This is a genomic window from uncultured Thioclava sp., from assembly GCF_913064665.1.
Taxonomy (GTDB): Bacteria; Pseudomonadota; Alphaproteobacteria; order Rhodobacterales; family Rhodobacteraceae; genus Thioclava; species Thioclava arctica.
Genome location: NZ_CAJYBT010000024.1, coordinates 1 through 52310 on the forward strand (window position 1 = coordinate 1; position 52310 = coordinate 52310).

Sequence of the window (52310 nt, forward strand, 5' to 3'; positions counted from 1 at the left end):
CCAGCTACGACAGAGAAGCCGTGCTGAAACGCGCGCTCGAACTCTTTTGGGCCAAGGGGTATCACGCGACCTCGCTCAAGGATTTAGAGGTCGCGCTTGATATGCGCCCCGGCTCGATCTACGCGGCCTTCGGGTCCAAAGAGGCGCTCTATGGCGAGACGCTGCGTCTTTATTCGCAGATGTCACAAACCCAATTCGAGGAATTGCTGGCCAAAGCACCGACCCGGTTGGCTGGGCTGGCCGCGCATGTGCGCGCTTTGGGATGCGTCGCGCCCAACAGCGTGCCCTCGCGCGCCTGCATGTTGGTCAAAACCCTGCTAGAAACGCCCGATGATGACCCGGTCTTGCGCCAGTTGACCGAAGACATGATGCGCAAGGTCGAGGTCGCGTTCGCCAATATCTATCGCGCTGCCCGCGACGCCGGAGAAATTCCCGAAACCGCCGACCCCGAGCGACTGGCCAGCCGGTTACAGATCGAGATTTTCGGTCTACGCGCCTATGCGCAGCGCACCGATTCGGGGGCGCGTGTTGCGGCGTTGGCCGATGATATCGCCCGCGACATCGAAGCTTTGGCCATATCCAAACCCACCACAGCGAACGCCCCCGCACATTAAAAGCGGCGCCGCTTTTACAAACGACGCCGCCAGATCAATGTCACACGCTCTGTCTTAGTTGCTGGCGGTGCAGGGAGCTGTCCCCGGATAGCCGCAATCAGGAGACTTGGCGGTCTCACCCGACGACCCGACCTGTTCAGCCATTTGCACCGAAGCCTGATGCTGTTCCTGCTCGACCTTATTGGGGTCGGGGATCATCCCGGCTTTCCAAGCCTCTTCATCGGCATTGATCGCAATCTGATTATAGGCCGACACGACATAGCCCGAATGCAGCTGCACCACCGGGCCCTCCATCTGGAGGCTTTCCTCGCGGTTGCGCACCTTCACCTCGGTCCCTTTCGGGATTTTCGAGAACAGGTCGATGATGTCTTGGTTGAACAACCGGATACAACCTGCCGAGGTCGCCCGCCCGATCGAAGACGGGTCCATCGTGCCGTGAATCCGGTAATAGGTGTCCTTGCCGTTCTTATACAAATACAGCGCGCGCGCCCCAAGCGGATTGTCCAGCCCACCGGGCAGACCATCCTTAAGCGGGCCATACAGATCAGGATCTTCCTTGATCATGTTCTGCGTCGGCGTCCAGCTGGGATATTGTTGTTTGCGATCAATCGTCGCGTCTCCGGCAAAGCCCTTGCCCTCACGACCGACGGCCACGCCATAGCGTTCCGCCTCGCCCGGCGCGGTGATGTAATACAAGAACCGCGCAAAAGGATCGACGACGATCGTACCGACGGCCTCGGGGCCATGATAGGGCACCATCTGGCGGCGGTTCCGCTCGACCAGATAGCGCGGGTTCACAGCCGCAATTTCCTTGCCGTCATCTTCACGCGCCTGATATTCCGAGGGCACGGCTTTGCTTGACTGCGTGGGCTGGGCATATTGATGCGGCTCGCTTGCACAAGCGGCCAAAGCCCCAAGCGTGGCGAGCATCAATACGGGGCGGGTCACTCGTTTGAATAGCATAGAACTCGCGATCACTTAATTCTTCCTGTCTGTCTGCGGGGCGTACGCAACATCCCCTCGGCCGAGGATCAATGCCTCAGATAGTGCAAAGTTCCCCTAGCTCACATTAACATGAATGTGAACGGGGTATGTCGGCGGGAATCTGCCCCTTGACTGTGCGCAGGCGGCGTCAGACCTTGGCGCTCATGCGCCGCTACCTGATCCGCCGCCTGATTGTGCTATTGGCCAGCCTCTGGGTGGCGAGCGCGGTGATTTTCACCCTTGTCGAAGGCGTGCCCGGCGATCCTGCGAGTTTCATGCTGGGCGTCAACGCCGCACCCGATACGTTGGCAGCATTGCGCGCACAAATGGGGCTCGATCAACCTTTCGTTTGGCGCTACCTGCATTGGCTGGGTGGCTTGCTTAGTGGTGATTTTGGCACGTCGTTTACCTATAAGGTGCCCGTGGCGGGGCTGATTGGCGCGCGGTTGGCGGTCTCGCTGCCGCTGGCGGGGATCGCGCTGTGCCTGTCGGTGGCGCTGGCCTTGCCGATGGGGCTGCTCGCGGCGGCGCGGCGTGCACGGCTCAGCGATGGGGCGGTGATGGCGGGCACGCAGCTCGGCATCGCTGTGCCCAATTTCTGGTTCGCGATGTTGCTGGTGGTGTTGCTGGCGGTGCGCTGGCAATGGTTTCCGGCGGGGGGCTTTCCGGGCTGGTCCGATCCGCTGATGGCTTTGCGTGCGCTGACACTGCCCGCGATCGCGCTGGCACTGCCGCAGGCGGCGATCCTGACACGGGTGCTGCGCTCGGCCTTGATCGAAACCTTGGGCCAAGACTATATCCGCACCGCCCGCGCCAAAGGCCTAAGCCGCGCGCGCGCCCTCACCCGGCACGCCTTGCGCAACGCGCTGATCCCGGTTCTGACGATCTTGGGGCTGCAATTCTCGTTCCTGCTCGCGGGCGCGATCATCATCGAAAACGTGTTTTACCTGCCCGGCCTTGGGCGGTTGATCTTTCAGGCGATCACCCAACGCGATCTGATCGTCGTGGAATCGGTGGTGATGATCTTGGTCTTTGCCGTGATCGTGGTGAATTTCCTCACCGATCTTGCCTATGCGGCGGTCGATCCGCGATTGCGCAGGCGCACATGAAACTGTCGCTGATCATCGGAGGCGTTCTGAGCGGGGCGGCGCTGCTGGCGGCGCTGATCTCGCTGGTCTGGACGCCCTATGATGTGACCGCGCTCCACATTGCGCATAAGCTGCAAGGGCCAAGCGCCGCGCATTGGCTGGGCACCGATCATTTCGGGCGCGATATTGCCTCGATGTTGATGGCGGGCGCACGCACCTCGTTGGCCGTGGCGCTGGTGGCGGTCACGATTGGCATGGGGCTGGGCGTGCCGCTGGGGCTGTGGGCGGCGGCGCGGCGCGGGTCGTGGCTGGATGAGGGGATCATGCGCGCCAATGATCTGATCTTCGCCTTTCCCTCGCTGGTGATCGCGATCCTGATCACCGCGACCTTCGGCCCTTCGGCCACCAATGCGATCATCGCTATCGGCATCTTCAACATCCCCGTTTTCGCGCGGGTCACGCGGGCGGGAGCACTGTCGCTTTGGCAGCTGGACTACATCCGCGCCGCGCAAGTCGCAGGCAAGGGGCGCGCGCGGATCTCGGGCGAACATATCCTGCCCAATATCGCCAATCTGCTGATCGTTCAGGGCACGATCCAGTTCAGCCTTGGCATTCTGGCCGAGGCGGGGCTGTCCTATGTCGGGCTTGGCGCGCAGCCGCCCACGCCCAGTTGGGGCCGGATGCTGGCCGAGGCGCAGACGATGGTCACCCTCGCCCCGCATGTCGCGATCATGCCGGGACTGGCGATCGTGCTGACGGTGTTGGGGCTGAACCTGCTGGGCGACGGGCTACGCGATGCGCTGGATCCAAGGTTGCGGGGGCGACTGGCATGACGCTGTTAGCCCTTGATCATCTGAATGTGCAGATCGGCAAACCCGCGATCCTGCGCGATGTCAGCCTGACGCTGTCGCGCGGCGAGATCCTTGGGCTTGTCGGCGAAAGCGGATCGGGCAAGTCTATGACCGCGCTGGCGATCATGGGCCTGCTGCCCGATCGCGCGCGGATTTCGGGCGACATCATGCTGGGTGGTTTAAACCTGCGTCACCGATCAGAACGCGAGATGTGCCAATTGCGCGGCAACGCCATCTCGATGATCTTTCAAGAACCGATGAGCGCGCTCAACCCGATGATGACCATCGGCGATCAGGTCGCGGAAACGCTCATGCTGCATCGCAGAATGCTGCGCAGCGAAGCCCGCAGCATCGCGCGCGAAAAACTCGACCGGGTAGGCCTGCGCGCCCCGCGCTTTCCGCTGACATTATACCCCCATGAACTGTCAGGCGGGCAGCGCCAGCGCGTGGCCATCGCGATGGCGATTGCGCTGCATCCCAAGCTGCTGATCGCGGATGAGCCGACCACCGCGCTCGATGTCACGACCCAGGCCGAAGTCCTCAATCTGCTGCGCGATCTGGCGCGCGAAGAGGGCATGGCGCTGATCCTGATCACCCATGATCTGGCGGTCGTCGCGGGCATGGCCGACCGGGTGGCCGTGATGCAAGCGGGCCAAATCGTGGAAACTGCGCCCACCCGGACGCTGTTTCAAAGGCCAGTCGCGCCCTACACCCAAGCGCTGCTTGCCGCCTCGACCCATCAGCCGTCGCTGGCGACGCGCCCAAGAGCCAAGCCTTTGTTACAGGTCGATAACGCCACGCGCATCTACCGTTTGCCGCGCCCCTCGGCCCTTTCGCCCCATCCTGAATTGCGCGCGGTTGATGACGTGTCCTTCACCATCCATGCCGGGGAATCGCTGGGGCTGGTCGGCGAAAGCGGCTGTGGCAAATCCACCCTGACACGCTCGATCCTTGGCCTTGATGCGCTGCAAGGCGGCGCGATTCATCTGAATGGCCACCCTATCAACCCCGCGATGCCCAGCCCGCAGCGCGCCGATATGCAGATCGTGTTTCAGGACCCTTACGGCTCGTTCAACCCGCGCCAAAAGGTCGAACGGCTGGTGGCCGAACCGTTTCACCTGACGGGGCGGCCCGCCGATTGGCGCGACCGCGTGGCCGAAGCTCTGCGCGAGGTCGGGCTGTCGCCGGACGACAAAAACCGCTTCATCCATGAATTTTCCGGCGGCCAGCGCCAGCGTATCGCGATTGCGCGCGCGTTGATCATCCGCCCGAAGCTGATCGTGCTGGATGAGGCGGTGTCGGCGCTGGATGTGCAGGTGCGCGCGCAGGTGCTGGATCTGCTGAGCGCGCTGCAAGCCACGCATAATCTGGCCTATCTGTTCATCTCGCATGACCTGTCGGTGGTGCGCGCAGTGACCTCGCGCTGCTTGGTGATGAGCGCCGGGCGGATCGTCGAAGAAGGGCCGACCGAGGCGCTCTTCACCGCCCCGCAAAACGCCTATACACAATCTTTGATCGCCGCCACACCGCGCATTCCGCAACATTGGAAGGAGCCTGCATGACCTTGCCGCTTTGGTTCGAGCCGACCGAAATTCTGATCGGCGGGGAATGGTGCACGACGCCGGAGACCTTGCCCGTCGAAAACCCCTCGGACGGGGCCGAGATCGCACGGATCGCGCGGGGCCGCGCGGCAGATATCGACGCCGCAGTGGGCGCCGCGCACGCAGCGCTTGAGGGGGACTGGGGGCAGCTCAGCGCCGCCGAACGCGGACGCCTGTTGCTGGCCATGTCCGCCCGCGTGCTGGAGCGCGCCGAGGCGCTGGCCACGTTGGAGGCAATGGATGTCGGCAAGCCGCTGACACAGGCGCGCGCCGACGTTGTGGCGCTGGCGCGCTACTTGGAATTTTATGGCGGTGCGGCGGATAAGATCATGGGCGAGACGATCCCGTTCCAGCAGGGCTATACCGCCTATACCCTGCGCGAGCCCCATGGTGTGACCGCCCATATCGTGCCGTGGAACTACCCGATGCAGATCATCGGGCGCTCGGTCGGGGCGGCGCTGGCGATGGGCAATGCGGCGGTGCTCAAACCCGCCGAGGAAGCCTCGCTTACGGCGCTGGCCTTTGCGCGGATCGCCCATGAGGTGGGCTTGCCCGCGGGTGCGCTCAACATCGTGCCGGGCTTGGGCGAAGAGGCGGGTGCAGCGCTGTCGGCCCATCCCGGCGTAAACCACATTTCTTTCACCGGATCAGTCGCGGTCGGGCAGATGATACAGGGCGCAGCCGCCGCCAATGTCGTGCCCGTGACGTTGGAACTGGGCGGGAAATCCCCGCAGCTTGTGTTTGCCGATGCCGATCTGGATCGCGCGCTGTCGTTCTTGGTGAATGCCGGCATCCAGAATGCGGGTCAGACCTGTTCAGCCAGCTCGCGCATCCTTGTGCAGCGCGCGATTTACGACACGGTTTTGGATAAGATGGCCGCGCGCTATCGCGATCTTGTGGCCGGGCCCGCAATGTCAGATCGCAATCTTGGGCCGCTGATTTCGGCGCGCCAGAAAGAGACCGTCGAGGGCTATCTGCGCCTTGCCGCCGATCTGCCGATTGCCGCGCGCGGTCAGATCGCCCCCGATGCCCCTGAGGGCGGTCATTACGTCCCGCCCACGCTGATCGGCGGTGGTTTTGGTGCGCATCGCTTGGCGCAAGAGGAAATCTTTGGCCCCGCGCAGATCGTGATCCCGTTCGAAGATGAGGAAGAAGCCATCGCGATTGCCAATGGCACCGAATACGGGCTCGTCGCCTCGGTCTGGTCCGAGAATGGCGGGCGCACGATGCGGCTGGCGAAACGCTTGCGCGTGGGGCAAGTGTTCTTGAACAATTACGGCGCTGGCGGGGGCGTTGAACTGCCCTTTGGCGGGGTGGGCAAATCCGGCCATGGGCGCGAAAAGGGATTCGAGGCACTTTACGGCTTCTCGAGCCTCAAGACGGTTGCGGCGTGGCACGGATAGGGATTTGATCGCGCAAGAATTTGGGGGGGGGAGGCCGCGATGAGACTTGAGGGAAAAACCACGATCGTGACCGGTGCCGCGTCAGGCTTTGGCGCAGGGATTGCGCGACGCTTTGCGGCAGAAGGCGCACGCGTGATGGTGGCCGATCTGAACGGCGCGACCGCGCAATCGGTGGCGGATGAGATTGGTGGGATCGCTTGTGAGGTCGATGTCAGCCGCGATGCCTCGGTCAAGGCGATGGCTCAGGCCGCGCAGAAAGCTTGGGGCCGGATCGACATTTTGGTCAATAATGCAGGCACCACCCATCTGCCCAAGCCGATGGAAGAGGTGAGCGAAGAGGAATTCGACCGCGTGCTCGCAGTGAACGCGAAATCGGTTTATCTGAGCGCGCGTCATATCGTGCCGCTGATGAAGGCTGCCGGGACTGGCGCGATCCTGAATGTCGCCTCGACCGCCGGGGTCAGCCCGCGCCCCAACCTGAGCTGGTATAACGCCTCCAAGGGCTGGATGATTACGGCGACCCGCGCGATGGCGGTGGAACTGGCCCCGATGGGCATCCGCGTCAATGCGATCAACCCGGTAGCTGGCGAGACACCCTTATTGAAAAGCTTCATGGGCGAGGATACGCCCGAAATCCGCGCGAAATTCTTGGCGACGATCCCGCTGGGGCGCTTCTCGACACCCGAGGACATGGCCAATGCGGCGTTGTTTTTGTGTTCAGATGAGGCCAGCATGATCACGGGCGTTGCACTGGAAGTGGATGGCGGACGCTGCATTTGACCTCGTGCCGGGGGCGCAGCCCCCGGACCCCCGGAGTATTGAGGGCTAGATGAAACAAGGGCCAAGAAACCTGATTACCGATGTCGAGGGGTTGCTTGTGGGCAATGCCCAAGATGCGGTTTTGCGTTCGGGTGTGAGCGTGTTGACTGGCGCGCGCCCGTTCACGGCGGGGCTGCATGTGATGGGCGGAGCGCCGGGCACACGCGAGAGCGATTTGCTGGCGCCCGACCGGCTGGTGCAGGAGGTTGACGCGCTGGTTCTCTCGGGCGGCTCGGCCTTTGGGCTGGCGGCTTGCGATGGGGTGATGGCGGGGCTGCGCGCACAGGGGCGCGGGTTCGCGGTGGGCGATCAGCGCGTGCCGATTGTGCCCGGTGCGATCCTGTTTGATTTGCTCAATGGCGGGAATAAGGATTGGCAGAACACCCCTTATCCTGCGCTGGGACTGGAGGCGTTGCAGGCGGCAAGCGACAGGTTTGCGCTTGGCACAGCGGGCGCGGGGTTTGGCGCGATGACGGGCACGCTGAAGGGCGGGTTGGGATCGGCCTCGGCAGTGCTGGACAGCGGGCTGACGGTCGGCGCGCTGGTGGCGGTGAATGCCTTGGGATCGGTGAACATGGGCGGGAACGCGCAGTTCTGGGCCGCGCCTTGGGAGATCGACGCGGAGTTTGGCGGGCTTGGCCCCGCGCACGCCCATGATCCGCATTTCGAGCCCGAACCCGCCAAGCGCGCGGGCGAGGCCACAACGATTGCAATTATCGCCACTGACGCGGCACTGGATCAGGCGCAAGTGACGCGGATGGCCACGGCGGCACATGACGGGATGGCGCGCGCGATCCATCCCTCGCACAGCCTGCTGGATGGCGATCTGGTCTTTGGCGCCGCGACCGGAGCGAAACCGCTGGCCGATCCGCTGCGCGACATGTTCCAGCTAGGTCATGCCGCCGCTTGCGTGCTTGCCCGCGCGATTGCGCGCGCCATTTATGAAGCCAAGGCGATGCCGGGCGATCTGCAGCCCTGCTGGCAGGATGTTTATGGAACACAAATGCGGGCCACTCATTGAGCCTGCAAAGACGCACCGAAACCTTAGGAGGCCCCAAATGCTTGACGACAAAACCGATCTGAAATCGATCCTCAAAGACCCCACGCTGCTGGCAAGCAAGGCGTTTGTAGCAGGCGACTGGGTGGATGCCGATGATGGTGCGACCTTTGATGTCACCAATCCCGCGCGCGGCGATGTGATCTGCACCGTGCCCGATCTGGGGCGCGCAGAGACCGCGCGCGCCATTGAAGCCGCGCGGATCGCGATGAAGGCTTGGGCTGCGCGCACCGGCAAGGAGCGCGCGCAGGTGCTACGCAAATGGTTCGATCTGATGATGGAGAACCAAGACGATCTGGGTGCGATCCTGACCGCCGAGATGGGCAAGCCGCTGGCCGAGGCCAAGGGCGAGGTGGCCTATGGCGCAGGCTTCATCGAGTGGTTCGGCGAAGAGGCGAAGCGCGTTTACGGCGAGACCATCCCCGGCCACATGCCCGACAAGCGCATCACCGTTATCAAGCAACCGATTGGCGTTGTCGGCTCGATCACACCGTGGAACTTTCCCAATGCGATGATTGCGCGCAAGGCGGGGCCTGCGCTGGCCGTGGGCTGTGGGTTTGTGTGCCGTCCGGCGTCCGAAACCCCGCTTTCTGCGCTGGCGATGGCGGTGCTGGGTGAACGCGCGGGCCTGCCCAAGGGGATCTTGTCGGTCGTGACCTCAAGCAAAGCGTCCGATATCGGCAAGGAGTTCTGCGAGAACCCGACCGTGCGCAAGCTGACCTTTACCGGCTCGACCGAGGTGGGGCGCATCTTGCTGCGGCAAGCTGCCGATCAGGTGATGAAGTGCTCGATGGAGCTGGGCGGCAACGCACCGTTTATCGTGTTTGATGATGCCGATCTGGATGCGGCTGTGCAGGGCGCGATGGCCTCGAAGTTCCGCAACAATGGCCAGACCTGCGTCTGCGCCAACCGGATTTATGTGCAGGCGGGGGTGTATGACGCCTTCGCCCAAAAGCTTGCCGATGCGGTCAATGCCCTGAAGGTGGGCGACGGGCTGGAAGAGGGCACCGATGCCGGGCCGCTGATCAACGAGAAGGCCGTCGTGAAGGTGCAAGAGCACATCAAGGATGTGGTCGATCACGGCGGCAAGGTCGTCACCGGCGGCGCGCGTCATTCCAAGGGTGGCACCTTCTTTGAGCCGACGGTTCTCACGGGGGTGACGCAGGATATGAAGGTCTCGACCGAAGAGACATTCGGCCCCGTCGCACCGCTGTTCAAATTCGAGACGGAGCAAGAGGCAATCGACAAGGCCAATGCCACGATCTTCGGACTGGCGAGCTATTTCTACGCCCGCGATGTCGGGCGCATCACGCGCGTGCAAGAAGGGCTAGAATACGGAATTGTCGGCGTGAATACCGGCATTATCTCGACCGAGGTCGCGCCCTTTGGCGGGGTCAAGCAATCGGGTCTTGGGCGCGAAGGCTCCCATCACGGGATCGAGGATTATCTCGAGATGAAATATATCTGCCTGTCGGTTTGATCCCTGAAAATCAGGCGTTGTCCCCGTTTGCACCGACTAGGATCGATGCGGGGGCAGCGCCGCTCAGGCTGGGCGACGGATCTCTGGCAGGGCGGCTGTAACCAGCGGATGCAGCGCCTGTTCAGGCGCGCCATCGAGGAATTGCGCGCGCATCGCAGGGGCCCAGTTGGCGTTGATATGATCGGCCACGGCGCGCGCCTGATCCCCCGGCTGGCTTTCAAAAAACATCGCGATCTGATTGGCCATATGGCCGAGTTTCTCGGGGCTCATGATATAGCCTCCTGCGGCTGGGTGAATATGGCAAGGCTGCGCCCGGCCCGTGCGATCAGGGTCAGGCCAGCGGCCTCGGCCTCGGTCACCGCAAGGGCCGTGGGGGCAGACGGGCCAGCAATCACCGGGATGCCGTAGATCGCGGCCTTTTGCACCAGATCGACCGACAGCCGCGAGGTCATCACCAGTGCGCCACTTGCGCCTGCGATGCCAGCACGCGCGAGCGCCCCGATCAGCTTGTCCAGCGCATTGTGGCGACCCACATCCTCGCGCAGCGCCACGATCCCGCGACCGGGCTGCCAGAACGCGCTGGCATGGGCGGCGCGGGTTTCGTCTTGCAGGGGTTGTTGGTCGCGCAGGGCGTCAATCGCCTCGTGAGCCTGCTGAGGTGTGATCTGCCAAGCTGGCGGGCGCGCGCGCGGCAGGCTGCGCCGCGCCTGTTCGAGCTGCTCGATCCCGCAGAGCCCACAGCCGACCGGACCGATCGTCGCCCGCCGACGTTCGGCAAAACGCGCACCAGCGGGGGCGGCCAGCCAGCTGCGCAACTCGACCCCGGCCTCTTGCCGGACGATCTCGTGGCGGGTGATCTCGGCGGGTGCTTCGATCAGCCCCTCGCTCAGCGCAAAGCCCAAGGCGAAATCCTCAAGATCGCCCGGCGAGGCCATCATCACCGCCTGCGCGACCCCGTCATAAACCAGCGCTACCGGCACTTCCTGCGCCAGTTGCACGCGCCCGCCACCGGGCAAAGTCCAATCGCTTACGCTCATTGTGCGGGCTCGATCTGGCGCGTCAAAACGCTTTGCGCCTCGTAAAGCTCTTGCCAGCTCGACGGACCATTGGACAGCGCCACCTGTACCGCCGTGACCTTGTATTCCGGGCAGTTCGTGGCCCAATCGGAATTGTCGGTGGTCACCACATTGGCCTGCGTGTCGGGGTGGTGGAAGGTGGTATAAACCACGCCGGGCGAGACCCGATCCGTCAGCGTCACACGCAAGGAGGTCTCGCCCGCACGCGAGGCCAGACGCACCCAATTCCCATCCGAAATGCCACGCGTTTCCGCGTCATGGGGGTGCATTTCCAGCAGATCCTCGCCATGCCAAACCGAGTTTTCGGTCCGCCGGGTCTGCGCGCCCACGTTATATTGCGACAGGATACGCCCGGTCGTCAGCAGCAGCGGGAAACGCGGACCGGTACGTTCCTCTGTTGCGATATAGGCGGTGCGGATGAAGCGCCCCTTGCCGCGCACGAAACCGTCGATATGCATCACCGGCGAGCCCTCGGGATGGGCCGCGTTGCAGGGCCATTGGATCGAGCCTTGCGCATCGAGCAGCTCATAGGTGACGCCTGCGAAACTTGGCGTGGTACGCGCAATTTCACCCATGATTTGCGAGGGATGCGTATAGTTCCAATCCGCGCCCAGCGCATTGGCAAGCGCCTGCGTGACCTCCCAATCGGCCAGCCCGGCCTTGGGGGCCATTACGCGGCGCACCGGGTTGATCCGGCGCTCGGCATTGGTGAAGGTGCCGTCCTTTTCAAGGAATGTCGAGCCGGGCAAGAACACATGCGCATAGCGCGCAGTCTCGTTAAGAAACAGGTCGTGCACGATCACGCAATCCATCGCCTCAAGCCCGGCGGCGACATGGCGCGTATCGGGATCGGATTGCAAGATATCCTCGCCCTGAATGTAGAGCGCCTTGAAATCGCCCGACACGGCAGCATCCAGCATATTGGGGATGCGCAGGCCCGGCTCGGGGTCCAGCGTAGTGTTCCACTCGGCCTCAAACATTGCGCGCGCGCCGTCATCGGAGACATGGCGATACCCCGGCAATTCATGCGGGAAGCTGCCCATATCGCAACTGCCCTGCACGTTGTTCTGGCCACGCAGAGGGTTCACGCCCACGCCGGGACGCCCGATATTGCCAGTCATCATCGCAAGGTTCGCAATCGCGATCACGGTGGTTGAGCCTTGGGAATGTTCGGTCACGCCCAGCCCGTAATAGATCGCCCCATTGGGTGCGCTGGCATAGGTGCGCGCGGCTTGGCGCAGCGTCTCGGCGGGCACGCCGGTCAACTCGGTCACCGCCTCGGGGGAGTGGGCGGGATCTGCGGCGAATTCGGCGTAATCGGCCCATTCGTCCCAGTCGCAACGCGCGCGGATGAAAGCCTCATCAAACAGCCCCTCGGTCACGATCACATGGGCCAGCGCGGTCAGCACCGCCACGTTCGTGCCCGGGCGCAGCGGCAGGTGCAGCCCCTCGCCCATATGCGGGGTTTCCAGCAGGTCGATCCGGCGCGGGTCCACCACGATCAGCGAGGCCCCCTGACGCATGCGCTTGCGCAGACGCGAGGCAAAGACCGGGTGGCCATCGGTCGGGTTCGCCCCGATCACCACGGCGCAATCCACCTGCTCGACAGAGTCGAAATCCTGCGTGCCCGCCGAGGTGCCAAAGGTCTGCTTCAGCCCGTAGCCAGTGGGCGAGTGACAGACCCGCGCGCAGGTATCGGTGTTGTTCGTGCCCATCACCGCGCGCGCGAGTTTCTGCACGAGGAAGGTTTCCTCATTGGTGCAGCGCGACGAGGTGATGACGCCGACGGAATCCTTGCCGTGTTCGGCTTGCGCGCGTTTGATGCCTTTCGCGGAGAATTCCAGCGCCTCGTCCCAGCTTACCTCGCGCCAGGGATCGGTGATGGCGTCGCGGATCATCGGCTGCAAGATCCGGTCTTCGTGATTGGCATAGCCCCAGGCAAAGCGCCCCTTCACACAGGAATGACCCCGGTTCGCCTTGCCCTCTTTCCACGGCACCATGCGCACCAGCTGATCGCCGCGCATCTGCGCCTCAAAGCTACAGCCCACACCGCAATAGGCGCAGGTGGTCACCACAGCGCGCTCGGGCGTGCCGATTTCCTCGACGGTTTTCTCCTGCAAGGTCGCGGTCGGGCAGGCCTGCACGCAAGCCCCACAACTGACGCAATCGGAGTTCAGGAAATCACCCGTGCCCGTCGAGATACGCGCGTCAAAGCCGCGCCCCTCAACCGTCAGCGCGAAGGTGCCTTGCACCTCTTCACAGGCGCGCACGCAGCGCATGCAGACGATGCATTTCGCCGGGTCATACGAGAAATACGGGTTGGAGCCGTCCTTGGCGATGTAGCGCGGGTTTTCGCCCTCAGCGGCGCGGGTTTCGAAATGGTTTTCGCCCGCCGCATAACGCACATCGCGCAAGCCCACCGCGCCCGCCATATCCTGCAATTCACAATCGCCATTGGCAGCACAGGTAAGACAATCGAGCGGATGATCCGAGATATAGAGTTCCATCACGCCACGGCGCAGACGGCCAAGCTGCTCGGTCTGGGTCTTGACCACCATACCTTCGCGCACCGGGGTCGTGCAGGAGGCCGGCGTGCCACGCATGCCCTCGATCTCGACCACGCAGAGCCGACAGGACCCGTAGGCGTCCAGCATGTCGGTGGCGCACAGCTTGGGCACGCTGATCCCGGCCTCAGCAGCGGCGCGCATCACGCTGGTGCCTTCCGGGACGGTGATCGTCATGCCGTCGATGGTCAGGCAAACGGGCGCGCCCGATTTCGCAGGCGTACCCTTGTCCTTTACGGGGATAATGAAGTCTTTCATTCCGCAGCCTCCCGCAAAGGGGTGAATTCGTTAGGGAACAGTCGGATCGCCGAGCGCACCGGGTAGGGCGTGAAGCCCCCCATCGCGCATAGCGATCCCTTTTCCATAATCTCGCACAGATCCTGCAACAAAGCGATTGCCTGCGCGTCCCCCGCCGCGATCCGGTCCAGCGTTTCCATGCCCCGCACCGCGCCGATCCGACAGGGCGTGCATTTCCCGCAGCTTTCAATCGCGCAGAATTCCATCGCGTAGCGCGCAAGCGCCAGCATATCCGCCGTTTCGTCATGCACGACGAACCCGGCATGACCAACCAGCCCGCCCTGCTCGGCGAAAGCCTCGTAGCAGATCGGCAGATCGAAATCCTCGGCCCCGTGATAGGCCCCCAAGGGCCCGCCCACCTGCACCGCCTTGAAGGGCCGCCCCGAGGCCGTGCCGCCGCCGATATCGTTGACCAGCTCACCCAAAGTCAGGCCAAACCCAGTCTCGAACAGACCGCCATGAGCAACATTGCCCGCGATCTGGATCGGGATCGTGCCGCGCGAACGCCCAAGGCCGAACGCGGCATAGGCCGCCCCGCCATGCGCCATAATCCACGGCACAGCCGCGAGCGACAGGACGTTATTCATCACCGTGGGCTTTCCAAACGCCCCTTCGAGCGCGGGCAGAGGCGGCTTGGCGCGCACCATGCCGCGCTTGCCCTCCAGCGAGTTCAACAGCGAGGTCTCCTCGCCGCAGATATAGGCCCCCGCGCCTACGCGGACCTCAAGGTCAAAGCGCGGCCCCTGCCCCAGCAGCGCAGGACCGATGATCCCGGCATCACGGGCGCTGGCAATCGCGGTCTCGAACACGCGGATCGCGTCTGGATATTCCGAGCGGATATAGACAAAGCCCTTGGTTGCGCCCACCGCCAGCGCGGCAATCGCCATGCCTTCGATCAGGCAGAACGGGTCGCCCTCCATCAACATGCGATCGGCAAACGAGCCGCTATCGCCCTCATCGGCGTTGCACACGATGTATTTCTGCGCGGCATTTGCGTCTGCGACCGTCTTCCATTTGATCCCGGTCGGAAAGCCAGCCCCGCCGCGACCGCGCAGGCCCGACGCCGTGATTTCCTCAATCGTAGCACTGGCACCGATCTCTAGCGCGCGCCGCAGCCCCAGCCAGCCCTCGGCGGCCTCGTAATCGGCCAGGGACAACGGGTCATTGCGCCCACAACGCGCGAAGGTCAGCCGCGACTGGCGCGCGAAGAAAGGGATATCCTCGACCGGGCCAAGCGCTTTGGGATGGGGGCCATCCTCGAACAGGGCGGGCACGTCTTCGGGGGTCATCGGGCCAAAGCCATGACGCAGACCGTCGATCTCGATCTCGACCAGCGGCTCAAGCCAAACCATGCCGCGTGTGCCGTTGCGAATGATCGTGACCTCGCGTCCCCGCAGCCCCGCCGCCGAGGCAATCGCGGCGACGACGTCATCTGCCCCACAGGCTTTCGCTGCCGCATCGCCGGGAACCCAGATCTTCATGCCGTAACCTCCGCAACCAAGGCTTCAAGACGTGCCACGCTGGCGCGCCCAACCAACTGCCCATCGACCTGCGCGGCGGGCGAACAGGCGCAGAGGCCAAGGCAATAGACCGCCTCCAAAGTGACATCGCCTTTGGTCTGACCCAGCTTCACGCCCAAGGCCGTTTCCAACCGCGCGATCAGATCGGCGCCCCCCATCGACTGGCAGGCCTCGGCCCGGCAGACCTTGATGACATGACGCCCCGCAGGGGCATCGCGGAAATCATGGTAAAACGATACCACGCCCGCCACCTCGGCCCGGCTCAGGCGCAACGCATCAGCAATCGGCTGATACGAAGCCTCGGGCACATGGCCGAACGCCGCCTGCACGTCATGCAAAATCGGCAGCAGCGCCCCCTCGCGCCCGCGATGAACCGCAAGGATTTCGGCCAGCCTGTCAATGATTTCCATAGCATCCTCCAGGCCCCATATTGTGACCAGCTTGCACCGACTGACAAGTCACGGATCTGACAATCGCGCACAGGCGCGGTTCGGATACGTCATTTGCCGCGCCTGCGCTTGCACGGGCGGGGGGGAGCCTCTACATCCCTAGGCATGAAATTGATCCAACGCCTCCCCTTCGTCAAGAAACCGCCCTTTGTTGCCGTGCTGCGGCTGCAAGGCGCGATTGGTATGTCCCGCCCCGGATCTCCGGGCCTGTCCGATGCCACGATGGCACCGCTGATCGAGCGGGCTTTCGCGCGAGGCAAGCCTGCGGCGGTGGCGCTGCTGATCAATTCCCCCGGCGGATCGCCGGTGCAATCCTCGCTGATCGCGGGGCGCATTCGTCGCCTCGCGGATGAGAAAAAGATCCCCGTGCATGCCTTTGTCGAGGATGTGGCCGCCTCGGGGGGCTATTGGCTGGCCTGTGCCGCCGATAACATCTGGGCCGATACGACCTCGGTTGTTGGGTCAATCGGGGTGATTTCGGCCAGTTTCGGGCTTGATCAATTCATTGGCAAATACGGGATCGAGCGGCGCGTGCACACTGCGGGTGGCTCAAAAAGTTTCATGGACCCGTTCCGCCCCGAAAAGGACGAGGATGTGGCCCGCCTGAAGCGGCTGCTTGAGGACATGCATATCAGCTTCAAAGAGCACGTCACCGCGCGGCGCGGCGCGAAACTGGCCAGCGATCGGGATATGTTCACCGGCGATATCTGGACCGGGCGGCAGGCTTTGGCGGAAAATACCGGGCTGATCGACGGGATCGGCCATGTCGTGCCCAAGCTCAAAGAGCTGTATGGCGATGACATCCGCATGCTCGATTACGCGCCCAAACGCTCGTTCTTCCGCCGCTTTGGCGTGCAGCTTGGGACCGAGATCGCGACGGGGGCAACGGGTGCAATGTTTGCCACCGCTGAGGAGCGCGCGATGTGGGCGCGCTACGGGCTGTAGCGGCATGTTGATCAAAGGCATGACCCTGTTTCTCGTCGTGATGGCGGTGATGGCAATGTTTGGCAAGCTGCGCATTCCGGGCACCAAAGGCAGCAAGCTGTCTGGGCGCTGCCCGGAATGCGGCCGCCCCAAGATTGGCCGTGCCCCCTGCCCGTGCAAAAAAGGGCGGCGTGGATGATCTGGGATGTTGGGTATATCGCGGTCGGGCTGGTTTTTCTGGTTCTGGCCGGAGACCTGCTTGTCAAAGGCGCAGTGGCGCTGTCGCTGCGTTTCGGCATTCCGGCGCTGATCGTGGGTCTGACTGTTGTGGCCTTTGGCACCTCGGCCCCCGAGCTGATGGTGTCGGTCGCCGCCGTGCTGGATCACGCGCCCACGCTGGCACTGGGCAATGTCGTGGGTTCGAACATTGCCAATATCTTGTTGGTTCTGGGCTTGCCGGCCATCATCTCGGCCATTCGCACCGACGAGCAGGACATGCGCGAAAGCTTTGTTCTAATGATCGGGGCGACCGTGCTGTTCATCATCGTGGCCTATCTTGGCCCGATTGGATGGCCGCACGCGCTGGTGCTGCTTTCGGGCTTGGGCGTGATCCTGTTTCGCCAAATCCGCGAGGCCTTGGCCCACCGCGCCAATCGCGAGCCCGATGATGAGATCGCTTCGGTCGACCCTCACACACCGGGCTGGCGGATTTCGCTGCTGTTGCTGGCCGGGCTTGTCGGGCTGCCGATTGGCGCAGATCTGCTGGTGGAGGGTGCCAGCAATATCGCCTCGGCAATGGGGGTTTCGGATGCGGTCATCGGCCTGACACTGGTGGCGCTGGGCACGTCCTTGCCGGAATTGGCGACGTCGGTCACAGCCGCTATCAAAGGGCGCTCTGATGTGGCGCTGGGCAATGTCGTCGGCTCTAACATCTTCAATTTGCTGTGCATTATCGGTGTAGCAGGAATGTTTGGCAAAATCCCGGTACCCGCCCAAATGCTGCATTTCGACTTGTGGGTGATGTTGGGCGCCTCGGTCGTGCTGGCCCCCTTCATCTTTGGTAACCGTAAGATCGGGCGCTGGGTTGGCGTGGCATTTACGCTCGCCTATCTGGTCTATATCGTCGCGCTATTGCTTGGAGGTCGGGTATGAAGCGGGCTTTGATCACAGGCGGGGCAAAGCGGCTGGGCCGCGCGATGGCGCTGTATCTGGCGGGGCGCGGCGTTGACGTGGTGATCCATTATCACGGCTCAGCAGCGGAGGCCGAGGCCACTGCCGCCGAGGCGCGCGCCAGGGGTGTGCGGGCCGAAATTTTGCAGGCCGATCTGCTGGATGAGGGCGCAACCGCCGATCTGGTCGCACGCGCGGCGCAAGCACTGGATGGGCCGCTTGATGTGCTCATCAACAATGCCTCGATCTTTGAATATGACACGCTGAAATCCGCAAGCCGCGAAAGCTGGGATCGTCACTTTGAGTCCAATCTGCGCGCGCCTTTCGTGCTGATGCAACATTTCGCCGCGCAGGCCCCCAAGGCCGAAACGGTCGAAGGCGAGCCGCGCGCGCGCGCGATGGTGCTCAATATGCTCGATCAGCGGGTGCGCAAACTCACGCCCGAATTCATGACCTATACGCTGGCCAAAATGGGGCTGTGGACGCTGACCCAGACTGGGGCGCAAGCGTTGGCACCCGATATTCGCGTCAATGCGATCGGCCCCGGCCCGACCCTGCAAGGCGCCCGCCAATCTACTGAGCATTTCACCAAGCAACGCGCAGCCACGATCCTGCAGCGGGGCGCAAACCCCGATGAAATCTGTGCCGCTTTGGGCTATTTTTTGGATGCGCCCGCAGTGACGGGTCAGTTGTTATGCGTGGATGGCGGGCAGCATCTGGGCTGGAAAACACCTGATGTTCTGGGCCCCGAGTAAGATGCTTTCTAGAGTCTCAGCGACAAGTTGTGCACTTTCACTGCGGCCTTTACGTATCTGTTACAAAAGTCTTAAATTTTTCAATAGCTTGGGCGATGTTGAAAAAGTTTCTATTTCTTTTCAACCGCTTATCTATGTGCCCATTTTTTGGGCAAACCAGCTTTTGATCAAGGTTCCAAGGGGAATTCCATGATCTTGGGAATTTGCCAACAGTGTTATCCACAGAATTGGTGGACATATTTCCACTTGAACCGATTGGCGTAAGGTTGCAGCCACAGCAGAGAATCAAGACCGCGATATGACCGAGACGAACCACGACCCCGAGAGCACTCAGCCACCCGCCGCGACCCGTCCCGCGCATGGGATGACGGGGCATGCGCTGATCGCGGATTACCTCAAGCGGCTGGATGGCTCGCCCGGTGTGTATCGCATGCTCAACGCCAAGGGTGAGGTCTTGTATGTTGGCAAGGCGCGCAATCTGAAGGCGCGGGTGTCGAACTATGCGCGCCCCTCGGGACATAGCGCGCGGATCGCGCGGATGATCCGCGAAACCGCATCGATGATGTTTCTTACGACGCGCACCGAAACCGAGGCGCTGCTGCTTGAGCAGAACCTCATCAAGCAGCTCAAGCCGCGCTACAACGTGCTGGCGCGCGATGACAAAAGCTTTCCCAATATCCTGATCGCGACGGATCACCCCTATCCGATGATCAAAAAACATCGTGGTGCGCGCAAGGAGAAGGGCCATTACTTTGGCCCCTTCGCGAGTGCCAGCGCGGTGAACCGCACGCTCAACCATCTGGAGCGGGTGTTTTTGCTGCGCAACTGTTCAGATTCGATGTTTGAAAGCCGCACGCGGCCCTGTCTACAATACCAGATCAAGCGCTGCTCGGGCCCCTGCGTGGGCAAAATCTCCGAGGCCGATTACGCAGATCTGGTGGCCGATGCGAAGCGCTTTCTTGAGGGACGCTCAACCACGATCCAACGCGAATTGGCGGCCCAGATGCAAACCGCCTCCGAGGAGATGGAGTTCGAGCGCGCCGCCGCACTGCGCGACCGGATTAAGGCGCTGACCAATGTGCAGCAAAGTCAGGGGATCAACCCGCGCACCGTGCCCGAGGCCGATGTGATTGCGCTACATAGTGAGGGCGGGCAGGCCTGTGTGCAGGTGTTTTTCATCCGCGCCAATCAAAGCTGGGGCAATCACGATTTCTACCCGCGCACCGGGTCGGGCGCCGAGGCCCCGGAAATCCTGCAGGCCTTTATCGCGCAGTTTTACACCCACCGCCCGCCGCCGGCCCTGCTGTTGCTGTCGCACCCGGTCGAGGATGAAGAGCTGCTGGCCGAGTTCCTGTCCGAGCGCGCCGAGCGCCGCGTCGAGATCGCCGTGCCGCAGCGGGGCGAAAAGGCCGAGCTGGTGGAAAACGCCGCGCGCAATGCCCGCGAAAGTCTGGGCCGAAAGATGTCGGAATCTGCGGCGCAGGCGAAACTGCTGGCCGGCGTGGCCGAGGCCTTTGCCCTCCCCGCCCCGCCCGCGCGTATCGAGGTCTATGACAACTCGCATATTCAGGGCGCGCATGCGGTGGGCGGCATGATTGTGGCCGGTCCTGAAGGCTTCATCAAAAGCCAGTATCGCAAGTTCAACATCAAGGGCACCGAGATCACGCCGGGCGATGACTTCGGCATGATGAAAGAGGTGCTGACACGGCGTTTCTCGCGGCTTCTCAAAGAGGACCCCGAGCGCAAATCCGATGCATGGCCCGAGCTGTTGCTGATTGATGGCGGTGCGGGGCAGGTCTCGGCGGTGCATGAGATCATGGTGGAGATGGGCGTGACCGATATCGCGATGGTGGGCGTTGCCAAGGGGATCGACCGCGATCACGGCAAGGAAGAATTCCACCGCATCGGCCAGCGCCCCTTTGCACTGCCGCGTCAAAGCCCGGTTTTGTATTACATCCAACGTCTGCGCGACGAGGCGCACCGCTGGGCGATTGGCACGCATCGCGCGAAACGCGCCAAGGCGACGATGGCCAATCCGCTGGATGAAATTCCCGGCATCGGCACGGCGCGCAAACGCGCGCTGCTGCAGCATTTCGGATCGGCCAAGGCGGTTAGCCGGGCGGCGCCGATTGATCTGATGGAGGTCGAGGGAATTTCCGAGGCGATGGCCGAAACGATCCATAATTTCTTCAACGAAAAGGGCTGAGACAATGACCGATCACAGCCCACGCCCGCGTGCCCTTTCGCGCCTTGACGAGCTTGAAACCGAGGGGCTGACCTCGCCCGAAGCACGTCCCGATTTGCAGGCCGTAGCGCAGGCGTTCCGCATCCGCCTCACACCCGAGATGCGCGCGGCCATCGCAACACCCGCCGACCCGGTGGCAGCGCAATTCGTGCCCAGCGCCGCCGAATTGGTGACCCGCCCCGAGGAACTGGCCGATCCGATTGGCGATGACGCGCACTCCCCGGTGCCCGGGTTGACGCATCGCTACCCCGACAGGGTGATCTTGCACATCACCAAAACTTGCGACGTTTACTGCCGCTTTTGTTTTCGCCGCGAGACGGTGGGCGAGACCGGGCCCTTGCCGCAGGATCAACTAGACGCGGCGCTGACATATATCGCCGCGACCCCGGTAGTGCGCGAGGTGATCTTGACGGGGGGCGATCCGCTGACACTGTCGCAGCGCCGGCTGGCCGAGGTTCTGACACGGCTGGGTGCAATTGCACATGTCGATCAGATCCGGCTGCACACCCGCGTGCCCGTCGTTGCGCCCGAACGCATCACGCCCGCGCTGTGCCACGCCTTGCGCGCCGGGCGTCCGACTGTTTGGATCGTGCTGCACACCAACCATGCCCAAGAACTGACCCCAACGGCCCGCGCCGCAATCACGCGACTGGTGGATCACGGCATCCCGTTACTGTCGCAAACCGTGTTGTTGGCAGGCGTGAATGACGATGTCGACAGCCTTGAGGCGTTGATGCGCGCGCTGACCGCGCTGCGCGTCAAACCCTATTATCTGCATCACTGCGATCTGGCGCGGGGCACGTCGCATTTCCGCACGACACTCGCGGCGGGCCGCACGCTGATGGCCGAGCTGCGCCGACGCGTTTCCGGGACAATGGTGCCGACATATGTGCTCGACATCCCCGGCGGGCATGGCAAAGTGGCGATCAATGCCGATCACGTTGCCCCCGGTCCTGCGCCCGGTCACTGGCGCATCACAGACCGCCTTGGCCGGGTGCATGATTACGCAGACCCGCTACCCAGCCCTGAGACGCGGTGACGCGCCCTCTTCCGCTTTGCCCGCCGCCCCGCTAGGTTGCCTGACATGAAATGGAACATCCCTAATATTCTGACTGTGCTCAGACTTCTGGCGGCCCCGGGTGTGGCTGTCATGTTCTTGTATTTCCATCGCCCTTGGGCGGATTGGTTTGCGCTGGCGCTGTTCGTTGGGGCTGCGGTCACCGATTGGTTTGACGGCTATCTGGCGCGACTATGGAAGCAGGAAAGCAAGTTTGGCGCGATGCTGGACCCGATTGCCGACAAGGTGATGGTGGTGATCGCCTTGGTGGTGCTGACGGGCTATTCGGGCATGAACCCATGGCTGATCTTGCCCGCCACGGTGATTTTGTTTCGCGAGGTGTTCGTTTCGGGACTGCGCGAGTTTCTGGGCGCAGATTCGGGTCGATTGCGCGTAACCAAGCTGGCCAAGTGGAAAACCACCGCGCAGATGGTGGCAATCGCGGTGCTGTTTCTGGGCACCGGGCTGGCCTATCTGGAACAGGGGCGTGCACCGCGCGCGGGCGAAGGTGACATTCCGATGGGGGCCAGTCTGGCCGATATCGCAACCCATATCGGGCTTGCGCTGATCTGGATTGCGGCGATTTTGACCGCGATCACGGGCTGGGATTATTTCCGCAAGGCGCTGCCCTATCTCAAGGATTCAGACGATGATTGATGTGCTGTATTTCGCGTGGGTGCGCGAACGCATCGGCCTGCCGCGCGAACAGCTCGAGACACAGGCCGCTACTGTCAACGATCTGGTTGCAGAACTGCGCGCGCGCGAACCGCGTTATGAGGCGGCTTTTGGCGATCTGAGCGCGCTGCGGGTGGCGCTTGATCAAGACCTGTCGGACTTTGATGCAAGCCTTGAGGGCGTGCGCGAGGTAGCCTTTTTCCCGCCCATGACCGGGGGTTGAGGTGAAGGTCGCGGTTCAAAGCGCCCCCTTTGATCTGGGCGCAGAGCTGGCAGGCTTTGGCGTAGGCCGATCTGATGTGGGCGCAGTGGTCAGCTTTACCGGCGTTGTGCGCGATGACAGCGGCGCTATGGAGGCGCTGGAGCTGGAACATTACCCCGGCATGACGCAGCGCGCGATTGCCCAGATCGTCGATCAGGCCGTGACCCGCTGGGATCTGGCGGATGTGATCGTGATCCACCGCCACGGGCGGCTGGGGATTGGCGAGCAGATCATGATGGTCGCCACCGCCGCACGCCATCGCGCTGCGGCCTTCGAGTCGGCCGAGTTTCTGATGGATTACCTGAAATCGCGCGCCCCTTTCTGGAAGAAAGAGCATGGGCGCGACGGCACATCTTGGGTGGCGGCGAAAGACGCGGATGAGGATGCGTTGAAGCGCTGGTGATCAGCGCATCAGCAACATTGGCCCCAATGGACGACCGGCCAGAATATGCAGGTGGTAATGGGGCACTTCCTGCACACCATCTTCGCCCGCATTGGAGATCACGCGAAATCCCTCGCCCCCGGCCCCCGGCTCGGCACCGATCATTTTGCAGATCTGACCTGCGGCGCGGGTGAAATCGACGATCTCGGCCTCGCTCGCGGTATTGCAGAAATGATCGAAGGTCACATAGGGCCCCTTCGGGATCACCAACACATGATCGGGCGCTTTGGGCGCGATATCGCGAAAGGCCAACGTGTGTTCGGTCTCAAGCACGGTGTTGTTGGGAATCTCGCCCCGTAAGATTTTGGCGAAGATATTCTGGTCGTCATACGCGTAACTCATCGCGCCGCTCCTCAGTCTTTGAACAGATAGTCAAGCTGCGCCAACTCTTGCGCCAGCTCGGTCGGGATGTCGAGCGTCTGAGCCAATGCGCGGGCATTGTCCTCAAGCGAGCCACCCTCGCGCATCAATGCGAAATGCTCGAAATCGGCGTCGCGCAACCGTTCGCGTTCGAACACCATATCAGCGCGGATCGTAGGCAACACCTGCGCCAGAACCTGAGGCGGCGTCGTCTCTCCGGCCAAGCCGACGCGGCGCGCATGGCCCGCAAGATAGTCGTCGCTGAACGAGCATTCGATCTCAAGCAAGCGGGTTTCGCATTTGTCGGCCGCGAAATCGCGGATCACATCGAAAGCGGCCGGATCGAGGCAAATCAGCATCCGGTCGGTGCCCGCATGTTCAAACAACATCCGCATCAACGCACGGCGATGGCGATTGCGTTTCTCTTTGGTCTTTTCGATGCCTCCAAGATCGGGCAAATCGCCCATCTCATCAAAGACATATTCCATCGCCGTGACTTCGTGCCGACGGCGCAGCTCGGCCACGAGACGCTTGGCGACATGCCATTTCTTGCACATCACAATGATCAGCGTGCGTTCGCGCCCAAGCGTCGATTCCGCCTCCCAGAAACGCGGGGCGAACCGCCGCCCGACACGCCCGCGCCCGGTCAGAAACCTGTGCAGCGCGCGCCCTTCATTCGAGATCGCGAATTCGGTCTCTGCTTGCGTCCACAGAGCCCCGAGACGGGCCTTGAGATCTGTCGCCTCGGGACTGATTTTGCGCGCAAACAGATAGTCCTGACTGAGCAGCAAGTCATAGTGATCATTGTAGAAATACGCTGGCAGCCCGTAATCGGTGAACATCAGGAACGTCAATGTGCGGTCGCGGATCTCGGATTCGGGAACGACATGGCGCACGATGGTTTGAAAAAACGTTTCATCGGGAATCCAGCTGGTGCGGAAAAACCGCATCACATCGGGGCGGGTGCGTGCGAAATCCAGCACCCATTCGATCGTACGCCGACGCAAACACCACCATTGCGAGCCGATCATCATCTGAATATCGGCAGGCACCTCGCGCGTCAGGCCAAATCGCTTTTGCAGATTATAGCTGGCATAGAACCGCTTGGGTTGCGTTCGCTCATTGAACATATGGCGGTAGATCAGCCGGTCTTCCTTCATCCCGGTCTTGATCCAACCCGAGGTGAAGAAATCAAAGCTCTCGATGTAATCCGCCTCTTCGGCATCCAGAAAATCATGGGCATATTTTGCCGTCTTGATCTGCATGCAATCGCCCGAGAGCATGTAGAAATGGGTGGCGCGCGGGAAATCCTCCACGGCGGCTTTCACCGCCTCCAAAGTGGCGGCCACAAGGCTCCACTCGCCCCACCCACATTTCTGCCGTTTGCGCGCAAATGTGACGTTGGGATTGGGGTCAAGAGCCGCATGCAGCTTACGAAAATCAGCCGGGTCGGCGCTGGCGTCAAAGTGGATCGACACGAAATCACCCGCCGCCGTCAACCGCTCGGCTTGCGCAATAATGCCTTCGGGGTCCTTATGGGTCAGCAAAATGAAGGCGATTCGAGCCATGCGGGAAACGACGCCGTAATTGTTTCGGTCACTATCTGCCTTGTTAGCGTCAATTGACGTTGAAAAGACAGTGTTTCTTTGCTCTGTAAGGCATATTTGTTGCGTCAATGCTAACACACCCCCAGCAGGCGCGTTCGGAGGATTGTGAATGGGATTTCCGGGAACTTGGATGACAGAAAGCGAAAGCATGGTGTACCGCGTGGTGCCCAAATGCGCATGCTCATCCATTGGGCAGATCATGTTCTACACCGATCACGGACGCTTTTTTGACGGCGATATCCACGACTCGACCGAGGGGCTGCATAAGTGGTCTCAGGAAGAAAGCCAGAAGCCGATCACGTCGAATGTGCAGGCGCATAAAAGCTATGCCTTCACCTGCGTGCGTAACCCCTATGCGCGCATCCTGTCCTCGTTCTTTGACAAGATCGCGGGCATTCAGCGCAACGGCAAACGCTATCGCGGCAATCTGGTGCCCAAGCTGGTGCAGAATTACGGGATCGATGTGGGCTCGCCCGAGGATGAGTTCGACTTTGACCAGGTCGCCTCGTTCCGCCGTTTCCTGCTATTTGCGCGCGACACCATCCGCTGGCGCCGCCCGATGGAGCCCGACATTCACTGGTCGGCGATGTCGGGCCACATCTCGACCTTCATCGTCAATGGCGGGCGTTACAACAACATCTTTTTCACCGAAAAATTCGATGAAGGCATGCAAAGCGTGCTGGATGATATCGAAACGCCGGTCGAAATTGATCTGAAAAAAGTGCCTCGATTCAATGAATCAGAGGGGCACGGCCCCAAGCGCGCCCATAAGGTCAGCGATTATTTCGATGATCTGTCGCGCCATTTGATCTGGGAAATCTACAAGAAAGATTTCCAGCTGTTCCAATACGACTTCGACGATCCCGACAACAAGATGCCGATCGGTGAAGTCGATCTTGATGAAGTTCACGCCAAGCTAAGCGACTGATCTGCGTCTTGGCGCTTGCCCCGGCACGGGGCGGCTCTACGTAGGGCGGGTCTTTCCCTTCTGACTGCGGAGCCCTCCCCCATGACGCTCAGCCCCCGCGACGCGCGGGCCGCGATTTTTTCGCTGGCCCTTGGCACCTTTGGTATCGGCGTGATCGAGTTCGCCTCAATGGGGCTGCTGCCCTTTTACGCCTCCGATTTCGGCATCACCGAGGCGCGCGCAGGGCATGCGATCTCGGCCTACGCGCTGGGTGTGGTGATTGGCGCGCCGCTGTTGGCGGTGGCTGGAGCACGGCTGCCGCGCAAGGGTTTTCTGATCGGGCTGATGACGTTTTACGCGCTGGCCAATCTGATTGCAGGCGCTGCGCCCAACATGACCAGCTTTACCATCGCGCGGTTCTTTTCCGGCCTGCCCCACGGTGCGTATTTCGGCATGGCGATGCTGTTTGCCGCCGATTTGATGCCCAAGGGCAAGCGTGCACAGGCGATTGCCTGGGTCATTACTGGGCTAACGATCGCCAATATCATCGGCGTGCCACTCGCGGGGGCGATTGGGCAATATTTCGGCTGGCGCTGGGGCTTTGTGATTGTGGCCCTGATCTGCGCCGCCTCATCGGCGATGATCGCGCGCACCGCACCCGCCGTGCCGCCTGATCCCAATGCAAGCCCGCTGCGAGAGTTGGGCGCGCTGACAAATCCTGCGGTCTGGCTGACACTTTCGGTCGGAGCAATCGGGTTTGGCGGTGTGTTTGCGGTCTATTCCTACCTGTCAGCCGCAATGATCGCGACCCATGCGGGGCCGGAATGGACGATCCCGATTGCGCTGTCGGCCTTTGGAATCGGGGGCACCTTTGGCAACATGATCGCAGGCAAGCTGTCAAACTGGTCGCATTTCGGCGCGGCGCTGATCTTGCTGTGCGGGATGATTGTGGTGCCGCTGCTGTACACCCTCACCATTGGTCATTGGCAGGCGATGGCGCTTGCGATGGTGGCGCTTGGGCTCACCGCTGGCATGGTCATTCCGATGCAGATGCGCCTGATGGAGGTCGCGGGCGACGCCCAGACTCTGGCCGCCGCGCTTAATCATGCCGCGTTCAACTTTGCCAATGCGCTTGGGCCGTTCTTCGCCGGGCTTGCGCTCAGCGCTGGCTACGGCTGGCAGGCCACCGGTTATGTCGGAGCGGCGCTGGCAGTGGCGGGCATGGCCTGTCTCGGCCTGGCCTTCCTGCAATCGCGCCGCCCAAAGCGCCTCGCGTTCTAAGCCTTTTCGATCCGAACCGGCACCCCTTTGGACCCCGGCGTCTTGGACAGTTGATCGTGCAGCCCCACCGGCACCAGCACGTTGCATTCGGGGTAATAGCCCCCCACCGTGCCACGCGGCAGCTCAAAACGCACCACTTTGAGCCCAGTAAGCTGTCGCGCGACCCCATCGCCCATATCGCCGCGCACCACCACCGGATCACCATGTTCAAGCCCCAGATCGGCCATGTCGAGCTTGTTCATCAACAAGACATCGCGGGTGCCTTCAATCCCACGGAAGCGATCAGAATAGCCATAAACCGTGGTGTTGAACTGATCGTTTGAGCGCATCGTGATCATCACGAACCGCCCCGGTGCGTGCTCAAACCCCAGCGCGTTCAACTTGTCCGGCGTGGTGAATTCCAGCTTGCCGCTTTCGGTTTTCCAGACCCGTTCATGCGCCGGGTTTCCGCGCCAAAACCCGCCCGGCTCGTTCATGCGGGCGTTGAAATCTCGGAAGTCTTCCGGATAGGTGGCCTCGATCAGATCCCGCACGACAGCGTAATCCTTGACCCATTCATCCCATTTCAACTTGGGGTTTGGCGTGGTGGCCGCTTTTGCAATGCCACAGGTGATCGCGAGTTCGGATTTCAGCAAATCCGAGGCGGGCGTGCTTTTGCCAAGCGATCCGTGGATCATCGAGAAACTATCCTCAACGCTCACATATTGATTGCCCGTCTCCTGCTCATCGATCTCAGAGCGGCTGAGACAAGGCAGAATGAACGCCGCCTGCCCCGGATAAAGATGCGAGCGGTTGAGCTTGGTCGAAATCATCACCGTCAGCTTTTGACTTGGCCATGCGGTCTCGACGCGCGCGGTGTCGGGCAGCGCGCGCACAAGATTGCCACCAAGGCAGAGCGTGGCCGAGACCTTGCCCTCCATCATCGCCTGCGCGACGGTGACGATATGCATCCCGTCCTCGGTCGGGGGATCGAAATCGAACAGGTCGCGCAGCTTGTCCATCGGGATCAGCGCGGTCTTTTCCGCGATCCCAACCGTGCGCTGGCCCTGCACGTTGGAGTGACCACGCACCGGACAACAGCCCGCACCCAAGCGCCCGATATTGCCCCGCAGCGCGAGGAAATTGACCAGCATCCCGATATTCGTCGCGCCATGTGCGTGCTGGGTCAGCCCCATGCCATAGACGCCGATCACGCGCTCGGCCTTGATGTAGATCTCAGCGGCTTGGCGCAACTCGGCCTCGGACAAACCGCATTCCCCGCAGATCGCGTCCCATTCGGTCGTGCGACAAAAGGCGATGAAGCCCTCGTGGTCATGACAATGCTCGCGCAGGAAATCCCAATCGATCACTGGCGCGCGGCCCTGATCCTGTGCCTTGTCATCGGCCTCGATCACCGCTTTGCACAGCCCCGTCAGCGCCGCGATATCCGACCCGGCCTTGAGCTGATGATATTGATCCGAGATTTTCGTCTCATGGCCGGTCACCATATCCTGCAGGTTTTGCGGATCGATGAAACTGACAAGACCTTGTTCACGCACCGGGTTGAAGGTGACAATCTTTGCGCCGCGATCCTTGGCCTCTTTAAGCGGATGCAGGAAGCGGGGCGAATTGGTGCCCGGGTTCTGCCCGAAGAAAAAGTAGCAATCGGTTGCCGCAAGGTCTTCCCACAGCACCGTACCAACCGACGAGCCGATGACCTTTTTCATCCCTACCGAGGTCGTTTCGTGACACATATTCGAACTTTGCGGCAGGTTGTTATTGCCATAGGCGCGCGCCATCAGCGCCCAAAGATAGCTTGCCTCAAGCCCCGCATGGCCCGAGGAATAGAACACGACCTCCTGCTTGGGCAGCGTCTTGAGGATCGCACCGATTTCGGAAAGTGCCTCGTCCCAACTGACCTCGACATAACGGTCAATCGTGGCGTCATAGCGCAGCGGCGCGGTCAGCCGCCCGGTCTTTTCCAACTCATGATCCGACCAATCGCGCAGATCCGCGACCGTGTGATCTTCCCAGAATTCCGGCGTATTTCGCGCCCGCGTCATTTCCCAAAGGGTCGCTTTCGCGCCGTTTTCGCAAAATTCAAATGGGTGGTAATTCGCGGGTTTCGGGAAGGCACAAGAGGCGCACATATAGCCACCCGGCTTATTTTGGCGCTTCAACTCGCGCAACACATCCGCCGTGGGCCAGGACTCGCCAAAAACCTGACTGATCCCCTTGAGCGATCCCCAGCCTCCCGAGGGGCCGCTCTCTTCTGGCAGGTCATCAATCTTGGTCATGGAGGCCTCCTTGGGGTCCGCAAAAAGCACGCCCCAGCCGCTGGGAGGAGGAGCGGTCGGGGCGCGTATGTTGCTCAAAATGTCATGACGGGCGAACGCAGCATTGCCTGCCCCGGTTCCCTTAGTCACTTAGTAGTGATGCTCATGCTCGGATGTTTTGCCGCGGAACACCCAATAGGCATAGGCGGTATAGGCAAGAATGATCGGCAGGAAAATCGCCGCCCCTACGAAGGTGAACATCAATGAGGAGGTCCCAGAGGCAGCCTCGCGGATGGTGATCGACATCGGCACGATATAGGGAAAGATCGACAGGCCGAGCCCCGCAAAACTAAGCACGAATATCGCGATCCCTGACAGATAGGCGATTAGCCCGCGATCACTGCGAATGGCGCGCCAATAGCCAATCCCCGCCCCCAGCAGCAAAATCGGGACCAGTGCGCTTAGCAGAACCCCCGGCCATGCAAACCAGCGCTGGAAATAATCCGGGTTGAGAAACGGCGTTGCCAGTGACGCCAGCCCGATAAAGCCCAGCGTCACGATCAACGCGCGCTCTCCGATTCGACGGGCACGGTCGTAGAGGTCCTTGGATGTCTTGAGCACGATCCACGCCGCCCCAAGCATTACATAGCCCGCCACCAGCGCCAGCGCCGTGCCAAGGCTGAACCAACTGAGCCAATCCATCGGCCCGCCACTAAAGCTGCGCCCGGTGACGGCGGGGCCTTGCAGCAGCCCGCCCAGCACCGCGCCCTGCGCCAGCGTGGCGATCAGCGAGCCACCGAAAAACGCCTTGTCCCAAAGCGGTTTCCAGCGCCGGGTCTTGCCGCGAAACTCAAACGCGACGCCCCGAAAGGCCAGCGCCAGCAGCATGATAATCAACGGCACATAAAGCGCGTTCAGGATTACCCCGTAGGCCAGCGGAAACACCGCCAGCAAACCGCCGCCGCCCATCACCAGCCATGTCTCATTTCCGTCCCAGACCGGCGCAATCGAATTCATCGCCCGGGTGCGGTTTTCATCGCTGCCAAGGAACGGAAACAAGATACCGATCCCCAGATCGAACCCATCCAGCACGACATAGGTCAGCACCGCAAAGGCGATGATCGCCGCCCAGATATCGGGAAGGTAATGTTCAAAGCCGCTCATGCGTGCGCCTCCTCTTTCTCGGTGGTGACCGTGTCCAGCATGACCGACGCCAGACCCCCGGCACGTTGGGGCGTATTCTCGACGGGTTCTGCCTCTGCAGGCCCCCGCCGCATCAGTCGCAGCAGGTAAAACGTGCCCGAGCCAAACAAGAAGGCATAGACCACCACGAAGCCGATCAACGCGACCAGCGCGGCTGTGTGGCTAAGGTTTGAAACAGACTCCGCCGTAGTGAGATGGCCGTAAATCGTAAAGGGCTGGCGACCAAATTCCGTCGTGAACCACCCCATGATGATCGCCGCGAACCCGCCGGGCGAGATCAGCAAGGCCGCTCGGTGGAACCAGCCCGGCTCATGCAGGCGTTTGCGCCACATCAGCCAGCCGCCCCACAGCCCAAGCCCCGCAAAGGCAAACCCCAACGCGACCATGATCCGGAACGTCCAGAACACGATGGACATGGGCGGGCGCTCATCGACGGGGAAATCGGCAAGGCCGGGCACTTCGCCATTCAACGAATGGGTCAGGATCAGCGACGATGCATAGGGGATTTCGATTTTGTAATCGGTGCGTTCCTTGGCTTGGTTTGGAATGCCAAACAAGATCAGCCCCGCGCCTTTCTCAGTCTTCCAATGGCCTTCCATGGCGGCGATCTTCGCTGGCTGATGTTCCAGCGTATTCAGCCCGTGCATATCGCCAGCCAGAATTTGCAGCGGCGCGGTGACCAGCACCATGCCCACGGCCATGCGAAACATCACCCGAATGGCGTCATCCGCGCTGCCTTTGAGGTGATGCCACGCCCCGACCCCCGCAACGACAAGCGCGGTCGTCAGATAGGCGGCCAGCACCATATGCACAAAGCGATAGGGCAGCGAGGGGTTGAACAGGATCTGCCACCAATCCTTGGGGATGAACTGCCCCGCATCGTTCATCGCAAAGCCCGTCGGCGTCTGCATCCAGCTATTGACCGACAAAATCCAGAAGGCCGAAATCAGCGTGCCCACCGCGACCATCAACACCGCGAAATAGTAGATCGCCGGTGCGACCCGATCACGCCCGAACAGCAAAATGCCAAGGAACCCCGCCTCAAGAAAGAAGGCGGTCATGACCTCGTAGCCCATCAAGGGGCCAACAACAGGGCCCGCCTTGTCCGAAAACGCCGCCCAGTTCAGCCCGAATTGATAGGACATGACCACGCCAGACACGACGCCCATCCCGAACACCACCGCAAAGATGTGTTTCCAAAACTCAAAGATGCGCAAAAACACATCGCGCCCAGTGATCAGGCGCAGTGTTTCCAGCACGGCGAGAAAGCTTGCTGTGCCGATGGAAAAGGCTGGAAAGATGATATGCGCCGACACGACAAAGGCGAATTGCGCCCGTGCCAGATCGAGTGTCGGTATGTCGGAAAGTATCATGACGGACCGCTTTCGGTTTAAGGAAAAGACGCGTGTGCGTTCTCAAAGATTACGAAAAGCGCTTGGGCTCGGTTCACTATAGCACGCTGCGGCAGGCTGTCGCAGACCCAATGAAACAGGCCCGCACGCTAAGCGCACGGGCCTTAAGGCTTGCCGAATAACGCAGCGCAATAGCGCGGCTCAGGCCACTTGTTTGAGACTGACTTTGGCGGGGATGAACGCCTCGTGCAGCGCCTTGATCACCGGCACCAGATCGTCACGTTCCAGCACGAATTGCACATCGACATTGCGCGGCCCCTGCGTCGCGCCAAGGCTTTCCAGCCCCGCATCGCCAATCGCCTGCAAACCGCGCGTCAGCGTCGACAACCCTTTGAGGTCGCGCCCGATGATCGAGGCCATCGCCAGCATCCGCGCTGACACTTGCGCCGAAGGATACCGCTTGGTCAGGTCCTTTTCGACGCGTTGCAGCACCTCAATCGGGGCATCGACATAATGGGTGATCGTGTTGGCATTCGACGCCTTGGACACGATGCGCACGTCATGGCGCGTCAGGGATTCAAGGATCGCCGCGTCATAGCCTTTGACGCCGACCATATCCTGTTCGAACACCTCCAGCGCGATGATCTCAAGGCCCGTCACGATCTCGACTGCGGGCGTGTCAGCGGGCTTGTCATCAATCAGCGTGCCCGGATCGCCCGGCTCAAACGCGTTGGTCACGCGCAAGGGCACATCGGCCTGACGCAGGGTCTTGGCGGCTTTCGGGTGGATCGCCTCCATCCCCATATTCGAGAGCTGATCGGCCACGTCGTAATTCGTGTGGCCGAGCTTGCGCACCCGATCCGCGCCCACCAGCTTGGGATCGGCCGAAGACAGGTGGAATTCCTTGTGAATGATCGCCTCGCGCGCGCCCGTCAGCGCTGCAAGCCGCGAGAACGTCACCTCGGAATAGCCGCGATCAAACTCGCGCATCAGCCCCTCGGAGCATTGCGCATAGCCCGTCACGATCGGCATCTCGGTGGCCGGATCGACGTCTTTCATCGCGTTCAAGATGCGCGAATCCAGATCGTGATCGGTCTCGTCGCGCCAGCCCGACAGATCGACCAGCCGTGCATTCACACCTGCGCGTTGCAGCAAAAGCGTGGTGACATAGGCGGAATGCGCCTCGCCCAGACCCGACAGCAATTCGCGGATCTGCAGCATATGTTGGGACAGCCGGAAATGCCCGTAAGAACACAGCCGCTGCAAATCGATCAGGCAGTTACGCGCGCCCTCGATGCGTTCGCGCACAAATTCGCTGGCCTGCGAGATATCGCCGGGATGTTCGAGCACAGCCTCATGCGCCGCGATCATCGCGCTCGACACTCGGTTCAGCGCCTCATGCCAGCCATGATCGCTATCGGCCTTGGCAAACTGCGCATAGACCCCGGAATCACCGGTTTTCTTATGCTCCAGCAACAGGTTGGTGATGCCACCAAAGGCCGAAACCACGAAAATCCGGTTGTAAAGATCGGCCCCCGCGCGATCGCCAATGAACAGCGTCTTGCGCAGCTCATCGACACGGCTCATCGAGGTGCCGCCGATCTTTTCGACAGTGTGGGATTGCTGGGTCATATTTACCCTCACGCTTTCTCCAGATCTTCAGCCGGGGCGTAAGATCCATCTTCGCGATGCACCTCGGTGCCGGTGACGGGTGGGTTAAAGCAGCACGCCATCACAAGGTCTTCGTCCCCTGCAACAAGGCGGTGATGGTCATGCAGGTTCAGCGCATACATCACGCCGGGCTTGATCTCGTGGCGGGTGCCATTGTCCAGCTCGGTGATGTGGCCATTGCCCGAGATGCAATAGACGCTCTCAAAGTGGTGCTTGTAGTGGAAAGTGTGATCCGAGCCGGCCTTGAGCGTGGTGATGTGGAACGAAAAGCCCATCTTGTCATCGGCCAGCAGCATCCGCACGCTGGTCCAATCGGCATCCGCCACGGCGCGGTCGGTCGTTTTGAGTTCGTTGAAGTCGCGAACGATCATATCGTGTCTCCGTATCTGTGTAGTTGAGCAGTGAGGCGCTTATTCTGCGGCGATCTTGGTGCCCGAGGCCATCACTTCGCTGGTCGCCTCACGCAGGATCGACAGGCCCGTGCGGAAAGTTTCCATCGGCGTGGTCAGCGGCGCAAGCACCTTGATCACCTGATCCTCATTGCCCGAGGTCTCGATCACGAGGCCCTTTTCAAAGCACAGCCCGCAAATTTCCGAAGCCAATTCACCCGTGCCGACATCAACACCTTGCATCAACCCGCGCCCCTTGAGGAACGCATTGGGAACCAGATCGGCAACCGCAGCGAGCCCCTCGCGCAGCACGTCCGATTTCACGGCGAGTTCGCGCTGGAAGGTATCATCGGCCCAGAATTTCTGGATTGCGACAGTCGCGGTCACGAAGGCATGGGTGTTGCCGCGGAAGGTGCCGTTATGTTCAGCCGGGCCAAACACGTCGTAATCGGGACGTACAAGCACCAGCGCCATCGGCAGACCAAAGCCCGAGATCGACTTCGCTTGCGTCACCAGATCGGGCATCACGCCCATCTCCTCGAACGAGAAGAAGGTGCCAGTGCGCCCGCAGCCCGCCTGAATATCGTCGATGATGAACAGCGCGCCATGTTTGCGCGCGACCTTTTCGACGCCCTGAATGAATTCGGGGCTGGCGGCATTAAGACCGCCCTCACCTTGCACGGTTTCCAGCATGATCGCGGCAGGGGCATCCACACCGCCCGAGGCGTCCGAAAGCATCTGATCGAGCAGCGCGACCGAATCCACGCCATCCGCATAATCGTCATAGGGCAGACGCGTCACGCCCTGCGTCTCCATCCCCGCACCGCCCCGGTGATAGCCGTTGCCGGTCGCCGCCAGCGCGCCCATCGTCACACCGTGAAAGCCGTTGGTGAAGGCGATGATGTTGGTGCGCCCGGTGGCCTTGCGCGCGATCTTCATCGCTGCTTCCACGGCATTCGCGCCGGTCGGGCCGACGAACATCACTTTGTGATCCATCCCGCGCGGAGCAAGGATGTGATCGGTGAACGCGGTCAGGAAATCGGCCTTGCTGTCGGTATGCAGATCAAGCGCGTGGCCCATCTTGTTTTCCAACAGATGGTTGATCAGCGCCTCTTTCATATCCGGGTCGTTATGCCCGTAATTGAGCGAGGAACAGCCTGCGAGAAAATCGATATAGGTGTTGCCCTCGGCATCGGTCAGTTCCGAGCCTTGAGCGCAGGTGAACACGGTATCGAAGCCACGGCAATAAGAGCGGGCATTGGATTCGCGCTGGGTGAAGATCGTCTTGTCATTGGGGGAGGTCATGGGTGGCTCCGTCTATTTTATTGATATGAAAGGGCGGCGCGGCCGGATCAGGCGGCGGCGCGGGCCTCTTGCGGGAATGTGATCGTGACCATGTGCTCGGTCGCGGCGTGACCATCGAAATGGTCGTCTTCATGGAAATGCGCCTCGTCGGTCAACTCACCGCCAATCGAGCGCGCGAAAGACCGAAACAGCCCCCAGCTTGCCGCGTTGGACTGCGTGATCGTGGTTTGAAGCCGTGTGCAATCGGCAGCCTCGTCGCGGTCGATCAGGTGGCGCAGCATCCGCTTGCCAAGACCCAGCCCCCGCGCCTCGGGTGCCACGGCAACCTGCCAGACGAAGAAGCTTTGCGGATCCGAGGGCGCGATATAGCCCGAGATCCAGCCCAGCAACTGACCGTCACGCTCGACCATCACACAGGTGTCGCGGAAGTGGTCGCATTGCAGCAGGTTGCAATACATCGAGTTTTCATCAAGCGGCTTGCAACGCTGGATCAGCTTCCAAATCTCGCTGCCATCCTTGGCATCGGGCTTGCGGAACACCAGAGCAGGCTTTGACTTGATCGACTCGATTTGCGGCATGCTTCCTGTCCTTTTTTGCTTCGGATGACTAAGTAACCCATCGAGCCCGAAATTTCAATAAGCTAACTACAAAAGCTTAGAGAAGTTCCTCTTAGCCCTTTAAATAAAGAGATATCCGCCTTAGATACCATTCATATGACAAACCAAAACAGCTTTGAGCAAACGAGTAAGCTTAGGAAAACAAAGCAATTGAACGCCTCGGCGCTCTCTGCGATATTGGGCCATCTTGATGACAAAGAGGCCCGCCATCTCATGGACCGCGTTGATACCAGCCTGATTGCGCTGCGCCGCATTCTGCGCGCGACCGAGATGTTTGGCCGCGATCTTGCGAAGGCAGCCGGCCTGACGCCTGCGCAGTTTCGTGTGCTTCAAGTGGTGGCGGAAAACGGGTCATCGACGCCCAAGGCCATCGCAACCCGGATGAGCGTCAGCCAAGCCACGATGACCGCGCTGCTCGACAAACTAGCGCGCAAAGAAATGGTGACGCGGCAACGCTCGCAGCGCGATCGCCGTCAGACCGATATTGTGATCACCCCGCAGGGGCGCGCCGCGATGGAGGATGCACCCGACGCGCTGCAGCAGATTTTCGTGCGCCGTTTTGAGGCGCTGGAGGACTGGGAACAGGCGCAACTGATCGCCTCGCTCGAACGGGTCGCGGCGATGCTGGATGCCCATGAGATTGACGCCTCGCCGGTGCTGGATTGGGGCGACATTTCGGGTCGGCCGATCTAAGCTAGACCTCCCCCCTTGCAACTGGCGCAGGCCCCGGCCACTCTGACCCGACCCAGGATCGGAGCCATCCATGCCGCTTTCCAAAGCCCCCTTCAGCCAGTCCGAATATGACCGCCGCATCCGGCTTGTGCGCCAGTCGATGGCCGAGCGCGGGATCGAGGTGCTGTTCGTCACCAACCCCTCGAACCAATTCTGGCTGACGGGCTATGACGGCTGGTCGTTTTACACCCATCAGGGCGTGATCCTGCCGCTGGAAGGTGCGCCCTTCTGGTGGGGCCGTTTCATGGATGCCAATGGCGCGCGCCGCACGGTCTGGATGGAGGAGGAAAACATCCTTCATTACAATGACATCATGGTGCAATCCGAGGTCGCCCACCCGATGGAAGACCTCGCTTCGCGCCTGCGCATCATGGGCTATGGACATGGGCGGATCGGCGTCGAGATGGAGACCTATTTCTACACCGCCAAGGCCCATGCGGTTCTGGTGGAGGGCCTGCCCGATGCCGAGATGATCGATGCAAGCGCGCTTGTGAACTGGCGGCGATTGATCAAATCCGAGGACGAGCTGAATTTCATGCGCCGCGCGGCGCGGATTTCCGAATTGGTGATCGCCCGCGCGATGGATTTGATCGAGCCGGGGATGCGCAAGCATGATCTGGTGGGCGAATTGTATCGCACCGCCGTGCAGGGCGAGGAGGATAGCTGGGGCGACTACCCCGCTATCGTGCCGCTGCTGCCGTCGGGCGCGGATGCCTCTGCCCCGCATTTGACTTGGAATGGCGAGGCGCTGAAGTCGGGCGAGGCGACCTTTATTGAGCAATCGGGCTGTTATCGCCGCTATCACGCCCCGCTGTGCCGCACGGTGTTTCTAGGCAAGCCGCCACAACATATGGTGGATGCCTCGCAGGCGTTAACCGAGGGGCTGAATGCTGGGATCGAGGTGGCACGTGCTGGCAATCGGGCGTGCGACATTGCGCGCGCGCTCAATACCGAACTGCTCAAAGTCGGAATCGAGCGGCCCAACCGCGCAGGTTATGCGGTGGGCTGTTCCTACCCGCCCGATTGGGGGGAACATACCGTGTCGATCCGCGACACCGACGAGACCGTTCTGGAACCCGGTATGACCTTTCACTTCATGCCCGGGCTTTGGATGGACGATTGGGGGATGGAGACCACCGAGACGATCCTGATCCGCGACTCGGGCGCGGCAGAAACGCTGAGCCAGATCCCGCGCAAGCTGTTCATCAAGGATTGAGGCGATGGGGATCGACACCACCCGCGCGATTCTGGGCGATCTGATCGGGTTTCCCAGCGTTTCGTCGCAAAGCAATCTGGCGATCATCCACTACATCGCAGATCGGCTTGAGCAGGCCGGAGCCGAAGTCGAGGTGATGCCGGATGTAAGCGGGCAAAAGGCCAATCTGTTTGCGACGTTCGGGGGCGCGCGTGAGGGCGGCTTGGTGCTGTCGGGGCATAGCGATGTGGTGCCCGTCACCGATCAGGATTGGACAAGCGACCCGTTTGTGATGGCCGAACGTGACGGGCGGCTTTACGGGCGTGGGACCTGCGACATGAAAGGCTTTATCGCCGCCTGTTTGAGCAGTCTCGATACCCTGCGCGAGGCCGCCAAGACCCGCCCGATCCATTTCGCCTTCACCCATGACGAAGAGGTAGGCTGTCTGGGCGCGCAATCGCTGGTCAAGCTGCTGGCAGAGCGCCCGTATAAACCCCGCCTTTGCATCATCGGAGAGCCGACCTCGATGCAGGTCTATGATGGCAACAAGGGATGTTGCGAATATACCGTGCATTTTGAGGGGCGGCCCGGTCATAGCTCTGCCCCCGACAAGGGCGTGAATGCCGTTGAATATGCCGTGCGCTACATCAATCGGCTGTTTGAACTGCGCGCCGCGCTGGTGGCACGCTGTCCACCCGGCTCGCGCTTTGATCCGCCGCAAACGACGCTGAATGTCGGCGCGCTGCGGGGCGGGGTTTCGCATAACGTGATCGCCCCCCGCGCCGAGCTGAACTGGGAGATGCGCCCGATCAACGCCGCCGATATGCGCTTTGTCAAAGACGAGATCGCGGCCTTTGTCAGCGACACTTTGCTACCCGAGATGCGCGCAATCGCGCCCGAGGCAGGCATCGCGACCGAGATTGTCGGTGAGGTTGTGGGCCTTGAGCCGATGGATGAAAATAGCGCGCGCGATCTGGTCTTTGCGCTGACCGGGCAAAATCACGCAGGCTGCGTGGCCTTCAACACCGAGGCCGGGCTCTTTCAAGCGATCGGAATGGATGCGGTGATTTGCGGGCCGGGCTCGATCGAGCAGGCGCATAAGGCCGATGAGTTCGTTTCCCTTGATCAACTGTCGCAATGCTTGAACATGCTGGAGCGGCTGGGAGAGGCGCGCTAACCTCGCCATCCCCCATGGAACGAGCCGCCTTTCGCGCCTCGCGTCCCCTTCAAGTCCCGCGATTTGCACACCGCGCCGGGGGGAACTGATCCCACCCCAGATCACATCTGCGACGCGCGAAGCACCTCCTTTGGGGGTTTGCAGCACATTTTTGGACGGGAACACCCTGTTCTCGCAGCGTACACGGCCTGAAAAGGTTGCGCCCAGACGACAGGCCATTTACGACATGAGCATGTCGGATTTTGACAATCCAAGAGTTTGCCCCATCATAGGCAAGAACCAGCCGACACCGGCCTCGTCGATGAACGAGGCCCGATGGCCGACCCCGCGGTGGCAGCCCGCGCGGCCCAAATCCCATAAATGCTGCCGCCACAGGAGTATACGCATGAAGAAATCCACAATCGCCAGTCTGTTTCTGGCACTGCCGCTAAGCGTGCTTGCCGCACCTGCTGTTTTTGCCGCCGATGGTGAATGCGGAAAAGTCACCGAAGCCGAGATGAACTGGGCTTCGGCAGGCGTCGCGGCTTGGGTCGACAAGATCATTCTCGAAAACGGATATGGCTGCGATGTGACGCTGGTGACCGGCGACACGATGCCCACCTTCACCTCGATGAATGAAAAAGGTCAGCCCGATATCGCCCCCGAGCTTTGGGTGAACGCGGTCAAGATTGCGCTCGACAAAGCGGTCAGCGAAGATCGCATGGTGACCACCGCAAAGATCCTCAAGGATGGCGGCGTCGAGGGCTGGTGGATTCCGAAATATATCCAAGAAGAGCACCCCGAAATCAAGACGGTTGATGATGCGCTGAAGCACCCGGAGCTGTTCCCCGATCCCGAGGATCCCTCAAAAGGCGGCGTCTATAACTGCCCGGCGGGCTGGAACTGCCAGATCTCGACGTCAAACCTGTATCGCGCCTATGACGCCGAGAAGAAGGGCTTTAACCTGGTTGATACCGGGTCAGCTGCTGGTCTGGATGGCTCAATCGCGAATGCCTATGAGCGCAAGCAGGGGTGGCTGGGCTATTACTGGGCCCCGACCGCGATCTTGGGCAAATATGAGATGGTCAAGCTGGATGCCGGCGTGCCCAACGACAAGGAAAACTGGGACAAATGCACATCGCAAGCCGATTGCCCGGACCCGGTGCCAAATGCCTATCCGGTGTCGGACGTCTTCACCGTCGTGACCAAGGAATTCTCTGAGAAAAACGCGATTGCGATGAACTATCTCAAGAAGCGTGAATGGTCGAACGATACGGTCGGCAAGTTCCTTGCTTGGCAGACCGACAACCAAGGCACGAACGAAGATACGGCTTATTACTTCCTCAAGACGTTCCCGGATGTCTGGAAGGCATGGGTCTCTCCGGAAGTGGCCCAAAAGGTCGAGGGTGCGCTCTGAGCGCGACCTGAACATTTGCGGCGCGCGCGGGGGCTTCTCGCGCGCGCCCTTTCTTTGAACAAGCATGTCGGCACTCGACTGAAGGACATTTTAGATGGCATCTTCCTGCTGGGGCCTTCCGGAGCTCATTTGTCAGTTCCCTGCCCTTCCTGACAAAACCCTGCGCCTGATGCGCATGGGAATCGACAATGGTTTCCGCGGCATCGTGCGCCATTATTCCGACCAGATCGACGCGGCGACCCGCCCGTTGCAATGGTTTCTCAACACCCTTGAAAACGCCTTCACCAATACGCCTTGGTTCATCGTTCTCGCAGTTATCCTGACCGTGGTCTGGCTCGCTTCGCGCAGCATCAAGATCGTGATTGGCTCTGCCATCGGCATGTGCCTGATCGGGGTCTTTGGCCTGTGGGAAGACACGATGACGACATTGGCGATGGTCGCCGTGGCAACAATGATTGCCATTGCGTTGGGCTTGCCGATTGGCATTCTCGCGGCGCGATCGGACCGGTTTCAATCGGTGCTGAGCCCGATCCTAGATGTGATGCAGACGATGCCCTCCTTCGTCTACCTGATCCCGGTCGTGGTGATCTTTGGCATCGGCAAAGTGCCCGGCGTGATCGCTGTGGTGATCTATGCTGTGCCGCCGATGATCCGCTTGACGAACCTTGGCATTCGCCTTGTCGACAAAGAAGTGATCGAGGCCGCAGATGCGTTCGGCGCAAACTCGCGTCAAAAACTGTGGGGCGTTCAGCTACCGCTGTCGCTGCCCACGATCATGGCGGGCGTGAACCAAACCATTATGATGGCACTGGCGATGGTCGTCGTGGCCTCGATGGTGGGTGTCGGTGGTCTTGGTAAGAACGTGCTGCAAGCGATCAACAACCAGTTCTTCACGATCGGCTTCCTGAACGGTTTCGCCCTTGTGGCGATTGCGATCATTTTCGACCGTGCCAGCCAAGCCTTTGGCAAACGGTTGCAGAAACACTCGGAGGCGGGCCATGACTGATTCAACCAACACCGCGCCCAAAGAACGCTCTGGGATCGAGATTCGCAATCTTTACAAGATCTTTGGACCCAATGCCGAGCACTATATCGAAGCGGTTCAAAACGGCATGAGCAAGGATGAGCTGAACGACAAGCACAACCATGTTCTGGGGTTGCAAAACATCAATCTCGAACTGCCGCCGGGTCAGATTTCGGTGATCATGGGGCTTTCAGGGTCGGGGAAATCGACCCTGATCCGCCATATCAACGGGCTGATCATGCCCACGTCGGGCGAGATTTTGTATAACGGGCGCGACGTCATGAAGATGACGCCCGATGAGCTGCGCGAATTCCGCCGCCACGAAACGGCGATGGTATTCCAAAAATTCGCTCTGCTGCCGCATCGCACGATCTTGGAAAACACCCGGTATGGGCTGGATATTCAAGGCATCGACACGGCCAAATCCAACCCGATCGCGCGTAGATGGATTGATCGTGTGGGGCTGTCTGGCTATGAGGATTACTATCCGAACCAGCTTTCAGGCGGCATGCAGCAGCGGGTTGGTCTGGCGCGTGCGCTGGCCAATGACGCCGATATCTTGCTGATGGATGAGGCGTTTTCCGCGCTTGATCCGCTTATTCGGATGGATATGCAAAAGGTGTTGCTGGATCTTCAGGCCGAGTTGAAAAAGACCATCGTCTTCATCACCCATGACTTGGATGAGGCGCTGCGCCTTGGCGATACAATTGCGATTTTGCGCGATGGCAAAGTGGAGCAAGTCGGCACCGGCCAGGAAATCGTGCTGCATCCGGCCAATGACTACATCGCGGAATTCGTGCGCGAGGTGAACCGCGGCCGTGTGATCCGCGCAGCGACAGTGGCGACTCCGCTGCCTGAGGGCGATACCCCCCTGCCCAAGCTCCGCCTCAAAGGCGCTACCACGCTTGAACTGGCGGCGCGCAAACTGGCGGAACGCGATGTGCGCAATGCGACGGTGCTTGGCAAGGATGGGCGCCCGATGGGGGTGATCGACATGCACACGATGCTGACCGCGATGGTCACGCCCGCCACGGTGGATGACAGTGAAGATGAGGACAGCGAAGAAGACGCGGCCTGATCCGGCAGCGATCTGAACGACGTATGAAACGATGGGGCGCGCAGACAAAGGGATGCGCGCCCCATCGAACAACCTGCATCAGTGGTAAGAGAACCAACTAGGAAAGGTGAGGCACAATACCGCGTGCGCGTTTAGAGCCAACCCGGCCCACGTTGCGACAAACGCTCCATATTGGCTTGGGTGTGCTGGCCGATCCGCGCCATCGACGCAGAGAGAGCCCGATCGGGCGAATGACCACTTAGCAGCGCGTTCAACGCGGCGTGCCCCGCCTCAAGAACCGCTAACGGCTTTTCCTGAATCATGCGGAGATTTTCATTTTCGGGCACATTCCAGAGCCCTGCAATGCCGGCCAATCGCATTGCGATGACGGATTGTGCTTCAAAGCCGATTCGTGCTGCGTCAAGACCGATCCGTATTGCTTGTAGGGGGTCCATGTCGTACCTCGCATCATTGGCCGTCCAAGGCTAGGAAATCCCAACCTTGCATTTTGATGTTAATTTTGTGTGCCTTTTACAACCGATACGCCAGCCCTGTTTCGGTTTGCCACGGAAACGCTCAAACTCGCAGCTAAACCGCGCCTCTTAGGTCACAGTTCCCTGCTTGATCGTCTTGTTTACTTGATTTCACGCTTCTGTGAGCCAAATTGCAGCGCAAATCGAAGAGTCTGCACAGTACTGTGCGTACGCGCAGCACCAGATGTGCATTGACTTCGCCCTTCAAACCGAACCATTCGGTTCAAAACCAAATAAACTCTCACGAACGTGACCGATTTAACCGACGGGTCCTAACAAATGATCAAACGCCTCCTTATCGCTATTGTGCTGCTTGTTCTCGTCGTCGGCGGGATCGTGGGCTTTAATATGTTCCGATCAAAAATGATCGCGCAGTACTTCGCGACGATGAAGCCACCTGCGGTCAACGTGTCGGTCAGCGAGGTGAAGCCGATCACCTGGACGCCGGGTCTTGAAGCGATCGGCACGGCTTCGGCTGCGCAGGGCACGGACCTTGCCGTAGAAGTCGGCGGCACGGTGCAGGAAATCAATTTCAAATCCAACGACAAGGTCGAAAAAGGTCAGCTTTTACTGAAGATCGACGACCGCTCAGAACGTGCCGATCTGGAATCGGCCAAGGCCGGGCTGGCCCTTGCGGAAACGAACCTCAAGCGGGCACGAGAATTGGCGCAGCGCGGCGTGTCGGCGGCCTCAAATCTGGAGCAAGCCGAGGCCACCGCCCAAGAGGCCCGCGCAAGCGTGGCGAAACTGCAAGCCGTGCTTGAGAAAAAGCGCCTGATTGCGCCCTTCAGCGGCGTCATGGGCATTCCGCAAGTCGAGCTGGGCCAATATGCGGCCACAGGCACAACCTTTGCGACCCTGCAAGATCGCGACAACATGCGCGTCGATTTCACGCTGGCCGAACAACAGGCGCGTCAGGCCTCGGTGGGGCAAGGCGTCGAAGTCATGACCGAAGACGGCACGCTGGATCTCAAAGGGCAGATCACCGGGGTTGAACCCAAGATTGACCCCAATTCCCGCCTTGTCACGCTGCGCGCGGAAATCGCCAATGATAATGAACGCCTGACGCCCGGCCAATTCGTGCATGTGCGCGTGATCCTTCCTACCGAGACGGGCGTGATCGCCTTGCCGCAAACGGTCATCAGCTCAAACCTGTATGGCGACTCGGTTTTCGTCGTGCGCAAGGAAACGCCCCAAGGGTCGGATACCCCGACGCTGATCGCCAAACAGCTTTTTGTGACGCTCGGGCGTCGCTCTGGCACGCTGATTGAAATCACCAAGGGCCTGAAAGCGGGCGATATGGTGGTCAATGCGGGGCAGAACAAGCTGAACTCTGGGGCCAGCGTCACGATCGACAACACGATCTCTCCGGATCCCAATGCCCCCAGCACGGCGGATGTGATGAAAGCGCTCGGGATGCCCGAAAGCGCCGTCCAAGACACCGCGAAATCGCAGTAAGGGTCGCTGGAAATGAATGTCTCTGAAATCTTCATTCGCCGCCCCGTCCTGTCGATGGTGCTGGGTGCGTTCATGCTGTTGTTTGGCGCTCAGGCCTATTTCAACCTGCCCGTGCGGCAATACCCGGAAGTCGAGGAAACGGTGGTCACCATCACCACCGCCTATCCCGGTGCCTCGCCGGAACTGATCCAGGGCTTCATTACTTCGCCACTCGCGGCAGCCGTGGCCACAACCGAAAACGTCGATTACGTCACCACGCAATCGCGCCCCTCGGCTTCGGTCATCTCGGTGCATATGAAGCTGGGGTCGAACTCGGAAGCGGCGATGACCGAGGTGCTGAGCAAGGTGCAGCAGGTCAAAGGGCAACTGCCCACCGCCGCCAAGGATCCGGTGATCGTGAAAGGCACAGGGCGCACCTTCGCGCTGATGTATCTGGCCGCGATGAACCCCAATATGACCCCCGAGCAGCTGACCGAATATCTGGAACGTGTCATCAAACCGCGGATGTCGACGATCCCGGGCGTGGCGCAGACCCAAATCATCGGCGCGTCGGATTACGCGATGCGAATCTGGCTCGATCCCGACAAGCTGGCGGCCCGTCAGGTGACCGCCTCAGAGGTGCTCAACGCGATCCGCGCGTCCAACTTCCTGTCCGCGCCGGGCAGCACGAAAAACGAATACGTCGCCCAGTCGATCACCCTGCAATCAACGCTGCAAACCCCCGAGGCCTTTGGCCAATTGCCGATCCGCTCCACCGGGGATGAAGTCGTGCGGCTGCGCGATGTGGCCAAGATCGAGCTGTCAAAAGCAGCCGACAATGAAATCGTCACCTTCGACAGCAAGCAAGGCACGTTCTTGGGCATTACCACCACGCCCTCCGCCAACCCGCTGGATACGGCGGCGGCGGTACGCAAGGAATTGCCCGCGATCAACGCCACCCTGCCCGAAGGCATGAAGATCGAACTGGTCTACGATTCCACCGAAACGATTTCGGCCTCGATCGACGAGGTGTTCAAGACCATCGCCGAGGCGGTCGCGATTGTTGTCTTGGTGATCTTGCTGTTCCTTGGCTCGTTCCGTTCGGTTGCAATGCCCATCGTGACCATTCCGCTTTCGCTGATCGGCGTGCTGGGCGTGCTGCTGGCGCTGGGCTATTCGATCAACCTGTTGACCCTTCTGGCAATGGTGCTTGCGATTGGTCTGGTGGTTGATGACGCGATCGTCGTGGTCGAGAACATTCACCGACATATTGACGATGGGATGAAACCCATCCCCGCCGCCGTGCAGGGCATGAAAGAAATCACCGGCCCGGTGATCGCGATGACAATCACCCTCGCGGCGGTGCTTACTCCGTTGGGCTTTACCGGCGGGCTGACCGGCCAGCTGTTCCGCGAATTCGCCTTTGCGCTTGCGGGATCGGTGATCTTGTCGGGGATCATTGCGCTGACGATCACCCCGATGATGGCGGGGCGGTTGCTGGTGCATGGCAATGCCAAAGGGTTCCAAGCCTTCGTCGATCGCAATTTCGACCGGCTTTCGGGCTGGTATGGGCGGCGCGTGGCAGGCTCGCTTGACGTGCGCCCCGTGACGTTGCTGATCGTGGTCGCGCTGATGGGGCTGACGGGATTTATGCTGGTCAACACCTCGACCGAACTGGCCCCTGATGAAGACAATGGCGCCCTGTTTGCTATCCTCAATGGGCCGCAATACGCGACCACCGATTACACGCAGAAATACATCAACCAAGTGGCCAAGAGCACGGCGGGAATTCCCGAAGTGCGCACCGATTTCTCGATTGCGGGCTTTGGCGGGGCGACCAATTCGGGCATCTATATCTGGGCGCTCAAGGATTGGTCCGAACGCACCCGCAGCCAGAAACAAATCCAGACCGAGATTCAGGCTGACTTGGGCAAATCCACTGGCCTTCAAGGCTTTGCCTTTGCGCCGCCCTCCTTGCCGGGTACCGGCGGCGGCTTGCCGATTTCGGTCGTGCTGCAGTCCATCCACTCGTCAAAACGCGTGGCCGAGGTGGCCGAGGAAATCAAGACCAAGGCGCAGGCCTCGGGCAAGTTCATCATCGTGCAGAACTCGCTTAACTTTGATAGCCCCCAAGTTGATGTGACCATCGACCGCGACCGGGCGGCCGCGCTGAATGTGCCGGTATCCGATATCGGAGCCACGCTCAGCTTGCTGGTCGGCGAGGCCTCGGTGGCGCAGTTTGACCGCGACTCCAACAGCTATGACATCATCCCGCAGGTGCCGCAGAAATTCCGCTCGAACCCCGAAGAACTGGGGCGCTATTTCGTGCGTGCGGCCAATGGCGCGATGGTGCCGCTCTCGGCGCTGGTCAAGATTGAAACCGGGGTGAATGCGGCCTCGATCGAACAGTTCGATCAGCTCAACTCAGCGACGATCACCGCGCTCCCCCTGCCCGGCCAATCAACCGGCCAAGGGCTGCAAACGATCACCGACATCGCAAATCAGGTCATGCCCGAAGGCTTCTTCCTGAATTATTCCGGCCAGTCGCGGATCGAGAAAAGCCAAGGCAACACGATCCTGATCGCTTTTGCGGCGGCCGTTTTGGTGATCTACCTCGTGCTTGCTGCACAATTCGAAAGCTTCCGCGACCCCTTCATCATCTTGATGACGGTGCCGCTGACGATCTTTGGCGCGGTGCTGCCGCTGAACCTTGGGCTTGGTACACTCAACATCTACTCCGAGGTGGGGCTGATCACTCTGGTGGGCCTGATTACGAAACACGGCATCCTAATGGTCGAGTTCGCCAATCAGCAACGCACGCTATCGGGGCTCACCCGCAGGCAAGCGATTGTCAAAGCCGCCCAGATCCGCTTGCGTCCGATCCTGATGACCACAGCCGCTATGGCGTTGGCGGTGGTCCCCTTGATCCTTGCTGTAGGAGCCGGGGCGGCAGCGCGTTCGGCGATGGGTCTGGTGATTTTCTCAGGCCTGCTGATCGGAACGATGTTCACATTGTTCGTCGTTCCAATGTTCTACAGCTTTATCTCGCTATCGGACAAAGCTTGGGACGCAGCGGCCAAACGACGCCAAGAGGCTGGATGAGCCCGGTCGCGTCGGCGCTCTGACCTGCGCGAGATCGGCAGGGGGAGGAACGCTCCGCGGGGAGTATTTGAGGCTAGATGAAAGCGCGTTGTCGTTCATCCGGCCTTAACCTTGATCTGCCAAGCTGGCAGCGCAGGACAGGCTGGAGAGCCGATGACTGCGCTAGGTGAAACGCGCCCCACCTCCCTGTCACAGGCTTGATGGGGCGCGTGACCACCATTTCATCTAGCCAGAAATACTCCCGCCGGAGGCATCCCCAGGCGACATGATCGCTGCGCGCCTTTAGCGTTTCGCATCTTCCAAAATCATCTGCGCGGCTTTTTCGGCGATCATCATCGTGGGCGCATTAGTATTGCCCGAGGTGATCGTCGGCATCACCGATGCATCCGCGATCCGCAACCCTCCCAGCGCCTTGAGCCGCAATCGCGGATCCACCACTGCCCCGTCATCCGCACCCATCCGGCAGGTGCCGACGGGGTGAAAGATCGTCGTCCCGATCTCGCCCGCAGCCCGCACCAAATCTGCTTCGCTTTGATAGCTTGGGCCGGGCTTGAATTCTTCAGGGTGGAATTTGGCGAAGGCCGGCTGCTCGGTCACGCGCCGCACTTGTCGGATGGCCTCGGCAGCCACGCGCCTGTCCCCCTCGGTCGCGAGGTAGTTCGGCGCGATCGTCGGATGGGCGCGCCAATCGGCACTGTTGATATGGATAGACCCCCGGCTTTCGGGGCGCAGATTGCACACGCTCGCCGTCATCGCCGGGAACGGGTGGACCGCGTCCCCGAACTTATCAAGGCTCACGGGTTGCACATGATACTCTAGATCCGGCATCTCTTTTTCCGGAAAACTGCGCGTGAAAACCCCCGCCTGCGAGGGCGACATCGACATCGGGCCCGAGCGGAACAGCGCATATTCCATCCCGATCTTGGCTTTGCCCCACAGGCTCGAGGCCATGGTGTTCAGACTTTTGACGCCATGAACCTTGTAGATCAGTCGCAGTTGCAAATGATCTTGCAGGTTCTCCCCGACGCCCGCGACCTCTGCCACCGGGGCAATGCCATTCTGGCTGAGCACATCGCCGCGCCCGATGCCCGATAGCTCAAGTATCTGCACCGAGCCAATCGAGCCCGCCGACAGCACAACCTCGCCCGCACGCACCTCACGGCTTTCGCCGTTTTGGTTATAGCGAATGCCGGTAACGCGACCTTCCTCGATCACCAACCGTTCAACTTGCGCGCCCGTCTCGATGCGCAGATTGGGGCGTTTCATTGCCGGGCGCAGAAAGGCTTTCACCGCGCTCCAGCGCCAGCCCTTTTTCTGCGTGACATGGAAATAGCCACCGCCCTCGTTGGAGCCGGTGTTGAAGTCATCGGTGCGCGGAAAACCCGCCTGCTCGGCGGCCTCAAGAAAGGCATCCAGCATGTCCCAGCGCACGCGCGCCTTTTCGACGCGCAACTCGCCGCCTGCCCCGTGCAAGTCACTGTCGCCCTGATAAAAATCTTCCTGCCCCTTAAACAGCGGCAGCACATCGTCCCAGCCCCAGCCAGTGCAACCGGATTGGCGCCACATGTCGTAATCGCGTGCCTGACCGCGCATGTAGATCATACCGTTGATCGACGAACAGCCGCCTAGAATGCGGCCGCGCGGATACAGCAATTCGCGCCCGTTCAGTCCCGGATCGGGGGCAGTTTTATAGCCCCAATCGGTGCGCGGATTGCCGATGCAATACAAATACCCGACCGGGATATGCACCCAATGGTAATTGTCGCGCCCGCCCGCTTCGAGCAAAAGCACCCGGTTTCTCGGGTCCGCCGATAGCCGATTTGCCAACACGCAGCCCGCGCTGCCCGCGCCCACGATGACGTAGTCGAACTGATCCATGCGCCCCTCCCTGACATGCCTCCGGCGGTGAGTGTCGCAAGCGCCGCGCGCAGGAACAAGGGCCGCACCGGGCCAATCGCGCAAAACGACTTTGCGAAAACGCCTGATCGGGGCTTGCCCCGGGGTGGGCGCATCCGATCTAAGACAGGAAAGAAACGGAGAACCCAGTGCTTGCCTATCGCCTGTTGACCCACCTGCTTGCGTTGCCAGTTCTGCTGTGGCTGGCGTGGCGTGTGATGCGGAGGGCTGAAAGTGGGGCGCAGGCGCGCCAGCGTCTGGGTGGCGGCGCAGGGGGCGTCGGAGCGCTTTGGGTGCATGCGGCCTCGAATGGAGAGCTGACCTCAGCGCGCCCTTTGATCGAGGCGCTTTTGGCTGATGATCCCGAATTGCGGGTGCTGATCACCACGAATACGGTGACCGGACAGGACCTTGCCCATAGCTGGAACAATGCCCGGGTCATAGCGCGCATGGCGCCGTTGGATCATCGCGCGGTGGTGGAACGATTTCTGGACAGTCATCGCCCGCTGGCGCTGATCGTGGTGGAAAACGAGCTATGGCCCAATCGCATGGCGCTGGCAGCGGCGCGCGGCGTGCCGATCATTGTGATCGGGGCGCGCATATCAGAACGCTCGGGCGCGCGTTGGGCCAAGACCCGGTTGGGGCGGCAGATGGTGGCCCAGATCGGCGCGCTTTCCGCGCAAGACAAGGACTCCGAGGCGCGGTTTCTGGCCCTCGGTTTGGCGCCCGATCGCCTGCTGCCCTGCATCAACCTCAAGACCGCGATTGGCGCGCGCAAAGCGCTGCCGCTGGACTGGCCGCGTGTCTCGACGGTGCTGGCAGCGTCAACCCATGAAGGCGAAGAGGCGCAGGTGCTCGCCGCCTTTGCGCAAGCGCGCGCGCAGCGTCCCGACTTGCGCCTGATCCTTGCGCCGCGCCACCCGCGCCGCGCCCCCGACATTGCGGCGCTGATCGCCAAGGCGGGGTTGGCCCATGCCACGCGCTCGATGGGCGATCCGCCCGTGGCCGAAGTCTATCTGGCCGACACGATGGGCGAGATGGACAATTGGTATGAAAGCGCCGGGATGTGCTTTGTGGGGGGCTCTCTGGTCGACAAAGGTGGCCACACCCCGTTTGAGCCAGCCGCCCATCACTGCGCCATTCTACACGGGCCGCATGTCGCGAATTTCCGCGATGCCTATAGTGCGCTGGATGCCCAGGGCGGGGCATTGGCCTGCACCAGCGTGGCAGAGTTGGCACAGGCCATGGCACGCCTGAGCGCCGCCGATCAAACACGGCTGACACAGGCCGCAACCGCAGCGTTGGGGCCCGCTGCAGATATGGAAGCCATCGCAAAGGCCGTGCACGCGCTGTTCTAAACATGCCAAACACCTTGCATCGCGGCACATTTCGCTTATCTGCTGAAGCATCCGTGAGGAGTTTCGCAAGATGATCCGCTACAGTTTGCAATGCGATAAAGGCCATCAGTTTGACAGTTGGTTCCCATCGGCCGATGGGTTCGAGGCGCTGTCGCGCGCCGGTCAACTGGACTGCGCGATTTGCGGATCAACGGTGGTGAGCAAAAGCCTGATGGCCCCGTCGGTCACGCCCGCGCGCGACAAGGTCGCCACACCCACCGATCCCGAGCGCCCGCTTTCGACGCCGCAGAATGAGACAGAACAAGCCCTTGCCAAGATGCGCCGCGAGATCGAGAAAAACTCGGATTATGTCGGGATGAACTTCGCCACCGAAGCGCGCGCGATGCACAGTGGCGATAGCCCGACCCGTGCGATACATGGCGAAGCTAAGTTAGAAGAGGCACGTGAAATGTTGGAGGAAGGCATTCCCGTCATGCCCCTGCCGTTCCTCAATACGCGCAAAGCCAACTAAGCCGAGATGCTCGCCTCGTGTTTGCCGGGGCAGCCCCTCGCGCCGGGCGGTTGTTGAAGGAGACCCGATGCTGACCAGCGCCGATCAAGCCTTTGCAGCGCGCCTGACGCAGGCCGTTCCCGAAATGCGCGTCGAGACGCCCGAGCCGCGCTATCTGCAAGAGCCACGCGGGCGTCATCACGGTCACGCCGGGCTGCTGGTGCGCCCACACAGCACCGGGCAGGTCGTCGCAATCTTGCGGGCCTGTCATGACGCGCGTGTCGGGGTTCTGCCCTATGGCGGGGGCACCGGGTTGGTGGGCGGGCAGATCATTGAAACCGGCCCCGCCCCCGTGATCCTGAGCCTTGAGCGGATGAACGCGGTGCGCGCGATCACCGGCCATGTTCTGGAAATCGAGGCGGGGGCGAGCCTGCAAAACGCTCACGACGCCGCAGAAGGCACGGGGCGGTTGTTTCCCCTGACCATCGCAAGCCAAGGCAGCGCGCAGATCGGCGGAGTGCTTGCGACCAATGCCGGGGGCGTGAATGTGCTGCGCTATGGCAACGCGCGCGAGTTGTGTCTGGGCATTGAGGCCGTGCTCGCCGATGGCACGGTGATCTCGGGGCTGCGCCA

At 61.2% G+C, this 52310-nt stretch carries 47 protein-coding genes; 30 read left to right on the forward strand and 17 right to left on the reverse strand.

What is annotated here, in order from left to right:
• A partial coding sequence (locus QZ571_RS11270; protein WP_295534629.1) for a TetR/AcrR family transcriptional regulator occupies window positions 1-614 on the forward strand: 614 nt, incomplete at its 5' end.
• Window positions 615-668: 54 nt separating this feature from the next.
• On the opposite strand, the gene QZ571_RS11275 is transcribed toward QZ571_RS11270, so the two are convergent.
• Entirely contained in the window at window positions 669-1592 is a 924-nt protein-coding gene (locus QZ571_RS11275) for a L,D-transpeptidase (RefSeq protein WP_366929954.1), read from the reverse strand.
• Window positions 1593-1762: 170 nt separating this feature from the next.
• On the opposite strand from QZ571_RS11275, the gene QZ571_RS11280 reads away from it, so the two are divergent.
• The 7 genes from QZ571_RS11280 to QZ571_RS11310 are packed head-to-tail and all read left to right on the forward strand — an operon-like array spanning window position 1763 to window position 9897.
• Complete coding sequence (locus QZ571_RS11280) at window positions 1763-2707, forward strand: ABC transporter permease (RefSeq protein WP_295534739.1); 945 nt, start codon at window positions 1763-1765, stop codon at window positions 2705-2707.
• Window positions 2704-3519, forward strand: coding sequence for an ABC transporter permease (locus QZ571_RS11285; protein ID WP_295534631.1), 816 nt, complete (start codon window positions 2704-2706; stop codon window positions 3517-3519). The genes QZ571_RS11280 and QZ571_RS11285 overlap by 4 nt, the downstream gene beginning before the upstream one ends.
• Entirely contained in the window at window positions 3516-5099 is a 1584-nt protein-coding gene (locus tag QZ571_RS11290; RefSeq protein WP_295534633.1) for an ABC transporter ATP-binding protein, read from the forward strand. The genes QZ571_RS11285 and QZ571_RS11290 overlap by 4 nt, the downstream gene beginning before the upstream one ends.
• Window positions 5096-6541 (forward strand): aldehyde dehydrogenase family protein, encoded by a 1446-nt coding sequence (locus QZ571_RS11295; RefSeq protein ID WP_295534634.1) that lies wholly within the window; start codon window positions 5096-5098, stop codon window positions 6539-6541. Before QZ571_RS11290 ends, QZ571_RS11295 begins: the two co-directional genes overlap by 4 nt.
• Window positions 6542-6580: 39 nt before the next feature.
• On the forward strand, window positions 6581-7321 hold the full coding sequence (locus QZ571_RS11300) for an SDR family oxidoreductase (RefSeq protein ID WP_295534637.1): 741 nt from the start codon (window positions 6581-6583) through the stop codon (window positions 7319-7321).
• 49 nt (window positions 7322-7370) lie between these two features.
• On the forward strand, window positions 7371-8381 hold the full coding sequence (locus QZ571_RS11305; RefSeq protein WP_295534640.1) for a P1 family peptidase: 1011 nt from the start codon (window positions 7371-7373) through the stop codon (window positions 8379-8381).
• A gap of 37 nt (window positions 8382-8418) precedes the next feature.
• A complete protein-coding gene (locus tag QZ571_RS11310) occupies window positions 8419-9897 on the forward strand; it encodes an NAD-dependent succinate-semialdehyde dehydrogenase (protein WP_295534643.1) in 1479 nt (492 codons plus the stop codon).
• 63 nt (window positions 9898-9960) lie between these two features.
• Here the strand turns inward: QZ571_RS11310 and QZ571_RS11315 are convergent, their stop codons facing one another.
• Genes QZ571_RS11315 through QZ571_RS11335 form a run of 5 tightly spaced genes read right to left on the reverse strand, consistent with a single transcriptional unit; the run spans window position 9961 to window position 15764 of the window.
• The gene (locus QZ571_RS11315; protein WP_038132645.1) at window positions 9961-10167 is read right to left on the reverse strand and encodes a formate dehydrogenase subunit delta; all 207 of its coding nucleotides are present in this window, start codon (window positions 10165-10167) and stop codon (window positions 9961-9963) included.
• Complete coding sequence (gene fdhD, locus QZ571_RS11320) at window positions 10164-10934, reverse strand: formate dehydrogenase accessory sulfurtransferase FdhD (protein WP_295534647.1); 771 nt, start codon at window positions 10932-10934, stop codon at window positions 10164-10166. The genes QZ571_RS11315 and fdhD overlap by 4 nt, the downstream gene beginning before the upstream one ends.
• Window positions 10931-13795, reverse strand: a complete 2865-nt coding sequence (fdhF, locus tag QZ571_RS11325) for a formate dehydrogenase subunit alpha (protein ID WP_295534650.1) — start codon at window positions 13793-13795, stop codon at window positions 10931-10933. The genes fdhD and fdhF overlap by 4 nt, the downstream gene beginning before the upstream one ends.
• Window positions 13792-15315: an NADH-quinone oxidoreductase subunit NuoF gene (locus tag QZ571_RS11330; protein ID WP_295534654.1), complete on the reverse strand. Its 1524-nt coding sequence runs from the start codon at window positions 15313-15315 to the stop codon at window positions 13792-13794. The genes fdhF and QZ571_RS11330 overlap by 4 nt, the downstream gene beginning before the upstream one ends.
• The gene (locus QZ571_RS11335) at window positions 15312-15764 is read right to left on the reverse strand and encodes a formate dehydrogenase subunit gamma (protein ID WP_295534657.1); all 453 of its coding nucleotides are present in this window, start codon (window positions 15762-15764) and stop codon (window positions 15312-15314) included. The genes QZ571_RS11330 and QZ571_RS11335 overlap by 4 nt, the downstream gene beginning before the upstream one ends.
• A gap of 144 nt (window positions 15765-15908) precedes the next feature.
• On the opposite strand from QZ571_RS11335, the gene QZ571_RS11340 reads away from it, so the two are divergent.
• From QZ571_RS11340 to QZ571_RS11380, 9 genes are all read left to right on the forward strand, one after another.
• The gene (locus QZ571_RS11340; RefSeq protein ID WP_295534659.1) at window positions 15909-16748 is read left to right on the forward strand and encodes a S49 family peptidase; all 840 of its coding nucleotides are present in this window, start codon (window positions 15909-15911) and stop codon (window positions 16746-16748) included.
• Window positions 16749-16767: 19 nt separating this feature from the next.
• Window positions 16768-16926, forward strand: a complete 159-nt coding sequence (locus QZ571_RS11345) for a hypothetical protein (protein ID WP_295534744.1) — start codon at window positions 16768-16770, stop codon at window positions 16924-16926.
• The gene (locus QZ571_RS11350; RefSeq protein WP_295534662.1) at window positions 16923-17879 is read left to right on the forward strand and encodes a calcium/sodium antiporter; all 957 of its coding nucleotides are present in this window, start codon (window positions 16923-16925) and stop codon (window positions 17877-17879) included. Before QZ571_RS11345 ends, QZ571_RS11350 begins: the two co-directional genes overlap by 4 nt.
• Window positions 17876-18652 (forward strand): SDR family oxidoreductase, encoded by a 777-nt coding sequence (locus tag QZ571_RS11355; RefSeq protein WP_295534665.1) that lies wholly within the window; start codon window positions 17876-17878, stop codon window positions 18650-18652. The genes QZ571_RS11350 and QZ571_RS11355 overlap by 4 nt, the downstream gene beginning before the upstream one ends.
• Before the next feature lie 364 nt (window positions 18653-19016).
• Entirely contained in the window at window positions 19017-20858 is a 1842-nt protein-coding gene (gene uvrC / locus QZ571_RS11360; RefSeq protein ID WP_295534741.1) for an excinuclease ABC subunit UvrC, read from the forward strand.
• Window positions 20859-20862: 4 nt separating this feature from the next.
• On the forward strand, window positions 20863-21936 hold the full coding sequence (locus QZ571_RS11365; RefSeq protein WP_295534668.1) for a lysine-2,3-aminomutase-like protein: 1074 nt from the start codon (window positions 20863-20865) through the stop codon (window positions 21934-21936).
• A 45-nt stretch (window positions 21937-21981) separates the two neighbouring features.
• On the forward strand, window positions 21982-22611 hold the full coding sequence (gene pgsA, locus QZ571_RS11370; protein ID WP_295534670.1) for a CDP-diacylglycerol--glycerol-3-phosphate 3-phosphatidyltransferase: 630 nt from the start codon (window positions 21982-21984) through the stop codon (window positions 22609-22611).
• Window positions 22604-22852 (forward strand): molybdopterin converting factor subunit 1, encoded by a 249-nt coding sequence (moaD, locus tag QZ571_RS11375; RefSeq protein ID WP_295534673.1) that lies wholly within the window; start codon window positions 22604-22606, stop codon window positions 22850-22852. Before pgsA ends, moaD begins: the two co-directional genes overlap by 8 nt.
• A 1-nt stretch (window position 22853) precedes the next feature.
• On the forward strand, window positions 22854-23294 hold the full coding sequence (locus tag QZ571_RS11380; protein WP_295534676.1) for a molybdenum cofactor biosynthesis protein MoaE: 441 nt from the start codon (window positions 22854-22856) through the stop codon (window positions 23292-23294).
• Here QZ571_RS11380 and QZ571_RS11385 read toward each other — a convergent pair whose 3' ends face one another.
• Both QZ571_RS11385 and QZ571_RS11390 read right to left on the reverse strand, forming a co-directional pair.
• Window positions 23295-23675, reverse strand: coding sequence for an HIT domain-containing protein (locus tag QZ571_RS11385; RefSeq protein WP_295534679.1), 381 nt, complete (start codon window positions 23673-23675; stop codon window positions 23295-23297).
• An 11-nt stretch (window positions 23676-23686) separates the two neighbouring features.
• The gene (locus QZ571_RS11390; RefSeq protein ID WP_295534682.1) at window positions 23687-25261 is read right to left on the reverse strand and encodes a DUF5928 domain-containing protein; all 1575 of its coding nucleotides are present in this window, start codon (window positions 25259-25261) and stop codon (window positions 23687-23689) included.
• A gap of 148 nt (window positions 25262-25409) precedes the next feature.
• Here QZ571_RS11390 and QZ571_RS11395 point away from each other — a divergent pair, with 148 nt between their 5' ends.
• Both QZ571_RS11395 and QZ571_RS11400 read left to right on the forward strand, forming a co-directional pair.
• A complete protein-coding gene (locus QZ571_RS11395; protein WP_295534684.1) occupies window positions 25410-26228 on the forward strand; it encodes a sulfotransferase family protein in 819 nt (272 codons plus the stop codon).
• 81 nt (window positions 26229-26309) lie between these two features.
• On the forward strand, window positions 26310-27488 hold the full coding sequence (locus QZ571_RS11400) for an MFS transporter (RefSeq protein ID WP_295534686.1): 1179 nt from the start codon (window positions 26310-26312) through the stop codon (window positions 27486-27488).
• On the opposite strand, the gene QZ571_RS11405 is transcribed toward QZ571_RS11400, so the two are convergent.
• The 7 genes from QZ571_RS11405 to ectA form a co-directional block, all read right to left on the reverse strand.
• On the reverse strand, window positions 27485-29764 hold the full coding sequence (locus QZ571_RS11405; protein ID WP_295534689.1) for an FdhF/YdeP family oxidoreductase: 2280 nt from the start codon (window positions 29762-29764) through the stop codon (window positions 27485-27487). The two genes, QZ571_RS11400 and QZ571_RS11405, sit on opposite strands and share 4 nt — an antisense overlap.
• A gap of 129 nt (window positions 29765-29893) precedes the next feature.
• Entirely contained in the window at window positions 29894-30907 is a 1014-nt protein-coding gene (gene cydB, locus QZ571_RS11410) for a cytochrome d ubiquinol oxidase subunit II (RefSeq protein WP_295534692.1), read from the reverse strand.
• Window positions 30904-32319: a cytochrome ubiquinol oxidase subunit I gene (locus tag QZ571_RS11415; protein ID WP_295534695.1), complete on the reverse strand. Its 1416-nt coding sequence runs from the start codon at window positions 32317-32319 to the stop codon at window positions 30904-30906. The genes cydB and QZ571_RS11415 overlap by 4 nt, the downstream gene beginning before the upstream one ends.
• Window positions 32320-32499: 180 nt before the next feature.
• Window positions 32500-33930, reverse strand: coding sequence for an aspartate kinase (locus QZ571_RS11420; RefSeq protein WP_295534697.1), 1431 nt, complete (start codon window positions 33928-33930; stop codon window positions 32500-32502).
• 8 nt (window positions 33931-33938) lie between these two features.
• On the reverse strand, window positions 33939-34340 hold the full coding sequence (locus QZ571_RS11425) for an ectoine synthase (RefSeq protein ID WP_295534699.1): 402 nt from the start codon (window positions 34338-34340) through the stop codon (window positions 33939-33941).
• A gap of 39 nt (window positions 34341-34379) precedes the next feature.
• Window positions 34380-35663, reverse strand: coding sequence for a diaminobutyrate--2-oxoglutarate transaminase (gene ectB, locus QZ571_RS11430; protein ID WP_295534701.1), 1284 nt, complete (start codon window positions 35661-35663; stop codon window positions 34380-34382).
• Window positions 35664-35710: 47 nt separating this feature from the next.
• Window positions 35711-36241: a diaminobutyrate acetyltransferase gene (gene ectA, locus QZ571_RS11435; protein WP_295534703.1), complete on the reverse strand. Its 531-nt coding sequence runs from the start codon at window positions 36239-36241 to the stop codon at window positions 35711-35713.
• Window positions 36242-36493: 252 nt separating this feature from the next.
• Here ectA and QZ571_RS11440 point away from each other — a divergent pair, with 252 nt between their 5' ends.
• The 6 genes from QZ571_RS11440 to QZ571_RS11465 all read left to right on the forward strand — a co-directional run bounded on the left by QZ571_RS11440 (window position 36494) and on the right by QZ571_RS11465 (window position 42882).
• Window positions 36494-36973, forward strand: a complete 480-nt coding sequence (locus QZ571_RS11440) for a MarR family transcriptional regulator (protein WP_295534706.1) — start codon at window positions 36494-36496, stop codon at window positions 36971-36973.
• Between the two features lie 70 nt (window positions 36974-37043).
• Window positions 37044-38228, forward strand: a complete 1185-nt coding sequence (locus QZ571_RS11445; protein WP_295534709.1) for a M24 family metallopeptidase — start codon at window positions 37044-37046, stop codon at window positions 38226-38228.
• Window positions 38229-38232: 4 nt separating this feature from the next.
• Window positions 38233-39384 carry an acetylornithine deacetylase gene (gene argE / locus QZ571_RS11450; RefSeq protein ID WP_295534711.1) on the forward strand — a complete coding sequence of 384 codons (1152 nt, stop codon included), beginning with the start codon at window positions 38233-38235 and terminating at the stop codon, window positions 39382-39384.
• 385 nt (window positions 39385-39769) lie between these two features.
• Complete coding sequence (locus tag QZ571_RS11455) at window positions 39770-40780, forward strand: ABC transporter substrate-binding protein (protein WP_295534713.1); 1011 nt, start codon at window positions 39770-39772, stop codon at window positions 40778-40780.
• Between the two features lie 94 nt (window positions 40781-40874).
• The gene (locus QZ571_RS11460) at window positions 40875-41786 is read left to right on the forward strand and encodes a proline/glycine betaine ABC transporter permease (protein WP_295534716.1); all 912 of its coding nucleotides are present in this window, start codon (window positions 40875-40877) and stop codon (window positions 41784-41786) included.
• Entirely contained in the window at window positions 41779-42882 is a 1104-nt protein-coding gene (locus QZ571_RS11465) for a glycine betaine/L-proline ABC transporter ATP-binding protein (protein ID WP_295534719.1), read from the forward strand. The genes QZ571_RS11460 and QZ571_RS11465 overlap by 8 nt, the downstream gene beginning before the upstream one ends.
• A gap of 131 nt (window positions 42883-43013) precedes the next feature.
• Here QZ571_RS11465 and QZ571_RS11470 read toward each other — a convergent pair whose 3' ends face one another.
• Window positions 43014-43316: an antibiotic ABC transporter gene (locus tag QZ571_RS11470; protein ID WP_295534722.1), complete on the reverse strand. Its 303-nt coding sequence runs from the start codon at window positions 43314-43316 to the stop codon at window positions 43014-43016.
• A 357-nt stretch (window positions 43317-43673) separates the two neighbouring features.
• On the opposite strand from QZ571_RS11470, the gene QZ571_RS11475 reads away from it, so the two are divergent.
• Together QZ571_RS11475 and QZ571_RS11480 are read left to right on the forward strand one after the other, a co-directional pair.
• Window positions 43674-44852, forward strand: coding sequence for an efflux RND transporter periplasmic adaptor subunit (locus tag QZ571_RS11475; RefSeq protein ID WP_295534723.1), 1179 nt, complete (start codon window positions 43674-43676; stop codon window positions 44850-44852).
• A gap of 12 nt (window positions 44853-44864) precedes the next feature.
• Complete coding sequence (locus QZ571_RS11480; RefSeq protein WP_295534726.1) at window positions 44865-47933, forward strand: efflux RND transporter permease subunit; 3069 nt, start codon at window positions 44865-44867, stop codon at window positions 47931-47933.
• Window positions 47934-48215: 282 nt separating this feature from the next.
• On the opposite strand, the gene QZ571_RS11485 is transcribed toward QZ571_RS11480, so the two are convergent.
• Window positions 48216-49811, reverse strand: coding sequence for a GMC family oxidoreductase N-terminal domain-containing protein (locus QZ571_RS11485; protein WP_295534729.1), 1596 nt, complete (start codon window positions 49809-49811; stop codon window positions 48216-48218).
• A 167-nt stretch (window positions 49812-49978) separates the two neighbouring features.
• Here QZ571_RS11485 and QZ571_RS11490 point away from each other — a divergent pair, with 167 nt between their 5' ends.
• From QZ571_RS11490 to QZ571_RS11500, 3 genes are all read left to right on the forward strand, one after another.
• Entirely contained in the window at window positions 49979-51187 is a 1209-nt protein-coding gene (locus QZ571_RS11490) for a glycosyltransferase N-terminal domain-containing protein (protein WP_295534731.1), read from the forward strand.
• A gap of 70 nt (window positions 51188-51257) precedes the next feature.
• A complete protein-coding gene (locus tag QZ571_RS11495; RefSeq protein ID WP_295534734.1) occupies window positions 51258-51698 on the forward strand; it encodes a DUF1178 family protein in 441 nt (146 codons plus the stop codon).
• Between the two features lie 67 nt (window positions 51699-51765).
• Window positions 51766-52310: FAD-binding oxidoreductase (locus QZ571_RS11500; protein WP_295534737.1), on the forward strand; the 545-nt coding region annotated here is incomplete at its 3' end.

What these genes read in the sequence shown, in the direction of transcription:
- QZ571_RS11280 (WP_295534739.1), top strand. Translation starts at nt 1,763, where the DNA reads ATGCGCCGCTACCTGATCCGCCGCCTGATTGTGCTATTGGCCAGCCTC.
- QZ571_RS11285 (WP_295534631.1), top strand. Translation starts at nt 2,704, where the DNA reads ATGAAACTGTCGCTGATCATCGGAGGCGTTCTGAGCGGGGCGGCGCTG.
- QZ571_RS11290 (WP_295534633.1), top strand. Translation starts at nt 3,516, where the DNA reads ATGACGCTGTTAGCCCTTGATCATCTGAATGTGCAGATCGGCAAACCC.
- QZ571_RS11295 (WP_295534634.1), top strand. Translation starts at nt 5,096, where the DNA reads ATGACCTTGCCGCTTTGGTTCGAGCCGACCGAAATTCTGATCGGCGGG.
- QZ571_RS11300 (WP_295534637.1), top strand. Translation starts at nt 6,581, where the DNA reads ATGAGACTTGAGGGAAAAACCACGATCGTGACCGGTGCCGCGTCAGGC.
- QZ571_RS11305 (WP_295534640.1), top strand. Translation starts at nt 7,371, where the DNA reads ATGAAACAAGGGCCAAGAAACCTGATTACCGATGTCGAGGGGTTGCTT.
- QZ571_RS11310 (WP_295534643.1), top strand. Translation starts at nt 8,419, where the DNA reads ATGCTTGACGACAAAACCGATCTGAAATCGATCCTCAAAGACCCCACG.
- QZ571_RS11315 (WP_038132645.1), bottom strand. Translation starts at nt 10,167, where the DNA reads ATGAGCCCCGAGAAACTCGGCCATATGGCCAATCAGATCGCGATGTTT.
- fdhD (WP_295534647.1), bottom strand. Translation starts at nt 10,934, where the DNA reads ATGAGCGTAAGCGATTGGACTTTGCCCGGTGGCGGGCGCGTGCAACTG.
- fdhF (WP_295534650.1), bottom strand. Translation starts at nt 13,795, where the DNA reads ATGAAAGACTTCATTATCCCCGTAAAGGACAAGGGTACGCCTGCGAAA.
- QZ571_RS11330 (WP_295534654.1), bottom strand. Translation starts at nt 15,315, where the DNA reads ATGAAGATCTGGGTTCCCGGCGATGCGGCAGCGAAAGCCTGTGGGGCA.
- QZ571_RS11335 (WP_295534657.1), bottom strand. Translation starts at nt 15,764, where the DNA reads ATGGAAATCATTGACAGGCTGGCCGAAATCCTTGCGGTTCATCGCGGG.
- QZ571_RS11340 (WP_295534659.1), top strand. Translation starts at nt 15,909, where the DNA reads ATGAAATTGATCCAACGCCTCCCCTTCGTCAAGAAACCGCCCTTTGTT.
- QZ571_RS11345 (WP_295534744.1), top strand. Translation starts at nt 16,768, where the DNA reads ATGACCCTGTTTCTCGTCGTGATGGCGGTGATGGCAATGTTTGGCAAG.
- QZ571_RS11350 (WP_295534662.1), top strand. Translation starts at nt 16,923, where the DNA reads ATGATCTGGGATGTTGGGTATATCGCGGTCGGGCTGGTTTTTCTGGTT.
- QZ571_RS11355 (WP_295534665.1), top strand. Translation starts at nt 17,876, where the DNA reads ATGAAGCGGGCTTTGATCACAGGCGGGGCAAAGCGGCTGGGCCGCGCG.
- uvrC (WP_295534741.1), top strand. Translation starts at nt 19,017, where the DNA reads ATGACGGGGCATGCGCTGATCGCGGATTACCTCAAGCGGCTGGATGGC.
- QZ571_RS11365 (WP_295534668.1), top strand. Translation starts at nt 20,863, where the DNA reads ATGACCGATCACAGCCCACGCCCGCGTGCCCTTTCGCGCCTTGACGAG.
- pgsA (WP_295534670.1), top strand. Translation starts at nt 21,982, where the DNA reads ATGAAATGGAACATCCCTAATATTCTGACTGTGCTCAGACTTCTGGCG.
- moaD (WP_295534673.1), top strand. Translation starts at nt 22,604, where the DNA reads ATGATTGATGTGCTGTATTTCGCGTGGGTGCGCGAACGCATCGGCCTG.
- QZ571_RS11385 (WP_295534679.1), bottom strand. Translation starts at nt 23,675, where the DNA reads ATGAGTTACGCGTATGACGACCAGAATATCTTCGCCAAAATCTTACGG.
- QZ571_RS11390 (WP_295534682.1), bottom strand. Translation starts at nt 25,261, where the DNA reads ATGGCTCGAATCGCCTTCATTTTGCTGACCCATAAGGACCCCGAAGGC.
- QZ571_RS11395 (WP_295534684.1), top strand. Translation starts at nt 25,410, where the DNA reads ATGGGATTTCCGGGAACTTGGATGACAGAAAGCGAAAGCATGGTGTAC.
- QZ571_RS11400 (WP_295534686.1), top strand. Translation starts at nt 26,310, where the DNA reads ATGACGCTCAGCCCCCGCGACGCGCGGGCCGCGATTTTTTCGCTGGCC.
- QZ571_RS11405 (WP_295534689.1), bottom strand. Translation starts at nt 29,764, where the DNA reads ATGACCAAGATTGATGACCTGCCAGAAGAGAGCGGCCCCTCGGGAGGC.
- cydB (WP_295534692.1), bottom strand. Translation starts at nt 30,907, where the DNA reads ATGAGCGGCTTTGAACATTACCTTCCCGATATCTGGGCGGCGATCATC.
- QZ571_RS11415 (WP_295534695.1), bottom strand. Translation starts at nt 32,319, where the DNA reads ATGATACTTTCCGACATACCGACACTCGATCTGGCACGGGCGCAATTC.
- QZ571_RS11420 (WP_295534697.1), bottom strand. Translation starts at nt 33,930, where the DNA reads ATGACCCAGCAATCCCACACTGTCGAAAAGATCGGCGGCACCTCGATG.
- QZ571_RS11425 (WP_295534699.1), bottom strand. Translation starts at nt 34,340, where the DNA reads ATGATCGTTCGCGACTTCAACGAACTCAAAACGACCGACCGCGCCGTG.
- ectB (WP_295534701.1), bottom strand. Translation starts at nt 35,663, where the DNA reads ATGACCTCCCCCAATGACAAGACGATCTTCACCCAGCGCGAATCCAAT.
- ectA (WP_295534703.1), bottom strand. Translation starts at nt 36,241, where the DNA reads ATGCCGCAAATCGAGTCGATCAAGTCAAAGCCTGCTCTGGTGTTCCGC.
- QZ571_RS11440 (WP_295534706.1), top strand. Translation starts at nt 36,494, where the DNA reads ATGGACCGCGTTGATACCAGCCTGATTGCGCTGCGCCGCATTCTGCGC.
- QZ571_RS11445 (WP_295534709.1), top strand. Translation starts at nt 37,044, where the DNA reads ATGCCGCTTTCCAAAGCCCCCTTCAGCCAGTCCGAATATGACCGCCGC.
- argE (WP_295534711.1), top strand. Translation starts at nt 38,233, where the DNA reads ATGGGGATCGACACCACCCGCGCGATTCTGGGCGATCTGATCGGGTTT.
- QZ571_RS11455 (WP_295534713.1), top strand. Translation starts at nt 39,770, where the DNA reads ATGAAGAAATCCACAATCGCCAGTCTGTTTCTGGCACTGCCGCTAAGC.
- QZ571_RS11460 (WP_295534716.1), top strand. Translation starts at nt 40,875, where the DNA reads ATGGCATCTTCCTGCTGGGGCCTTCCGGAGCTCATTTGTCAGTTCCCT.
- QZ571_RS11465 (WP_295534719.1), top strand. Translation starts at nt 41,779, where the DNA reads ATGACTGATTCAACCAACACCGCGCCCAAAGAACGCTCTGGGATCGAG.
- QZ571_RS11470 (WP_295534722.1), bottom strand. Translation starts at nt 43,316, where the DNA reads ATGGACCCCCTACAAGCAATACGGATCGGTCTTGACGCAGCACGAATC.
- QZ571_RS11475 (WP_295534723.1), top strand. Translation starts at nt 43,674, where the DNA reads ATGATCAAACGCCTCCTTATCGCTATTGTGCTGCTTGTTCTCGTCGTC.
- QZ571_RS11480 (WP_295534726.1), top strand. Translation starts at nt 44,865, where the DNA reads ATGAATGTCTCTGAAATCTTCATTCGCCGCCCCGTCCTGTCGATGGTG.
- QZ571_RS11485 (WP_295534729.1), bottom strand. Translation starts at nt 49,811, where the DNA reads ATGGATCAGTTCGACTACGTCATCGTGGGCGCGGGCAGCGCGGGCTGC.
- QZ571_RS11495 (WP_295534734.1), top strand. Translation starts at nt 51,258, where the DNA reads ATGATCCGCTACAGTTTGCAATGCGATAAAGGCCATCAGTTTGACAGT.